Source organism: Campylobacter concisus (genome assembly GCF_902460665.1).
Taxonomy (GTDB): domain Bacteria; phylum Campylobacterota; class Campylobacteria; order Campylobacterales; family Campylobacteraceae; genus Campylobacter_A; species Campylobacter_A concisus_AL.
In genome coordinates this window covers 17,920-75,590 of the sequence record NZ_CABPUR010000005.1, presented here as the reverse complement: position 1 = coordinate 75,590, position 57,671 = coordinate 17,920, and the positions used below count along the sequence as shown (strand labels likewise).

Below are 57,671 nucleotides of genomic sequence, written 5' to 3'. Positions count from 1 at the left end.
TTGCTTGAATAGTCATCGTATTTGGCGAGCCCACAAAGTTAGCACTTTGTTTCCTATGCTCAGATAATATTTTGCTAGCAACCATATCTCTTCTTATTTGCAGCCACATATTATTAGCTCTTTTGTCTATAACAAATCTATATATATTTTCTGCATCAATATTATTCGCATTGAATTTTAAGTATATCTCACCAATCCCATTATCTAATGTTGCTCTTTTATAAAGACCATCCAATGAACTATTTTGCCCCTGAGTCTCCGACATGATTTGTCTAGTCATCGATGCTGATGTAAAGTAAAAATATCTTGCGATTTCATAATGTGGAAAAATAACAATTCTTCCAGATAAATTATCTTTAAAGGTTGAATATTTTTGCTGATTTTTATGCCAGCCAACATTATATTTACCTATTTTTTCAGGTAGCTCACTCATAAACTCATCTAAAATAGGTATGTTCTTAAGATTTTTGGTCACCAGCAATCCATCGCCGACACTTATTTGAAAATTGCGAATATCTCCTGCGCTAGTTCCGTTTTTTTGCTGGTTTTCAACAACGGTACCCAACGGGAAAGCACAAATTTCTTTTAAATTGAAAAAAGATAGAAAATATTCGGGTTTTTCTTTGAATATCTCTTTTAAAATGATTGGGATACTAAAATTCGTTTCGTTTTGATAAATATCTCCATATGAAAAGACAACCAACTTTTTATTTTTTGGTAATTTTGTCAATATCAAATCTTGTAAAATCACACTTTCATTCATTACCCAAAGCCCTCTGAGCACTCCTTAGAATCTATTTTGTTCTATTCTAAGCTTAAAAATTTATATATAAAAGATCATTAAATAATCCTTTTAAAATAAAGTATTTTTATAAATTATAAAAAACAACATATGTTCGCAACTTTTATTGAACTATTCGCAACTTTTATTGAATTTCACAGCCTCCTCCAAAGATCGAGCTTTTGGTTGAAGTATGATGGGGCGAGCGAAAGGCTCTAGTGCTTGTAAAATCGCTATCCTGAAGGTTTAAAGAGCGGTAAGCGGCAGACTTTAGCACCTCCTCTAGGCTTTGTGGCGCCATGATATAAACTAGGCGTTTTGCGCACATACTTTTGCCGCTTCCTGGGCTACCTTCAAATAAAATATTGTGCATACCAACAGCTGCGATGACGCAGGCTCTTTTGGCGCGATCCTGACCCAAAACATCCTTAAAATCAAGCTCGTAATTTAAATTTGGGACATATCTTTTGCCAGAAATTTCTATCACATTTGAAAATAACTCATGAGTGGCGGTAAAATGTATACTTTTTGCAAATTCTGCGTCATTAAAAAACCTAATCGCCTCTTCTAAGGCACTAACCGCATAAATCTCTAAATTTGGGATCATTGAAGCTTTTTGCGCTATCTCTTTTGGTACTAAGACTTTTACGTTTTTTACCTGCGTGCTTAAAAAAAGAAGGATTGAGAATAAATTTGCTGTGCTTTTTACACTTCCATCAAGTCCAAGCTCGCCAAAGACAAAAATTTTCTCTAAGCTTTTTGCCTTTTGAAGAGCTATAAGAAGAGCGATAGCCAGGTCAAAATGTGAGCCACTTTTTGGCAGATCTGAAGGGGATAAATTTATGGTTATCTTTTGTGCTGGGAAGGAAAAATCAAGTGCTAGAAGTGCTGCCTTTACGCGTTCTGTGCTCTCTTTTATACTTGTGCTTGCAAGCCCAACGATGCTAAAACCAGGAAGTCCGCGAGAGAAGATAGACTCAACATCAATTATCTTTAGCCCATCTCCGTAAGTAGCACATCTTAAAGACTTCATGAAGCTTTTTCTTTTTTTTGCTTTTTGTATTCCTTATCAAATTTTTTACGTTTATTAAAGCCGATTTTTTCTATAAAAAGATGTCCATCTAAATGATCATTTTCATGCTGGATAGCAATAGCTAAAAGCCCATCAGCCTTTAAGCTTTGCTCTTTGCCAAAGCGATCTTGATATTTTATGGCTACAACCTCATTTCTTTTTACATCTTCATAATATCCAGGCACACTAAGGCAGCCCTCTTGATAGACACACTCACCCTCACGTAGTTCAAATTTTGGGTTTATGATTTCGATTAAATTTTCTTTATCTTGTACGCCTTCATCATTGGCTAAATTTATAATAAAAATTCTTTTTGCAACACCTATCTGAATAGCAGCAAGGCCGATGCCCTCTTTTGCAATCATCGTATCATACATATCATCAAGTAGTTTGTGAAGTTCCTCATCAAAAATTTTAACCTCTTTTGAGACTTCATAAAGCTTTTTATTTGGATAAGATAAAACCTCTAAGATCAAGCTCAAACTCCTACTTATTCACCCAAAAATATAGGCTGCTCATCATCTTGTGTTAGTATTAGTTGATCTAACGAGTAAGAGATTAGTTCTTCAGCACTTCTTGTTTTTGTTATCATGCTTGAAACCACTTGGATATCAAGCTTGCACTCTTTACCATCTATCTTCCAAGGTATAGATGAAAGCATATTTAAAATTCTGCTACCGGCTTGTTTTGTACCATTTTCATCAGTATATTTCATAACCATAGCAAAACAGCCATCACCATAATGAGCTACTATATCGCTTCTTCTAGAAGTTCTTAAAAGAAGCTGTGATATAGCTTTATACATATTGTTTCGCTCTTTTAAATTTTTAACACGATTTGTAAATCTATCTTCTGCTCTTACAAGTAAAAATGATGCGTTATAGCCATATCTTTTAACAGCTTCTACTTCACTTTGCACTGTGGCTACTAGAAATTTTTTATTATAGACGTCATATGTCGTATCATAAATCGACTGCTCTTCAATAGATTTAAGCATTTTAGCTACTTCGTCATAGCTTACTTTAATGACATCAAGATGCTTATCCATAAGGCTGTTTAATTTTATTAGGTCATGATTAAATGCGCTTAAAACATTTTGAAGAGCTAGGATATTTGTATTATTTTTGAGTGCATCCATGCGCTTTTGCACTAGGCCTCTCATGATGCCTAAATTTTTATAGATTAGCACCACGGCTTGAAGCATGCTTTTTATCTGGATAAATCCCTGCTTTATCTCTTTTTCAATAGAGATATTACTGCCTGATGGTACTGAGATCTCGGAATTTATGACTATCATATCACCGATCTCTTTTCTAAATTCATCAGGCTCTCCATCAAGCATTTTCTCAAAATAAATAGAGTAATTATTTGGCGTAGATGGAACATTATCATCGCTTAATTCATGCAAAACATTTTCTGAAAATTTGTAGATATCTACCTTTTCTTTTTCTAGAATATGTTTTACCTCAACCGCTTTTTTCTTAGGGTCTGGTGCATTATCTATCTTTATCACTTTGGGCCTTATTTAAAACTTTTCTCCAAAATTTTATCAACAAGTCCGTACTCTTTGGCTTCGGCCGAACTCATAAAGAAGTCACGTTCAGTATCTTTTACGATCTTACTTAGCTTTTGGCCTGTATTTTTGGCCAAAATTCCGTTTAAAATCTCTTTCATACGCAAAATTTCACGAGCTTGTATCTCGATATCAGTCGCTTGTCCTCTAGCACCGCCAAGTGGTTGATGTATCATGATGCGAGAATTTGGCAGTGCATACCTTTTACCTGGTGCGCCACAGCTTAGCAAAAATGCACCCATGCTAGCAGCTTGGCCGATACAGATCGTGCAAACATCTGGCTTTATGTAATTCATCGTATCATAGATGCTAAAGCCACTTGTTATAACGCCACCTGGTGAGTTTATATATAGATAGATATCTTTATCTGGATCTTCAGCCTCTAAAAATAGAAGCTGGGCGACAATAGAAGCGGCCATGCCGTCCTCTATCTCACCACTTAGCATAACGATCCTGTCTTTTAAAAGACGGGAGTATATATCATAGCTTCGCTCACCTCTACTAGTTCTTTCAACTACGACAGGAACGTAATAGCTCATTACTCGGCCTTCTCTTTTTTACTTGCTTTTTTCTCGTCTTTTTCTTTGTTAAAGAGCTCACTAAATAGCTTCTCTTCGATCATTGACATCTTTATAGCTGGAAGCATGCCTTGGTTGCGGTACATCTCAAGGTGTGCTTTTGGATCTTGACCGCTTCTATACGCCTCAAAATAGATCGCTTGAACGACCTCTTGATCGCTTACTTTCACGCCTCTTACGCGAGCTAGCTCATCGATAATGAAAGTTAAACGAACGCTATTTTCAGCGTCTTTTCTAAACTCGTCACGTTTTTTAGAAAGAGCATCTTTGTCCTCTCTAAATTTTTTCATATCATCTGGAGTAAATGAGCTCCATGCGTTTCTAAACTGCATATCGATCTCTTGCTCGACGATATTTTTTGGCACGTCAAATTTAAATTTCTCAACCGCAGCTTCAGCAAATTTTGGCTTAAGCTCATCATTTATAAGCTTATAAATTTTCTCTTGACGGATTTGCTCTTTTATACGCTCATCAAGTAACTCTTCAGTTGGTTTTTCTTCATTTGGAAGTAAAGTTTTTAGCATCTCTTCATCTAGTTTTTCAGGAATTTTTCTCTCTTGAATTTCATGAAGTTTTATTTTAAAGATAGCGTCTTTACCAGCTAAATGTGCAGCTCCGTAGTTTTCTGGGAATTTAACCTCGATATCTTTTTCGCCACCAGCTTTTATGCCTACCATGCCATCTTCAAAGCCTGGGATAAATTGATTTGAGCCGATCTCAAGCACATAGTTTTCAGCCTTGCCACCATCAAATGCAACGCCATCAACAAAGCCTTCAAAGTCAAATTTAGCAAAATCGCCAACTTTTAGGCCTCTTTTGCCTTCTACTTTTTCAAGTGGAGCTATCATTTTTAGAAGTTCAGCTTTTTTCTCATCGATATCTTTTTTCAAAACGCGTGGGTTTGAAAACTCAGGTATCAAACTCTCATAGCCGCTCACATCGACGCTTGGTTTAAATGAAACTGTTAGCTCAACATCGATCTTACCATCTTTTCTATCAAATTTTGAAACGATAGGCTCGCCGATAAGGTCATCGTTTTTCTTGCCTGCTTGTTTTATAGCCTCATCAACAACATCTCTTAAGACATCTTGCTCAGCGTCGTTTGTTAGCTCTTTCTCGTAGCGTTTTAGCACGACAGCGACTGGCACATGGCCTTGTCTAAAGCCATCTACTTTCATAGTTTTTGCTGCTTTTTTTGCTAGTTTCTCTACACTAGATTTTATAGCATCTGCACTTATAGTTGTGCTAGCTAGGGTATTTACGCTATCTAGAGCTTTTGTTTTGATTTCCATCTAATTCCTTTATGAATACAAATTTTTAGCCCAAAATATAGCAGAATTTTCCTTATTTCATTGTAAATTTGTAAATTTTTATAGATATAAAAGGCGTTTTAACGTAGAATCTAGCAATAAAATTATGGAGAAAATTTATGCAAGAGAGTTTTGAAAATTCGGTTAAAAATATGCTAACGATTATAGGCGAGGATCCAAACAGAGAGGGGCTTTTAAAAACTCCTGAGCGTGTCTTTAAAGCGTTTAAATTTCTAACTAGCGGATATGATGAAGATCCAAAAGAGGTCCTTGGTGACGCACTTTTTACTAGCTCAAATAACGAAATGGTTCTCATGCGAAACATCGAATTTTACAGCCTTTGTGAGCACCATTTGTTGCCTATTATTGGCCGCGTGCATGTGGCGTATATCCCAAATGGCAAGGTCGTTGGGCTTAGTAAAATTCCACGCATGGTAAATATCTACGCAAGACGCTTGCAAATCCAAGAGCAGATGACTGAGCAGATCGCAAAAGCACTTGAGGACGTAATAGCTCCAAAAGGAGTTGGAGTAGTTGTCGAGGCTAGGCATATGTGCGTTGAGATGAGAGGTGTGCAAAAGATAAACTCAACCACCACGACCTCAGCACTTAGAGGGTGCTTTATCAAAAACGCAGACACAAGACGAGAATTTTTCTCGCTTATAAACTCTCCTAGGGAAACGCATTTTTGAGCTTAGAGCATATAAATTTAAAGCTTAAAGAGGGTGTGAAACTCTCAAACACCTTTGGCATCATAACCAAAATCACAGCTACAACTATCGAGATCACTGGGCTTCGTCCAAGCATCGGGGACATCGTGCGTATAGTTGCAAAAGATAAGAGTAAAAATGGTCTTGGCATGGTTACACAGATAAAGACAGATGGCGCTTACATTAGTCCATTTGGCTTTGTTGAGGGATTTAGGATAGGCGACTTCGTCTATGAGAGCGATCAGGGCATGAGCATACCGGTGGGGCCAAATTTGCTTGGGCGCGTGGTTGATCCATTTATGAAGCCCATAGATGGTAAAGGAACGATCGATACGACCGAGTACATGCCGATCATGAGAGCGCCGATAGATGCGATGAAAAGGGGGCTTATAAATGAGCCATTTAGCGTTGGTATAAAGACGATAGATGGACTGCTTACTTGTGGTAAAGGGCAAAAGCTGGGAATTTTTGCAGGTTCAGGCGTGGGCAAATCAACCCTTATGGGTATGATCGTAAAAAATACGCTAGCACCGATAAAAGTAGTCGCACTAATAGGCGAGCGTGGCCGTGAGGTGCCCGAATTTATCGAAAAAAACCTAGGCGGCGACTTGGAGGGTACGGTCATCATCGTAGCGACCAGCGATGACAGCTCGCTCATGCGAAAATATGGCGCATTTTGTGCGATGAGCGTGGCTGAGTACTTCAAACAGCAGGGCAATGATGTGCTTTTTATCATGGATAGCATCACGCGTTTTGCGATGGCACAGCGTGAGATCGGCCTTGCGCTTGGCGAGCCACCTACATCAAAAGGCTATCCACCAAGCTCACTCACGCTCTTACCACAGCTAATGGAGCGCGCCGGCAAAGAGGAAGGCAAGGGCAGTATCACGGCATTTTTCACCGTGCTAGTTGAAGGCGATGATATGAGCGATCCGATAGCTGACCAAAGCCGCTCTATCCTAGACGGACACATCGTGCTAAGCCGCGAGTTAACGGACTTTGGAATTTACCCACCTATCAACATCCAAAACTCAGCCTCGCGTGTCATGGGCGATGTGATCAGTAAAGAGCATAAGCTAAATGCGATGAAATTTAAGCGCCTTTACTCGCTTTTAAAAGAAAACGAGGTCTTACTTCGTATCGGTGCTTATCAAAAGGGTAGTGACAAGGAGCTTGACCTTGCGATCTCAAAGAAAGAATTTATGGAAAATTTCTTGAAACAAAGCTCAGAAGAGGTCTTTGCACTTGAAGAGGTTGAAGAGCTGCTCGATAAGATCAATCAGTAAATTTCTAAAATTTATAAGCCTTTTTATAAAATTTAGCTACTAAAAATATAATCAAAATTTTATACTAATTTTTAAAGTGATCATGTACTAATTCTTTGTTTTTGGTGTAAGGATTGCACTCAAAGACCTATAAATTTCTATTTTCTCATCTCTTTTTTGACTTCAAAAAGCGCTGCTACAAACACCATGAAAGAGAATTTGAAATTTATGGGACTTTTTATTTTAAACTTCGTAAGGACGGTTTTTGTGTTATGTAAAACGACAAAGTATTAAAAACTCTTTCTAAGTACCATACGCATTCCAAACAATGATAACAAAGTGGGCTAATTTCAAAATTTGGGTTTTACAAAAACTTACCCACTTACAAAATCTGCGGTAGTAAATTTGAGACAGGCGAACAAGCTAAATTTATACTAAGTATCTATATACTGATATCTGTCTTGCTATAAATTTTGGTGGCAGTCATAGCGCAAATTTAATTATAAAATCAAAATTTTACGTTTAGTCCAGTAATCCCTAGCACTTTAGACTTTACCTCTTGGCAAAAGCGTATAGCCACACGAGATAGTAAAATTTGGAAGAGATTAAGAGCCAAATCCCATCTTTTTATCCTCGCCAAAGCTTGAGTTTAGCTCACGCTCTATCGTGGTTTTGAAGTCCTCAAAGGTAAAAATCCCATCATCTTTTATCGCCACTTTCAAAGCAGTATTTTTTAGTGCAAGGACGATCTGTGCGCCACTTAGGTTAAACTCAGCCAGCCTTTCAACACTAAAGCCATCTTCAAAGCTCGCGTTCTCAGGCAAAATTTTACGCCAAATGGCGAGCCTGCCATTAAAATCAGGCTTCTTAAACTCGATCTTATAGTCAAACCTTCTAGAAAACGCCACGTCAAGGCTTTGCAAAAAATTTGTCGTGGCGATCAACACACCCTCAAAGCGCTCGATCTGTTCTAAAAAGATATTTTGCATTTGATTATGCATCTTTTCAGCTCCGCTCGAGCTCTCCACTCTCGTGCTTAAAAATTGATCTGCCTCGTTTAGCAAAAGCACCGGCTCGCTGCCACTTTTTTTGCAAATTTCTTTGTAAGTATCAAAAATTTTCCTTACATTTTGCTCGCTCTCTCCGACATATTTACTTAAAATTTTTGAGCAGTCAAAGCTTAAAATTTGCTTCTTTAGGCTCTTTGCAAGCCCAACAGCGCTCATCGTCTTACCAGTGCCAGGCTCACCGTAAAAGATGATCTTGGCGTCTATATTTTTTCTAGTTTTTATGCCCCAGCTGCTAAGTCTAGCGAGTACTTTTTTATCGACTTGCTTTAGTATCGTGCTTAAAAGCTGCTTTGTCTTCTCATTTAGCACGACGTCTTCTAGGCTGGTTACTGGCTCTATTAGCTCAAAAATTTCTTGCTCTTTTACCAGGCTTTCGATCTTGATTTTCTTGCTATTTTTATCATTTTTTGGATGCATTATGCTTTGCAAAATTTCTTCATTTATAAAAAAGCTCTTGCTAACGTTGCCATAAGCGTTTAAGACCTCGTCGTAGTCAATGAGCGCACCCTCTATTAGCCTTGAGCCATCCTCTAAAAGCGTGCGATTTTTGATGCGTTCAAGCTCGTCTTTGCTTATTAGTCCAATTAGCGTGTTTAGATCACGCCCATTTTCAAAGTCGCCCGCGTACTCCTCTTTTAAAAGGGCTAAGAAGATGATCTGCTCTTTTTCATCAAGCGAGTTTTCTTTAAAAATTTGCTCTATTTTTAGGCTAATCTTACTTAGTTTTACGCGCTCATTTATGCGCTTTGTAAGCTCAGAAATTTGCTCGTTTATCCGCTTTTTAGCGTCATTTGAGCCACCTTCAAATATCGCAGCCTTTGAGTAGAGCTCTATCTTTAAAAACTGATCTTTTAAATACTCCAAATGATCCTCATATGGCGTAAGCTCTGGTAAATTTATATCAGCGTTGCCATCTTCAAGAATTTTTAAAAATGTGGCTGATAGAGAAATTTCAGAATGAAGCAACGAAAGAAGCCCTTGAGCTGAAGCCCTTTGTGTACTCTCAGGTATTTTAAAAAGACTATAATTTTGTACAATCCAACCGCTATCAAGCAAATTTTTTATAAATTTTAGATACAAAAGCTGCTTATCATTTTGTGTGCCAAAGACTGCCCCAAGTAGCTCAAAAACGCTCATATTAGCCGTTCCTTGCACATAAGCTTTACTTAGATATTTTAAAATTTCTCCCTCTTCATCGCCGCACTTTATCAGCTCGTAAATTTTGCTTTTTTTGAGGTCCTGGTTTAAAAAATCAAGCAAGTATTTCACTAAAATTTATCCTTCATCTGCTCTATTTGTTCTTTTAATACACGTTTTAATACCTTGCCAGTAGCATTTCTAGGCAACTCTTCGGCAAAATAGATACTCTTTGGTATCTTGAAATTCGCTAAATTTTTCTTCAAATGCTCTCTTACTGTCTTTTCATCAAGATCCATACCATCTTTTACTTGTATGAAAGCGACGACCTCTTCGTCTGCATGTACGTCTTTTACGCCAATTACCGCTGTTGCTTCAACTGCTTCAAGTTTATAAATAACCTCTTCTATCTCGCGCGGATAGATGTTAATGCCCTTTGATATGATAAGGTCTTTTTTACGATCAACTATATAGATAAAGCCCTCTTCATCGACTTTTCCAAGATCTCCGGTCTTTAACCAGCCGTTTATTATGGTCTCATCAGTGATGCTTGGCATACCATAGTAGCCTTGCATGACGCAGTCGCCCTTTACAATGATCTCGCCGATCTGGCCAACTGGAAGCTCCATCATCTCATCATTTACGATCTTTACCTCATAGCCATCAAGCACAGGCCCTACACTTAAAAGCTTTTGTTTATCATATAAATTTGCAGCTACGACAGGTGAGCATTCACTAAGGCCATATCCCTCGACAAGTGTTGCACGCGGAAATTTCACTCTAAAGTCATCTATCGTCTGCTTTGCAAGCGGAGCTGCACCGCTTACAAATAATCTAATGCGGTTAAACCATCTAAAATACCAAGGAATTTTTGCCTTACCAATAGCTGTATAGATGGCTGGAATTCCTAAAAATACGGTTACACGCTTTAGCAAAGTTTGTTTTAGTACATTTGAAAACGGAAATACTGACTTTACAAGTACCATCGATGCACTCGCAAATATCGGAAGCAACACCATTGCAGTTAGCGTAAAACTATGAAACATAGGCAAAAATACAATAAACCTATCGCTCGTTTTAACAATAAAACGATCATGAGCTCCAATTAAATTTGAAAAGATATTTTTATAGCTTATCATCGCACCCTTTGGCTTGCCAGTAGTGCCTGAAGTATAAATTATATGCATTAAATCATCTATTTTCGGATGCTTTGCGATACTAAGAGCATATTTATGATTTAGAGTTTCTGCAAAATTTACGTTTTTAACAAGACCATTATTTTCATAGCCCTTACTCATATCCTCTTTTGAAATTTGAGGTGTTGAAGTAAGATACGCGCTCTCGCCATACTCTTCATCAGTGTCTATATATTCATCTTTTGAAGCACTTTGAAGTTTCTTTGGTATTGCTCCGATCCAGATTATCTTTCTTAAAATTTCAAGCTCATTTAATGCGATTAACTCTTTTGCAAGCGAGCTAGACGCAAAAAGCACCTTTGCACCGCAATCATTTATGATATATTCAAACTCGTTTGCTTTTAAAAAAGTATTCATAGGCACTGCGATACCGCCAATAGCCGTTATAGCCAAATATGAAATGATAAATTCTTTCGAGTTTGTAACCGCCATAGCTACTTTATCACCAAATTTTATTCCAGCAAGTTGCAAATACGCTGCCACTTTATCGACATTTTGCTTTAATTCGCGATATTTTAGCTTCTCTTTTTCTTCAAAAAGAACTACTTGATTTGGATTTTCCTTTGCTACTTTGGTTAAAATTTCATAAAAATTATTATAAGAGTATCGCATTCTTGACCCTAACTAAAATGTATATTTAAAAGTCGTACCAAGGATTTGGATCGTACCAGTATCAAATTCCCCTGACATTTTTCCATTAGCTGTTGAAATACTTGTTGCATGCTTTTTGTCACGATGTTGATAAACATATCCAAGTGCCATTTCAAGATTTGGTGTAAATTTATAATTTACTCCAAAAGAATACACCTTAGATGTAGTATTTGGAAGCTCTAAGCCAGTATAATTGCTACTTGTAATGTCTTCATCATAGGCAAAGCCAGCCATTAGTCTAAATTTTTCATTTACATCATAGGCAAGGCCTAGTCTATACGTATTTGTATCTTTTGCATTTTTTATGACTGGATCATCCATGAATCTTGCAAAAGCTGGATGCGAGTGAGCTGGACCTTTATCCATGTATTCAAAGTCATAGCCTTTAAATTTAGACCAATACGTCCTCTCAAAAGCTAGCAAAAGAGTAAAATCGCTAAATTTATATCCAGTTGCAAGTACAAGCTGTGCAGGAAGTGGGATCTCAACTTTTGTTTTACCATGATAGCTTATAGGAGATAGTGCTCCGTTAAAATCAGCATCTGTATGGCCTTTAAGTTCTAAATTTACATTTGAGCGGTAAGTAACGGCAAAGCTCAAATCCTCAATAGGTCTATAAGTAAGTGCAACATTATAGCCATAGCCCATACCATCGCCTTTTATCTCTCTGTAGCCTATCTGTCCAAAGTCACTTGCTATCTTACCTTTGGTGTAAACACCTCTAGCACCAAGAGCAACGGCAAGTTTATCGTTTATGCGGTAAGCTACGGTTGGATTTAACTCAACAACTTGCAGCTTAAACCTTTTAGCGGTAAATGCAGTAGCTGGATCCTCCCATGATACACCAACAGCAGCAGGAACGGCAAGAGCTAAACCAAATTTCCAGTTTTCATAAATTTCTGGCGTTACAAAACTAAATGTACCAGCTAGCGAGTCAAATTTTTCTGATCTATAGCTTTTGCCACTATCACTTTTAAACTCAAGCTTATTTATATGAAACCAGCCAAGGGTACTTTCTATGTGATGGCGTCCATCTAAAAACATCATATTTGCAGGGTTAAAATACGCCGCATCAGCTCCAAAACTAAAGGCTACGTTACTAGCAGCAAGACCTAAAGAATCAGCACTTTGCTCAGGAACCTTATAACCTCCAGCATTTAGCAAAGTAGATGCCATAATAATGCTTAATAGCACTTTTTTCATAGTTTTTCCTTTTCGAAATTTCTTAAAATTTTTATCTCGTCTTCCCAAATACTCTCGTCAATCGTCTCTAATATTAAAGGAATTTCGCCTATTTTATCATCATTTATTATATTTTTAAAAGCACTAAATCCAAGCTCACCCTTGCCAAGACTCTCGTGTCTATCTTTTTTCGAGCCGAGGGCAAATTTTGCATCATTTAAATGCATGCCGGATAAAAATTTATAGCCAATGATCGCATCAAATTCCCCCATCGTTTTAGCGTAGGCCTCTTTACTTCTTAGATCATATCCAGCAGCAAATGCGTGACAGGTATCAAAGCAAACACCAACTCTGTTCTCATCGTCTACTCGCTCTATCAAATAAGCAATCTGCTTAAAACTAAAGCCTAAATTTGAGCCTTGTGCAGCTGTATTTTCGATGACTAGCTTTACACCGCTTGTGCGTTTAAGTGCCACGTTCATGCAGTTTGCGATATTATCTAAGCACTCTTTTTCGCTTATTTGTTTTAGATGTGAGCCTGGATGAAAATTTAAAAGCTCTAGCCCAAGCTTACTGGCGCGATCTATCTCATCCACAAAGGCTTCAAGCGACTTTGCTCTTGCCTCCTCATCCGGATGGCCTAAATTTATCAAGTAACTACTGTGTGGCAAAACATGCTTTGTGCTTATGCCAGAAATTTTTAGGTTTTCTTTAAACTGCTCTATTTCACTAGCACTTAGCTCTTTTGCATTCCACTGGCGTTGATTTTTTGTAAAAAGCGCAAAGGCATTTGCTCCTATTTTTGCAGCATTTAATGGAGCGTTGAACACGCCCCCAGCCGCACTTACGTGAGCTCCGATATATCTCATTTTAACTCTTTTATTATCACTCTTATTTTATTTTTGCTATCTATAAATTTGACGTAGTTGTCGCAAACCTCGTATTTTATAAAATATGAACTTAGATCTTGACTAAAACCACACTCCGTATTTATCAAGCCTTTACCATCATAAATCTTTTCTTTTTGCAAAATTTCTTCAAAAAGGCTCTCATAGTGTGGGGCTAGAAAAAATTTCTCATTAAACTCAGTCTTATTAAAACAAGCGCTATTTATGCAAATTTTATCTCTTATGTTTATGTTTGCGGTGTTTACGCCAGAGCTATAAATTTGCAAATTTAGCTCATTTTTATATTTATGGAAAAATCCAACATCATTTATCTTGATCATCGGAGAAAATAAAGTAACTTGAAAAGCTTGTGAATTTTGCGGTGTTTTAGTAGCCACGCAGCCTGTAAAAATAAAAACAGACAACAAAGTAAATAAAAATTTTTTCAAAAATTTTTCCTTATTAATCTAAAATTAAGTATAAAAGAAATATAATCCCAACTTCATAACCGACATGTGGCCCATTCGTCTAGCGGTTAGGACATCGCCCTTTCACGGCGGTAACACGAGTTCGAGTCTCGTATGGGTCACCACTTCTAAAAATCAAAATCTTATCCATATAAGCTTTAAAATATAGTTAATCTTAAATATTATTTTTAATTGTTATTTTAAATTTTATTGAACTGTGCCGTTCTCAATTAAATGCGTTATTAAAATTTTAAAACCTAGAAAAATTAATATCGCTCCTCCCAAAAAGAGTGCCTTTTTCTCTAAAATTTCACCCATAAATTTACCTATATAAAAAGCAATCAAACTTAATGCAAAGCAGACTACACCGATGATGAGCGAGCTTTGAAAGATATTTATCTCTTCAAAGCTAAGTGTGACACCAACGGCAAGAGCATCCACACTAGTAGCAAACGCCCCATACAAAATGGTCTTAAATCCTATCTTAAGATACTCACACTCCTCTTTGCTACAGGCCTCTTTAAACATTCTAAAACCAAGAAAGCAAAGTATAAAAAATGCGATGAAATGATCAACCGAGCTTATAAATTTTGCAAAACTAACACCTAAAAGATAGCCAAGAAGCGGCATAAGAAACTGAAAAAAACCAAGTATAAAAGCAATAAATAAAATTTTATTAAGAGCTAAATTTTTATACCTTGCACCATTTGCCATATTTAGTGCTGCACTATCCATACTAAGAGCGAAGCTAAGAAGTAAAAGTTGCATAATCTCCCTTTAGAAAAAAAGGGTGAATTCTAGTGCAAAAAGATTAAATTTATTTTAAGTGTTTAGATATTTTTTGTATGATTTTGCTTTAAATTTTAAAAAGGAGAGAAGATGAAAAGATCTCTTGTTATTCTTTGTGGCGCGCTTGCTTTAAATTTACAAGCCACAAATATGGATGATATGATAAATAAAGGCGTCAAAATAGCCACTCACGCATCAAGTGGCGATTATAAAAGCCTAGTTAGCGAGGCACTAAATGCCGCTGTTAGCGAGCTTTCAAAAGAGGGCTTTATAAACAATGCCACAGCTAAAATTCCACTTCCAAAAAGCCTTGAAATGGCGTCAAATTTAGCCAAAAAAGTAGGCGGCGAGAAGTGGGCGCAGGACCTTAGCAAGTCGATAAACAATGCCGCGACCACAGCCGTACCAAAGGCTGCTGAAATTTTTAGTGAGAGCATAAAAAATATGAGCGAAGCCGATATCAAAAAGCTCTTTAATGGCGGCAGCGACAGCGTTACGAAGTATTTAGAGAAAAGCTCCAGCCAAAAGCTAAAGGCGGCATTTACGCCGATAATTGAAAAAATGATGAGCGATAATAGCTTTGCGACAGCCTATAATGGGCTAAATTCTTTCATCGGTGGCTCAGCTAAAAACAACGAAACGATAAAATCAGTAAAGAGCCTAGCCAAAAATTTAGGCGCTAGCGAATACGTGCCAGATGACGGCGAGGACCTAAACGCATATATCACGAGAAAGACGCTAGATGGGCTATTTAACGTGATGAGCGAGAAAGAAAAGGGGCTAAGAAGCGGCTTTAGCCTAGATAGTGGCAAAAAGGTACTTGACTCGATCTTTAAATGAAAAATTTAAGCACGCAAAACAGGGCCGACATCGCACTCATCATAGTTGCCGTCGTTTGGGGAGCTACGTTTTTACCTATGGCAAATGCGCTAAGGACAAATAGTGTCTTTGTCATGCTCTTTTGTAGATTTTTTATTTCCGCTATCTTTATGGGACTTATAGCATTTAAATTTTCTAAAATTTTTGATAAAAAAAGTGTGGTTTATGGCACTATCCTTGGCGTAGTTCTCTTTGGCTCATTTGTTGCTCAAACTTACGCTCTAAAGCTTACTTTTAGCTCAAGTGTTGCCTTTATTACAGGGCTTGAGTGTGTGATTGTGCCTTTTATGACAGCACTCATTTTTAAAAATAAAATAACCGTTTTTGCTATTTTTGGTGCGCTTATTGCTATTTTTGGGCTTTGGCTTTTAAGTGGAGCCACTCTTGCCTTAGGAGCTGGCGAGGCACTTGCCCTACTTTGTGCCATATTTTATGCACTTTACACGAGCTTAAATGGCCACTTTGTAAGAAAATGCGAGCTTTATTTGCTTGTATTTGTGGTATTTCTCACCGTCTCTTTACTCTCATTTATCTTTGCGTTTATTGAAGGTAGTGTGGTGCCAAATTTTGACAGGGAATTTTTCATAGCGATATTTATCACGACGGTGATTGGCACCATATTTTGCTACTTTGTGCAAACCATCGCTCAAAGATATACGACGGCTAGCAAAGCAGCTTTATTTTTCTGTCTTGAGCCAGTCTCTGCTGGCTTTATCGGCTATTTTTTTGCTGACGAAATGCTAACACTCATACAAATTTTTGGCGCGATCTTAATAATCTTTGGAGTTATTTTTAGCGAATTTGGTAAAAAATTTTTCTCCAGATCAAAACTAGTTTAAAAGACAAAAAGCTTCATCTGTGACTCTATCTTTTCATCTATAAACTCACCTTCAAATCTCTCTTTTAACATCGCTAAAACCGCTTTTTCATCGTAGTTTTTAGCTCCATTTATCTCAAGGTGCCAGCAGATATTCTCAGCAGCTTCCTTCACGCTTCGTCTTGCGATCCTTGTTTCGTTTAAAATTTCACTCTTATAAGCGATCCCTTGCTCATTTAGCCACGCTTCAAGCCTATTTACAACATTTTTTTGAGAGAGAGTGCGTCCAAATTTTTCAAAAAATGGCTCAATCAAATCAGAGCTTCTAGGCTTATCCCAGCCAAGATAGAGTTTTTGTTTTGCGATACTATGAAATTTAGCAAAATCTTCATCGCTAACAATCGCTGGACTCATCGTGCAAACCGCGATATCAAAGTGCTTTGTAGGCTTAAATTCTCTCCAAGAGCAAACCTCGCTGGTTAAATTTGTCACGCCAAATCTTTTAGCATCTTCATTTAAAATTTCTATCATTTTCTCTGAGCTATCAATGCCAGTTATATTTTTTGCAGTTTTTGACAAAAATATCGTCCAAACACCGGTACCACAGCCTATATCAAGAATTTCTTTACCGCTAAAATCAACTCCCCAAGCTAAGGCTTTAGCAAAAATTTGTTGCTGAATAGCACTTACTTTGCCATCAAACCTTTGATAATTTGACGCCTTTTTATCCCATAAATTTTGCATTTTAGCTCCTTATTTTTGGTTATAATTCTAGCAAAAAAGGCCAGAAATGAAAGATTTTATCTACAAAGTAATAATCCCACCACAAGCCATTGATATGCACGGACACATGAATAATGTCTATTATTTCACTCTTATGCAAGAGGCTGCATTCGCACACTCTGCTGCAGTTGGCGATACAGTTGAGGCGCAGTATAAAAGGGGTGAAATTTGGCTCATTAGAAAAAATGAAGCTAAATATATAAAAAGCGTAAAATTGATGGATGAGATAGAAATTCACACTTACACGCAAGCTGAGGGCAAAGCGACTTCGTGTAGATATTTTGAGTTTAAAAAAGATGACGAGCTAATAGCAACTGGCAAGACCGAGTTTGTTTATGTTGATCTAAAAACAAATCGTCCAAAAGCCATTCCGGCTGAGATAATCGCTCTTTACTCGTGATCACACTCATCACAAACGCCTTTTATCACGGCGCTTTTTATATTTTTAGCGACATTTAGATGAGGCATATCGATGTTTGTGACTTTATGACAGACATCGCAGATAAAGTACGCTTTTGCCTCATTTGCTAGTTCGTAGTAGCTTTTATGATTATTTTCAGTTTTTATGACAAGGCCCTTTTTTTCAAAAATTTCTATGCTTCTATAAAAAGTAGTTTTATTTGCATTAAGGCTTTCTAAAATTTCATCATAACTTAATGGAGTTTTGGCATTTTGCAAAATTTCAACGAGCTTTATGCGAAAAGTAGTTGCCTTGATACTATGCTCTTCCAAGAAATTTCTTGCATTCATCCTTGCCCTTTTTATTTTTTGTATATTAACGCTAAAAGTTTTAAATTTCATTTAAAAAGTACTATATTTAGGCTTTTGTTCTTTAAGTTGCAACCAAGTTGCAATCTGCTAAACTTCCGCAATATTTTTTCAAACAAAGGAGAGATGGTGAGAAAGATTTTTGTTTTTTTAGCAGTTTGCGCTTTGTCGCTTTTTGCAAAGCCAGTTGTTACGACTAGTATATTGCCTACAAAATTTTTTGTTGAGCAGATTGCTGGTGATACACTAAGCGTAAATACAATGGTTGGCAAAGGTGCTGATCCGCACACTTATGAGCCAAAGCCAAAACAGATGAAGGAGCTTGAAAAGAGCGAGCTTTACTTTGCTATTGGCATTGAGTTTGAAGATACTTGGCTAGAGCGTTTTTCAAAATCTTTTAAAAATTTACACATTGTAAAAACACAAGAAGGCATCGAAAAGATCGCTATGAGTGATGAACACGAACATCATGAACATCATGAACATCACGAGCATAAGCACGAGGGCGAGTATAAACATGAGCATCACGAGCATCATGACCATGACCACGAAGCTGGCGAACATCATCACCATCATCATGATGGCCTTGATCCGCACATTTGGCTTGATCCAGTTTTAGTAAAAACTCAAGCTGATAATATAGCTAAGGCATTAATAGAGAAATTCCCACAAAATGCACAGCTCTATGAGGAAAATTTAGCTAAATTTAAAGCTAGTCTTGATGAGCTTGATAGCTTTATCAAAAATACTCTAAAAGATGTTAAAACTCGCGAATTTATCGTATACCACCCATCTTGGGGATATTTTGCAAAACGCTATAACTTAGAGCAAATCGCTATCGAGATAGAGGGCAAAGAGCCAAAACCAGCTGAGCTAAAAGAGCTCATAGAAGAAGCTAAAGAGCACGGCGTAAAGGTTATTTTCGTAGCTCCACAGTTTCCAACAAAGGCTGCGAATTTAGTAGCAAAAGAGACTGGCTCAAAGGTTATAAGCATTGATCAGCTCCCAGAAAATTGGCTAGATGAGATGAAAAAAACAGCAGAAATTTTTGCTAAGAGTCTATAAAAGATGTTAGCACGCCTGATTGTCATTTGCTTATTTGCTATAAATGCCTTCGGGTGTGCTCTTTGCTCGCTTTATAGTCCAACCGCTCACGTGAGCGTAAAATTTGACTCAAACGAAAACAATATCACTACAATTGCTTTTTCATGGACATTTTCGCAAAATTTCTCAGAGCTTATGAGGCAAAATTTTGACCTAAATCAGGATGAAAAGATAGATGAAAGCGAGATCAAAAAGATCCGCTTAAATTTACTTGATTATCTTGTGCCAAGGCACTATTTAACGAATATTGAGTACTTTTACAAAGATGAGAATGCTACAAAGCTTGAGCTAAATTTAAAAAAGTATAAACTCTATTTTGATGATGGTAGATTAAAATTTGATGTTAGTTTTAAGACAAATTTGCTTATCAAAGATGGCTTTGTGGTGTCTGTTGAAATGGACGACAAAGAGGGATATTTTAATTTTAAATTTACGCAAAACAACGCATTTTTGGTATCAGATCAGTTTTGGACGATACCAAATCCAAATGCAAATTTAATATTTTTTACATTTTCAAGTAAAGCTGCAGCCAAGGCTCATAACGAAAAACCTGTATTAAAAGAGCTTCTAAAAGAGCCAAACTCGGTAAATTTTGAAGATGAAAATTTAAGCCAGATCGATAAGATCGATGAAGCCAAGTTTGATCTTATTTCAAAAACAAGTCTAAGCATGCTTGATAGATTAAAGCAAATTCTAAGAAATTTTGATCAAAAAAGTCCGCTAACTCTGCTATTTTTAGCGCTCATATCATTTGGTTATGGCTTTTTACACGCTGCATCTGCTGGACATGGCAAGGTGCTTACAAGCTCCTATTTTGCCGCAACCGGTGGAAGCTACGCCAAAGCCTTTTTCTTTTCTTTAAAGATCGGATCTTTACATGTTGTGGGTGCGTTTATTTTTGTGCTTGCTAGTTTTATGATACTACGTGAGATCAGTAGCGATCTGACAAAAGATACAGCAAGCGTTACGACAGCATTTTCTGGCGTTATTATCTTTTTTGTAGCGATTTTTATGCTTTATAAAAAGGTCAAAATTTATCTTTCAAGCAAAAAAGAGTTAAATAAATTTTATATTTTTAGTTCAAGCTTAAGCCAAAATTTGAGTAAAAATACAAAATTTACTAGCGACTGTGGCTGTAATATCTGTACTACAAAAAAACCAAAAAGCAAAGAAGAATGGCTGGTTGCGGCTGCTGCGGCACTTATTCCTTGTCCTGGCACGATACTTGTCTTTGTGCTAGCAAATGAGCTAGGCAGCTATTTTGCAGGCGTTATAAGTGGCGTATTTATGGCACTTGGCATGAGCACAGTGATATTTTTAGCGGCTATTTTTGGAGCCAAGATAAATGAGAGCACAAACATTAAGCTAAAAAAGTTTAAAATCTATGCCGAATTTATGGCACTTAGCGTTATGCTTTGGCTTGGACTTTTTATTTTTACTACAACATTTACGCAAAAGAGTCTGTTTTGAAAGAGTCTGTTTTGAAAGAAATTATAAAAATTAGAAATTTAAACTTTAGCTACGATAAGCAAGTGGTTTTAGAAGGTATCAATTTAGATTATAGTAGCGATGAGTTTTTAGCTATTATCGGTCCAAATGGTGGTGGCAAAAGCACACTTTTAAAGCTTATCTTAGGACTACTTAAGCCTCAAAGTGGCGAGATAAAGCTCTTTGGAAAAGAGCCAAGTGAAGTCAGTAAATTTATAGGTTATGTGCCTCAAAATTTTCTCTCAAATCAAAGTTTTCCGATGATGGTTTTAGAAGTAGTTTTAATGGGGCTAATTGATAAAAAAATTTTTGGTTTTTACTCACAAGCTGAGAAACAAATGGCTCTTGCTGCCCTTGAGAAAGTTGGCATAAAAGAATTTGCAAGTGCTAGGATCGGTGAGCTAAGCGGCGGTCAAAGACAGCGCGTATATATCGCAAGAGCGCTTTGTGCAAATGCAAAGGTCCTCGTTTTAGACGAGCCAACAGCCAGTATCGACACAAAGGGTCAGGCTGAAATTTATGAAATTTTAAAAAATATAAACGCAAGCGGTGTTGGCGTAGTTTTGGTAAGTCATGATCTAAATATCGTGCTAAATTATGCTACAAAAATCGCCTATGTGAGTAAAAATTTACATATTCATAAAACTCATGAAGATACTGCAAAAAGAGAATTTATAGAGCATTTAGCAAAATCTCATAGCCATTTTTGCGATGTCGAGATCGCACTTGGCGAATGTGAGTGCAAAATCAAAAGTAATGTTTTTAAGCTAAAGAGATAAAATGAGTGAAATTTTAGAGTTAAATTTTATGCAAAATGCCTTTATTGCTGGCATTTTAGTTAGTATCATTTGTGGGCTCATAGGCTCACTCGTTGTTATAAATAAAATGACTTTTATCGCTGGCGGTATCGCGCACGGAGCATATGGCGGCATAGGACTTGCCTTTTTCTTCTCGCTCGAACCACTTCTTGGAGCTAGCATATTTTCACTCTTTTTAGCCCTTATAATTGCCACTATCACGTTAAAAGATAAAACCAACATCGACTCAGTTATCGGTGCTATTTGGGCATTTGGTATGGCTATTGGTATCATTTTTATCGATTTAACTCCGGGATACAATGCCGATCTCATGAGCTATCTTTTTGGCTCTATCTTAGCGGTGAGTGGGCAAGATATAACATTTATGAGTATTTTAGATATCTTATTTTTGGCGCTCATTGCCCTTTTTTATCGTCAATTTGTAGCTATTAGCTTTGATGCAGAGTTTGCAAAGCTGCGCGGCGTAAATACAACATTTTTTCACTATTTATTAGTGTGCATGATGGCACTTTGTGTGGTGGCTACGATTCGTGTTGTTGGGCTGATTCTAGTCATCGCTCTTCTTACTATACCGCCATATTTAGCACAAATTTTTGCCAAAAGACTTGGGCTGATGATGCTAATCTCTACTATCTTTTCAGTCGTTTTTTGTTTTAGCGGTCTATTTATTAGCTTCTATTTTAACCTAACAGGCGGAGCTAGCATAATCTTAGTTGCTTCACTTTGCTTTTTTGCTTTTTGTTTTAAATTTAAAAGCTTACGCCAGTAGCCCTTCTTAACTGATGAAGCGTCCAAAAGACGAAGCAAATGGCTGTAAGATAGACACTAAAAAATAGAGCTAGCCATATAAATTTTATCTCAAGACCAAAATAGAAAACTACTGCGTAAAAAAGTGATCCTTGAAGTACAAATTGCCTAAATCCATTTAGCAAAAAGATGGCCACTGGGCGTTTTATGGCCTGAAGAGTGCTGCCTGAGACATTTATCGTGCCATAAGCTACGTAAGCAAGAGAATTTATACCAAGATAAAGCCCTGCTATCTCCAAAACTGCCGGCGTATCATCAAAAATTCTTATCATATCTTCACCAAAAAATCTAATAAAAACACAAGCAAATGCACAATAAATAAGTAAAAAAAGAAGCGAAATTTTATAGCATTGCTTAGCTCTTTTAAAATTTTTAGCACCATAGTTTCTTGAAACGATACTTAAAACTGCTGCGGCCATACCAATGGTCGGCAATACCAAAATTTGCTCTATCCTTAAAGCTATACCGTACCCTGCTACGGCATTTACGCCATAGTAGCTTATAAATTTTAAAAGTACAAGTGAGCCAAGTGACATCGATAGATAGTTTAAACAAGCTGGTAGAGCTTGCTTTGTAATCTTTGCCCAAATGCTAAAATTTGGCACAAAATAGCTTAAATTTCTTGGCTCAATCATCTTAGCTTTTTTAACTTTTACAAAAAGGTAGATCATGCCCAAAAGCTGAACACTAGCTGTTGCTAGAGCAAGTCCTTTTACACCAAGGCCCAAAATGAATGCAAAAAGGTAGCAAAAAAATGCGTTGATAAAAAGACCATAAAATAGCCAATTGCGATAACTTTTTGTATCTCCAAGTGCCACGAGCACGCCATTTAGAGATTTGATAATCAAGAAAAATGGTGCAGCAAGAAAGATAACACCTGCGTAATCAAGCGCCTCTTTTAAATAGTGATGATCAGCTCCTAAAAAAGTGAGTAAATTTGGTGCTAAAAAATAGCCACAAAACCCCATAAAAATAGCAAATACTAATACAAAGATAATTCCATTTGCCGCATAAAATTTAGCCATTTTTACTTTTCCTGCTCCAAGACTATTGCCTATTAGCGCAGTTAGTGCCGAGCCAAAACCAAGCCCAATGCCTACAATACTTAGATAAAGCAAAAAGCTCATAGCCATACCAGCTACGGCAAGGGTAGAAATTTTTGCTGCAAAAAATGTGCCAGTAACGTTATAAAGAGTATTAAACATCATTGCGGTGCCAGCTGGAAGCGAGAGCGAGATGATGAGCTTATTTAACGGGTCTTTTAGTAAATCCATGGCTTGATTTTACGTTTTTTATCTTTAAAATTTGTAAAGGATAAAAATCGATTAAATTTAATAAAAAGCCATTGCCTATTTAGTAGAAGTTAAGATTTGATACCTTTTGGCAACGCATTAAATCTTAGAAAGCTTATTTTTATGTATATAAATTATTTGTGTAAAAAATTTGTATTTCTATCAGTCTTTGTTATATTAAAAATTTAGTAAGTTAAAAATCATAAAAAGCAAGGAAAATACCTTGCTAAAATTTATATTTTATGCCCATACCGCCAAATTTAAGCGTATTAGCCGTCTTATTATCGCTACTTTCGATTAGAGCTTTAACATCTGCCAAGCCAGGTAATTCCCAAACTTGTTTGCAAAGGCCATCTGTTTTTATGGTGATGCCTATCTCTCCATTAGTATTATTTCCAGTACCTACTTCTAGGCATTTATCATTTTTTGCATTTACTGGTGTTTTTACATTCGACATCTTCTTAACAGCATCTGTACCAGAAGCAAATTCGCCTTGTGAAGTATAGTAAGAACCTAAATCAGCAATAAGTGTTTGTATATTTGTAGCAGTTTTTGCTATCTCTGCATCATCCCTTGTTGCAGCTAATTTTGGTATAGCAACCGCAGCTAATATGCCCAATATAACGATCACGAAGATCAACTCAATCATCGTAAAGCCTTTTTTCATGACTTCTCCTCCCTGAAATATAAATATTTTCTAAATCGAGCGAATTGTATCATAAATTTCAAAAAACAATAAAATAACGTACTATATAAAAAATCAAAAATTTGCCGATATAAAAAAGAAAATTAAAATTTAGGGGCGTTATGAAGGGCGTTATACTTTGTCTATTTATCATCACGATTTCATTTTGTAAATATGAATCCTACAAACCTCTCACGGTAGTAAAATATAATGAAGAAAAGGCTCTGCTTGGCAAAAAACTCTTTTTTGACAAAAGACTAAGCCCAAATGAAAACTACTCTTGCCAAACTTGTCATAACTTGTATTGGAATTTAAGCGGAAGCAACCAAGATAGCATGGAAAAAGGCACTTTAAATCCTCCAACCATATTAAATGCCGCAGCAAACTATCTATTTTATAGCGATGCAAAGATTAGCAATTTAAAAGATCAAGTAAAAGAGTCCATAACTTCTAGAATAGAACTAAACTCAGATAACGACAAGATAGTGGATTCTGTAAATAATATCTCTGAGTACAAAATTTTATTTAAAAAAATTTATAATGACGGCATTAATTTTGATAATATTGCAGATGCAATAGCTGAGTTTGAAAAGGCTGTCTTAAGTGTTGATTCGCCATTTGATCGTTTTATATCAGGTGATAACAATGCCATAGATGATAGCGCAAAGAAAGGATTTGAGATATTTAATAATATAGGCTGTGCTGCTTGTCATAATGGTAGAAATTTGGGAGGAAATTTGACACAAGATATTGGCCGAGAAAGAATTTCTGCCTTAGATACAAGCAAAAGATTAAGAAGAGTGCCATCACTAAGAAATATTACAAAAACTGCTCCATATTTATCCCATGGAGAGATAAATGATCTAAAAGAGGCTATAAGCTTTATTGGTAACTACCAGTTAGGATACGTTCTTAGCAAAGATGAAATTGATGCTTTATACTCTTTTTTTCTGACACTAAATGGTAAAAAGCCTAGGATACTAAATGAGTACTAAGCGAATAAAAACCATACTTAGCGTCTTAACAGCTATATTTTTCATTAGTGCATTTTTTATATATAAAGCAAATATAGCTATTGGTGCAGCTCATAAATTTGATGACGGGATTTTAAATCTAAAATTTATAGACAATGAGATAACTTTTTCTTTAAATAATATTTATGATATCTCAAACTACGACAAACTCAATGCTGACATAAATTCTTTTGATACAAATTTAAGCAACCTTTCAATGCTTAGTGATGAGATGCTGTTATTTCATCAAAATGAAATAACAAAAGATCTACAAAACATAAGAGATGTATTTAGTAAAAAAGTATTTTTTTTACAAAGATCAGCTTATGTAAACTCATCTATAGATTCTTATATCCAAATAAGTCAATATGAAATACAAAATCTCGCACTTTCAAATAAGCTTGAGCCTATATTTTATGCGATAAAAGGTGCTTTGATGCTTAGTCCTGAAGCAATAGATGATATTTCAAAGCAAATAAAAATGTATAAAAACGAGTATAAAGATAACCAAAAAGCTCAAAATGTATTAGACAAGATACTTTATGCAGCTCAAGCTACAAAAACATTACGTACAATCTCAAATAGTGTAAAAGAGCTACATCTTGATAATCTAATAGAAAATTTTAGAAACAAAATCCTAGAATTTCACTCTGATGAGGTGAATAAGGCAAAAATAGCTCAGAGAATTTGCTTGCTTACATTTATAATATTTTGTTCATTTGGTCTCTATCAAATTAAAATGGCCTCAGAGCGTTTAAGACAGATAAAACTCCTAAGAACGACAGTCGAAAACGATCATAGCTCTATTATCTATTGCGATAAATACAATAGAATTTCATACGTAAATAAAACCTTTGAAGAAAAAACTGGCTACAAGCTAAAAGAAGTAATAGGCAAAAACCCTAGAATATTAAAATCATATATGCACCCGCAAAGCTTTTATGAATCCATAAAAGAGGCTCTGCAAAAATCTCTACCTTGGGAGAGCGATGAGCTTATAAGCAGAACAAAAAGTGGTGATTTTTTATATGAAAAGGTAAAATTTTCACCATTTTTCTTTAAAAATAAATTTGAGGGCTATATAGCGGTAAAACTTGATAGGACTAAAGAGACGCTGATATTAAACGAGCTAACTCAAAAAAATGAACAAATAAAAATACAATCTTCAATCGATAAGCTAACAGGCTTTGGTAACTACTTTGCTTTAACTGAAATTTTAGACGCACAAAAAGATGGAGTGCTCATTTGCTTAAGCATTAAGAATTTTAAAATTTTAAGATTCTTTTATCAAACTAAGATTATCGATGCAATGCTAAAGGCAGTGGCTGATACACTAAAGCTTTGTATAGATACTTCTGAGATAAAAGCAAAGCTATTTAGATTTCAAGATGACGCATTTTATATATGGTATGAAGGCGATAATATCGTAAGAGATATTGAATATATAAGAGAATATTTTGGCTCAAATAGGATAAATGTCGCTATTGATGAAAAATTTGAAAATTTACCAGGCATAAAGATGGTATTTGGTGTTTCATTGCCAAATGATACACCACAAACTAACCGCCTAATGCAATCAGTCCTTGCAAACCAGCTCGCAATAGAAAATGGTAGCAATATTTACTACTATCTAGAAAATGACGCCATTGAGATGAAATATCACAAAAACCAGCTGGCAGTTCAGCTAATTGAAGATGTGTTAGAAAACGATAGAGTCATAGTAGAAGCACAAGGCATCTTTAACTTAGAAGAAAATGAGACCGAAGCAAAATATTATGAAGTTTTGGTTCGTATAATCGATCAAAATGGCAAGATACACTATCCGGGCGAATTTTTAGATATTGCTATGAAAACGCAACTATATCCGCAAATAACCAAAAAGGTGATAAGTCTTGCGTTTGATCTTGCTAAAAGATATCCAGATTATATGTTCTCGATAAATTTATCAATTACCGATATCGCTGATGTTAGTATGAGAGAGCTTATAGAGAGCAAGCTAAACGAGTGCAAAGATCCTAATAAAATTTGTTTTGAAATGCTAGAGAGCGAAGAGCTTAGCGACTATGTTGCGGTAAATTCTTTCATAAAACGCGTCAAGGGCTATGGATGTAAAATTTCGATTGATGACTTTGGCTCAGGATACTCAAACTATTACCGAATTTTGGAGCTTGATATAGATACCATAAAGATAGATGGCTCGATAATCAAAAAGCTTCCATTTGATGAAAATGCTAGAGTTCTAGTAGAAACCATCGTAAGCTTTGCAAAAAAGCAAGGCTACAAAATAGTAGCCGAGTTTGCAAGCTCAGAAGAAATTTTAAATCAAATCAAAAATTTTGGAATACCTTACGCACAAGGATTCTTGCTAGGCAAGCCTCGCAGAATGGAATAGTGGCTAAATTTCTATATCTATGCCAACCGGGCAGTGATCGCTGCCTGTAATATCTGGCAAAATAAATGCGTCTTTTAGCCTATCTTTTAATCCTTGTGAAATAAAGAAATAATCAATTCTCCAGCCGACATTTTTAGCCCTTGCATTAAAGCGGTAGCTCCACCACGAGTAAGCGTCCGCTACGTCGCCATTTATAGCTCTAAAAGTATCTATAAAGCCACTTTTTAGCACCTCATCTATCCACGCTCGCTCAATAGGCAAAAAGCCAGAAGTTTTGGCATTTGCCTTTGGATTTTTAAGGTCGATCTCACGGTGAGCAGTATTTACATCGCCACAAAATATCACCTCTTTACCGCTTTTTACAAGTTCTTTGCAGTAAGCTAGAAATTTCTCGTAAAAGTCCATTTTATAGGCTAGGCGCTCGTCATCCTTTTGGCCATTTGGAAAATAGATATTAAAAAGTACGACATCATTAAATCTATGCTCCAAAACACGCCCTTCCGTATCGTCAAAAAAAGCCACCTTTTGTGTCAAAATATCAAAATTTGCTAGGCTCATCACTCCAGAATATCCGGCTCTCTCGCCTGAATTTATAATGATATCTTTAAAGCCAAGATTGTAAATTTCCTTTGGTATATCACTTTCTTTAACTTTAATCTCTTGAAGTGCCAGGAAATCAGGCTTTTGCTCCGTAAGCCACGCAAAACCATCTTTTGTTACAAGCGCCCTGAGGCCATTTACATTCCAGCTGATAAGTTTCAAATTTCATCCTTTTTTTAATTATAATTATGCCAAAAATCACAAAAAGGAAAATTATGAGAAACCAGCCAGAGTATAAATTTTTTAAAAATTTTGGCTACGCAAGAGAGGGTTTGGCTGAAATTTTCAAAAACGAAAAGAGTTTTAGGATAGAAATTTGTATATTTTTGCTAGCAACACTCTCACTATTTTTTTGGAAATTCAGCTTTATTTTTAACCTATTTTTGATCTTTAGCATGGCATTTGTGCTAGTTTGCGAGTGCCTAAACTCTGGCTTAGAGCGAGTAACTGATCTTGCAAGCCCAGACTATCACGCCCTAGCAAAGGCGGCAAAAGATGCAGGAAGTGCGGCTGTGATGATCGCAAATTTCTTATGTGGCGCGCTTTGGTGCGTGGCGATAGGATATAAAATTTGGAGCTAGCATGAATGAAGAGATTTACAAGGCAATCATTGGCGAGAAAAAGGTAGAAATTATAAATTTACTTTGCGAGCTAAGCGATGAAAATGGCTTTATTATGCTTAAAATTTCAGACATTTGCGAAAAGCTAGATGTGAGCAAACCAACCGTGATAAGCACGTTTAAGTTGCTTGAAGAGAAGAAAATTTTTGAACGAGTGAAAAATGGAGTTTATAGATTTAAAAATTTATAGTGGCAAGCAAATGCCTGCTACCTCTTTTTAGCCGATAGTCTCAGCAGCGATTATGCAAAAGTCAAGCGGTCAGTTATCGTGACTGGGCCTAGACGGATGGCTCATGAATGCCACCTACATTCTTGCCAGATGCATATAAATTTGGTATAGGCATAGCCGTTAGCCGTTTGAGAGCTTATGACTTGGGCTTTTGTGTTGATATTTGGCCGCCTATTGTGTGGTGAACTTTTGGCGTGCCATGCTCTGCTTAAAATGGCGGATAGGCTATAAAAGTAAAAAATAATATAAATTTTAGCTACAAATTTTTTAAAAAATATTCACTACGACTTATTTAAATTTATAATTTTGTTGATAAATTTTAGAGTATTTTAGATTTTAGCTTAAAAATAGAATTTAGCTTAGAAGAACGGAGCAAAATTGCTCCGTAAATTATTTAACACCAACTATAATTTGAGTTGCTTTAATGATCGCAGTTACTTTATCTCCCACTTTTAAAGCTAGGCTGCTAACTGACTCTCTTGTGATGATAGCTGAAATTTTGCTGCCATTTACATCGATAATAACTTCAGCATTTACAGCTCCGTCTTTTATCTCGCTAACAACGCCTTTGATTTGGTTTGTAGCGCTAAGTTTGATGCTGTCATCTTTTGAAACGATAACGCTTGAAGCTTTGAATAAAAAGATAGCTTTTTTGCCAACTTTAAGATCAAGACCTTTTTCACTATCAACCGTAACAGTTGCTTTTAGCACCTCACCGCCTGCAAGCTTAGCAGATATTAGCGAATTTACCGCACCTGTTCTTACTTCTGATATCTCAACATTTAGTTGATTTCTTGCACTTATTGACATTTTGTCTCCTTGTTTTGAATTAAATTATGGTGAAATTGTAAGGTAGAATTATTAAGTAAAACTTAAAAACTATTTATACAAAATTATAATATCAAAAATAAAAATTTTATACTTTTAAATATCCTAGAAATCGCTATTTGAGAAATAAAATCTAAAAATTTAATTTATATTATTTTGAAAAAAATGAGAAAAAATATTACTAACTGCTACTTTTAAATATCTATTTTTGTAAAATTCTTGTAAATTTGGCTTTAAAGCTTGGTAAATTTAAAAGTATTTTAATCTAAAGTAATATTTTTAGGTAAAGAGATAAATTATAAAATTTGAAGTAAAAATTTAAAAGTTTAAATACCAGCTTCTAGCATAGCTTCTGCTTGATAATGTGTGATAAGTGGCTCAATGATCTCGTCAAATAATCCCGCAGCCATAATCGCATCAAGGCGATAAAGTGTTAAATTTATACGGTGATCACTTATGCGGTTTTGCGGATAATTGTATGTCCTTATCCTACCAGAACGATCCCCAGTGCCAACTTGGCTCTTTCGCTCACTAGTCTCTTTTGCAAGTCTCTCTTGCTCTTGAAGCTCATAAAGTCTAGCTTTTAGCACCTTCATCGCAGCTTCTTTGTTTTTGTGCTGACTCTTACCATCTTGGTTTGTTACAACAAGTCCTGTTGGTATATGCGTGATCCTAACGGCACTATCGGTTGTATTTACCGACTGACCACCGTGACCTGAGCTTCTCATCACATCGACTCTTATATCATTTGGATTGATCTCGATCTCGCTATCTTCAACCTCTGGCATAATAGCTACAGTCACAGCTGAAGTGTGCACCCTACCCTGGCTCTCGGTCTCTGGCACACGTTGAACCCTATGCGTGCCGCCTTCAAATTTTAGCCTCGAGTAAGCACCTTTACCTTTTATAAGTACGATGATCTCTTTAAAGCCACCAGTATTGCCTTCGCTTTGACTAACGATCTCAAATTTATATCCACGAAGCTCTGCATATCTAATGTAAGCATTAAAAAGATCCCCAACAAATAGCGCGGCCTCATCACCACCAGTACCTGCACGAATTTCTAAAAATATATTTTTATCATCGTTTGGATCTTTTGGAAGAAGTAAAATTTTTATCTCTTCTTCAAGCTTTTCTCTTGAAATCTCTAAATTTTTAAGTTCTTCTTTTGCTAGTTCTCCAAGCTCAGAGTCCTCAAGTAGGGCTTTATTTTCGTCGATGTCTTTTAAAATTTCTAGATATTTTGTTGAGGCAGATGCGACTGGCTCGATAGATGATTGCTCTTTTGAGAGCTTTGTCATCTTTTCGATATCGTTTGCTATACTTGGATCGCTAAGAAGCGCAGAAATTTCATTATAGCGATCCAAAAATGGATGAAGTTTATCAGCAAACATTAAATTTTATAAATTAAGCAGCTTTTAGAGTATTTACTAATTGTGCAAGGCGACTAACACGGCGAGCAGCAGTTTGTTTCTTCAAAAAGCCTCTACTTACGAAGCTGTGGATGCTTTTGTTAGCGACTTTTAAAGCTTCATTTGCAGCATTTAGATCTTTAGCTTCTACAGCTACACGCACTGCTTTTGTTATATTTTTAAGTCTTGTGCGGTAAAATCTATTTCTTTCTGTTCTTTTTATAGTTTGTCTAGCTCTTTTTTCAGCAGATTTATGGTTTGCCATAATATACCTTTTTAAATAATTTTAGTCGGTGATTATATTAAAGATATAATAAATTTAACCTTAATTTAAGTCATCCTTAATGAAAGTAAAATTTTTAGATTTTAAATTAGGTAAATTCTGATAAAATAGCACAATTTTATAATAAAAAGGATAAATTTATGAAACTATTTGGAACGGATGGAGTTCGTGGTAAGGTTGGTGAAAAGCTTTCAGCTCAAACATCTATGCGTCTTGCAATGGCGGCTGGAATTTATTTTAGAAAGACTTCAGCGACAAATGTGATTTTGGTTGGAAAAGATACTAGAAAAAGCGGCTATATGATAGAAACCGCCATCGTTGCGGGGCTAACTGCAGTTGGCTATAACGTCCTTCAAATAGGCCCTATGCCAACACCTGCAATCGCATTTTTAACAGAAAATATGCGCTGTGACGCTGGTATAATGATAAGTGCTTCACACAACCCATACTACGATAACGGCATCAAATTTTTTGATAGCTTTGGCAACAAGCTTGATGAGAAAATAGAGGCTGAGATAGAAAAGATCTTCTACGATGATGAGCTCATCGCAAACGCCCAAAAAACGATGACAGAGATCGGTGCAAACAAGAGGATCGACGATGTTATCGGCAGATATATCGTGCAGATCAAAAATTCATTCCCAAAAGAGCTAAATTTAAAGAATTTACGAGTAGTTTTAGATGTGGCAAACGGAGCTGCTTACAAGGTCGCGCCAACTGTATTTAGCGAGCTTGGAGCTGATGTCATCGTCATAAACGACGAACCAAATGGTAGCAATATCAACCAAAACTGCGGCGCACTTCACCCAGAAGATCTAGCAAGCGAGGTAAAAAGGCTTCGTGCTGACATCGGCTTTGCATTTGATGGCGATGCTGATAGGCTTGTAGTTGTCGATGAAAACGGTGAAGTTGTGCATGGCGATGCGATACTTGGCTCACTAGCTGCATTTTTACACGAGCAAAAGGCTCTAAAAGGCGGAGCCATCGTGGCTACGGTGATGAGTAACGCTGCACTTGATGACTATCTAAAAGCTCACAAGATCAAGCTACTTCGCTCAAACGTAGGCGATAAATACGTGCTTGAGATGATGAAAGAAAATGGCATAAATTTTGGCGGTGAGCAAAGCGGTCACGTGATATTTAACGACTACGCTAAAACTGGCGACGGCCTTGTTACTTCGATGCAAGTAGTCGCGATGATGCTTAAAAAAGGCAAAAAAGCTAGTGAAATTTTTGGCGAGCTAAAGCCGTATCCGCAAATTTTGCTAAATTTAAAGATCACAGAGAAAAAGCCGCTTGATAAGATAGAGGGGCTAAAAGAGCTTGAGGCTAGCCTTGCAAAAGAGGGAATAAGATCGCTCTTTAGATACTCTGGCACTGAAAATTTGATCAGACTTTTACTTGAGGGCAAAAATCAAACTTTAGTTGAAAAACGCATGGATGAAGTTGAGAAATTTTTCATAAAAGCCCTAAATGCGTAAAAGCTTGGTTAAATTTTTTATCGCGTTTTTTGCCATTTTTATCGTTGATCAAGCGATAAAGATGATATTTATAGATGGTTTTTCGTGGGACGGCGAGTTTTTCTCACTAGTTCTTACATATAATAAAGGCGTTGCATTTTCGATGTTTGCCTTTTTAGATGAGTGGCTGAAATTTATCCAAATCGCCCTCATTTTAGGCGTTTTTGTCTATCTAGTTGTTGAGAAAAAACTGCTTTGCTCGCATGCCATTTGGCTTGGAGCTTTGTTAGGAGCTGGTAGCTCAAATATCACAGATAGATTTATCCATGGCGGCGTCGTGGATTACGTCTTTTGGCACAAGTGGTTTAACTTTGCGGTCTTTAACTTCGCCGATGTGATGATCGATCTTTGCGTCGTGATGATACTTTGGCAAAGTTTTAGAAAAAGGAGAGAGAGTGGGAAATAATATCTACGTCGCATACGCGCTTTGGCTACTTACTGGCTGGCTTGGAGCGCATAGAATTTACCTTGGTAAATTTATCACTGGCTTTTTGATGATGGGACTATTTTTTATCGGTTACTCTTTGCAAATCATCCTCATTGGCTACTTATTTTTGGCTATTTGGGGCGTTTGGTGGATCATAGATGCATTTTTAGTTGGCGCTTATGTCGAGAAAAATTTACAAAAAGTCGAGCTAAAAGAGAGACTAAAACTAAAAGATAAAGAAGAGGACTTAAAAAGGCTTTACGAGCTTTTTGAGAGTGGTGCGATCAGCAAGGCTGAATTTGAAGCTAGAAAAGAGATACTTTTTAGATAAGGAGACGTTATGGCAGAATATTATCTTTACTTAAAATACCTCCACTATTTGTTTTTCATCTCGTGGATGGCAGTGCTGTTTTATCAGCCAAGGCTCTACGTTTATCACGTAGAAAATATGGACAAACCTGACTTTGTAAAAGTAGTTGAGGTGATGGAGTACAAGATGTATCACTACATCGGCTGGGTCGCACTCATTGGCTCATTTTTTACTGGCATTTTGATACTTATCGCGATGCCTGATCTTATAAAAACTGGTCACATCCACGTCAAAATTTTAGTTGTCATCTTAATGGCTATCTATCACCTAGACCTTGGACGCTACATGAAGCAGCTCAAAGAAAAACGCTGTAATAAAAGCGGCATCTTCTTTAGAGCTTACAACGAAGTGCCAACTATCGCTATGCTTATCATCATCTGGGTCATGATAGTAAATCCATTTTAAGGGAATTTGATGAAGAAATTTTTAGCATTTATCGCTTTGCCGGCACTCTTACTTGCAGCGACTCAGTACTTTGAGCCGGTGCAGATAAAATTTGACAACAGACTCTACTCATTGGCATATTCAGCCAAGCCTGTGCCAAATTTATTCACACAGGAGTATTTGCTCCCTGGCGAAAAGCTAGAGAGTTTTAGCTACATGCTCTCGCTAAATACGCTTAAATTTGACGCTACGCCAGAGCAAGCGGTCGAGCAAAAGATAAATGATCTAAAAGAGCTAAAAGCAAAAGGGCTAAAAGTGGCTTATAAAAAGGGCTCACTGGCAAATGAAATTTATCTTGATATCACGATATTTTCAAACCTAAATGGCGTGCCAACAGCCGAGCACTCGATATATCGCTACACCAAACAAGGCGGAATTTTAGTCCTTTTTACCATCCAAAGGCGCGCTTATAAAAAAGAGGGAATTCAAAGATTTGCTACAAATTTCACGATCGAGTCGCAAGATTTTAGCAAAAAAGCCCTAGCCACACCTTTTCCACAAATCATCAATAGATAGAAAAATTTGAGTGTAAATTTAGCCTTTGCACTCAAATTTTAAAACCAGACTTAATAAATTTATCTAAAAATAAAACGAATAGTTATATGATAAGCAAAACTCAAAAAGGATAGCCTATGATACATAAAATTCTTATCGCAAATCGTGGTGAGATCGCAGTTAGGATAGTCAGAGCTTGTAGGGATTTACACATCCAAAGCGTAGGAATTTACACAGCACCAGACAGCGAATGCTTGCATGTAAGGATCGCTGATGAGGCCTATCAAGTGGGCGAAGATCCGATCAAGGGCTATCTTGACGCCAAAGCTATCGTAAAGCTTGCTAAAGAATGCGGAGCTGACGCAATACACCCAGGATACGGCTTTTTAAGCGAAAACTACGAATTTGCAAAGGCAGTCGAGGACGCTGGACTTATCTTTATCGGTCCAAAGGCTGAAGTGATAAGAAAAATGGGTGATAAAAATATCGCAAGATACCTAATGAAGAGAAACGGCATACCAATCGTTCCAGGCACAGAAAAGCTAAATGACGAGAGCATGGACGCCATAAAAGAGCACGCTAGACGCATCGGCTACCCAGTCATCTTAAAAGCAAGTGGAGGCGGAGGCGGCCGTGGCATCAGAGAGGTTTGGCAAGAAGAAGATATGCAAGATGCCTTTGAGTCGTGCACCAGAGAGGCAAAGACCTACTTTAACAACGATGAAGTTTTTATGGAGAAGCTTGTCGTAAATCCTCGTCACATCGAGTTTCAAATTTTAGGCGATAACTACGGCAACATCATCCACCTTTGCGAGCGTGACTGCTCTATCCAAAGGCGCCACCAAAAGATCATCGAGATCGCACCATGCCCATCGATCAGCGAAAATTTAAGAAAGATAATGGGCGTAACCGCGGTGGCCGCTGCAAAGGCTGTTGGCTATTCAAACGTAGGAACGATCGAGTTTTTGCTAGATGACTACAATAACTTTTACTTCATGGAGATGAATACCCGTATTCAAGTGGAGCATGGCATCACTGAAGAGATCACAGGACATGATCTTGTCGTTAGGCAAATAAGGATCGCTGCTGGTGAAATTTTAGAGATCGAACAAAGCGACATCAAGCCACGAGGCTACGCGATAGAAGCAAGGATCACGGCTGAGAATGTCTGGGAGAATTTCATCCCAGCACCAGGTACGATCGAGGGCTACTACCCAGCCCTTGGCCCATCTGTGCGCGTCGATAGCCACGTCTATAAAGACTACACCATACCGCCATTTTACGACTCACTTATCGCAAAGTTGATCGTAAAGGCGACTGATTATGACCTAGCGGTAAATAAGCTTGAAAGAGCACTTGAAGAATTTACCATCGAAGGCGTGCGAACGATCATCCCATTTTTGCTAACGATCAGCAAAAGCAAGGAGTTTAGAAGAGGATTTTTCGATACTAGCTACGTTGAGAAAAACTTAAAAACTATCCTTGAAAACACCTATGACGATATGAATAAAGAGCCAAACGACGACCTAGAAGAGGTCATCGTAGAGGCGATAAAAAGATATAAAAAGAAGAGATGAATTTATCTCATTGCGGCTTTGGCGATAAATTTCGCCAAGGCTAAATCCTCGCGCAAACTGTATGCGTCTTGGCTTTATCATTTGCCATAGCGTAGAGCTTGCCACCGCTTACTAGTATGATCTGATCTGTGCTAAGTCTAAATTTCTCAAACTCTATCTCTTTTAATAGCAAGCCATCTTTAGCGCTTATCAAAACTGGCTTATTTTTGCGGTTTGCGAGCAAAATTTGACCCTCGGCCCAAACAAAATGCTCCGTGCCACTTGTTTTAAATTTAAATATCACCTCGCCACTTTTCGCCTCAACGGCATAGAGATGTCCGCCATTGCTAGCGGTGCCAAAGTAAAGCACCCCTCACTCAGGTAAACTGGCGTGTAGAGATATGTGCAAAGCTTTAGCCGCCAGATAGTTTTGCCTATCCTTGCGCCCTGCTCTTTAGGTGGCACACTCTCATTTAAATTTTCATCTTTTGCCGCACTTTTGAATACTGCGCCGCTTAAAATTTCTTTACACTCCACTATAAGTGGCGAGCTCATTCGTACGCAAAAGCGCTCAAGTTCGTATGTTTTAGTATCGTCATAAATCTCTTTTATGAGCTACGCGGCTTTACCAAGCCAATTTACCTCATCATTAATCCTTTATAACATCTCACATTTAGTGATTGCTAGTTTTCTTAGTTATCTCTGCCAGCTTCTTAAATTTATGAAGATCATGGTCTAAATTTGGCGACAAATGGATCAAATTTAAAAGCGCGCTGAAATAAATTTGATAAAATTTGCCAAAATTTAGCAGATTAAAGGACTGATATGTTTTTAAAGCTAGATGAAATCACTCAAAAGTTAGATCAAATTTTTTTGCCACTAGAGCAAGAGGGTATGACTGGCATGAGACTCTTGCTTCAAAATGACATTAAAGCTACCACACAAGCACTTAAAAACGTACAAGAAGCTCTTGGCGTAAATTTCCCAGCTAAATTTACAAAGCTTTTAAGCAAATTTGACCTTGGAAATTTTGAAATTTGCAATGTCAAATTTGGCTCCAAAGGTGACTATGCAAGCGATATAGTACGACTAAATAGCGTAGATGAGTTTGGTGGCAAATGGTGGAGTGGCGAGGCTCGCCCTTTAAATTTGATAGTCTTTGCCGTGGGAGATCCTTGGATATTTTTGCTTGATTGTACGAGTGGTGCAATTCATGCGTGGCTACTTGGAGATAAAAAGCTTTGCAGCAGGCGCGTTGCGAGTGACTTTGAAAAATTTTTTATAGCGCTTGCTAGCATCGATATAGCAAGGCTAAATGATGAAGCTATGCCATTAGCCGAGCAAATCCTAAAATTTGTTAAAGCAGACGAAAAAGCACTTCCTTTTTGGCAAGAGATGGCGCAAATTTAGTAAATTTAGGCTCCACTCAGCCTAAATTCTATTTTATAAATTTATCCCAGCGATCGAAACAAAAACCACTTTTTATAAATTTAGTTTCGATATGTAACGCTCATTGCCTAAAATAAAAATATAAAAATAAATTTAAATAAAAATTTTTTCTAGGAGAGTTAATATTCAACTACGAAAATTTGACGAATAGGAGCCAAAATGAGCGAGTACATCGAAAAAACGATGGAGTGGATAAAAAAGACCAATCCGGGTCAAGGCGTCTTTGTCCAGGCTGCGACCGAGGTTTTAAATAGCCTCGAGCCGCTTATAAAAAGAGAGAGCAAGTACCAAAAACACGCGATCCTAGAGCGCATCGTCATCCCTGAGCGCACGGTGATATTTCGCGTCACATACACGGGCGACGACGGCAGACCGCAGGTAAATAACGGCTACCGCGTGCAGTTTAACTCAGCCGTGGGCCCCTATAAAGGCGGTATCAGACTGCATCCTAGCGTGGATCTTGGCGTGCTAAAATTTCTTGGATTTGAGCAAATTTTTAAAAACTCGCTTACGGGCGTAAATATCGGCGGCGCAAAAGGTGGCAGCACCTTTGATCCAAAAGGCAAGAGCGAGGGCGAGATAATGCGCTTTTGCCAAGCGTTTATGAGCGAGCTATACCGCCACATCGGCAACACCGTGGACGTGCCCGCAGGCGACATCGGCGTGGGCGCGCGCGAGATCGGCTATATGTTTGGGCAGTATAAAAAACTCACGGGCAGGTTTGACGGGATACTAACGGGCAAGGGGCTAAACTGGGGCGGCAGCCTAGCGCGTACGGAAGCGACTGGATACGGGTTAGTCTATTTTACGCAAAATATGCTGCAAAAAGCTGGGCTTGGGCTAGAAGGCAAAAAATGCAGCATAAGCGGTAGCGGAAACGTCGCCATATACACGGTAGAAAAGCTCTATCAAGTAGGCGCGCTGCCTATCACGGTTTCTGATTCAAACGGATACGTTTACGACGCCGAGGGCATCGATCTAGCGGTGCTTAAAGAGCTAAAAGAGGTCAAACGCGCGCGCCTTAGCGAATACGTTAAATTTAGACCGAACGCAAAATACGTAAGCGTGGGCGAGTACAAAGAGGGCAGAAACGGCGTGTGGGACGTGCCGTGCGACGGGGCGTTTCCGTGCGCGACGCAAAACGAACTTCACCTAGCCGACATCAAGACGCTCTACGCTAACGGCTGCCGCTTCGTGGCTGAGGGCGCAAATATGCCAAGCACGCTTGATGCGATAAATTTTATGCTAGCGCAAAAGGATTTTTACTTCGCTCCGGCAAAGGCGGCAAACGCGGGCGGCGTGGGCACAAGCGGCCTTGAGATGATGCAAAACGCCGGCATGACCGCGTGGAGCTTCGAGGAGGTCGATCGCAGACTTCATGGCATCATGAACCACATCTTTGAGCTAAGCTACGAAACGAGTAAAGAGTTTGGCAATGAGGGCAACTTGGTGCTTGGCTCAAATATTGCTGGCTTTAGAAAAGTGGCCGATGCGATGATAGATCAGGGATACGTGTAGGGCTGATTTTAGCTCTTGCTCTATAAATTTGCGTCCAAGCTAAATTTGGACGTAAATCAATATGAAATAAGTTTGGGCTTTTAGCTAAAAGAGAGTTTGCCTTTTGTATGGCAAATTTTACTGACAAACTATTAAAATTTATGCTGGATTGAAGCATCGTATATATGTGGATTTGAAGCTCGCCTAAATTTAAAGTATTTACACTAAGGTGGCGAGCAGATCACTATTTTTAGAGCATTTAATAGAAATTTTGTCAAAAAAGCTGGCGTGGTGGCAAATGGTGGAGTGGCGAGGTTTGTGCAACAAATTTGAAAGTTTTTGCCATGGATGCTTTTTGCTTGATTACACGAGTGGTATGTTTATGTGTGGCTGTTTAAAGATGAAGAAATTTGTAGCGGGCGCGTTGCGAGCGAGAAATTTTTATAGTGTTAGTTGGCATCGATATAGCAAGGCAAAATGAAGAAGTCCTGACAGAGAACGGGCAAACGCTAAATTTTATCCAAGCAGATTATAGGGCATTTGATTTTTGCCAAGAAATGGCTTATAAAATTTTAGTAAATTTATGCTCACCCAGCCTAAAATTCTCTTTTATAAATTTAAACTACAAACAAGCGAATTTTTTAGCAAATTTATACAGCTACTAGGCGAAATTTAGCTTATAACACTCGCGCAGGCATCATGAATTTACAACTCGAAAGAAGTTATCAAATTTACTCTTTCAGGCGAGCTCTTGCCTAGTCGAATTTAAGCAAAGTGCCAATGTAATGGTTGGCAGAAAAAGGATGAAGCAAATTCTAGTAAGCAAAAATTAAAATTTGCTACATTTAATCCACGAACAAGCAAATTTATCGTCAAATTTGGTCGCCACATAAAACCAAGAGTAGTCAAAGCTTTTTGTAAAAAAAGTATTATTAAAGCGATATCCCATTACAAAATTTAGCTAGATATTAGGCAAAATTTAGCTTAAAAACACTCACGTAAGCACTAAAAATTTGTAAGCTCGCAATAGAGTCGATTTGCCTAGATTATTCTCAGCACAACACCCATGCGAGCGATAACAAAGTGGGTAAATTCCAGCAAGTAAAGACCAAAATTTACTAAATTTAAGCCACATCCAAATTTTGCCTATCAAATTTAACCATAAGGTATATCAACCCTGCAAACGCCTTTGCGTAAATTTAACACATATAAAAATGATAGGATTTTTGGAAAATAATTTTTATAAGTTTTTGTATTAAAAATTTAATGAAAAAGAGCAAGCCCTAGCCTGCTCTTTGTGAAAATTTAACCCTTTTTTGGAGTTACAAGCATATTTACATAACGACCTTCTATTATAGGCTCTTTGTCGCGGTCAGCCTCATCCTTGATCATCTCCCAGACCTTCTCAAGCATGGATACGCCAGCCTCTGGGGTGCTCATCTCGCGACCCTTTAAAAATACACGAAATTTAACGTGTTTGCCATCTTGCAAAAACTCGCTTGCGTGTTTAACCTTGTAGTTTATATCGTTTTGGGCGATCTTGACAGAGAGTTTTATCTCTTTTATCTCGATGGTTTTTTGCTTTTTCTTAGCCTCTTTTTGCTTTTTCTCTTGCTGATAGCGGAATTTACCATAGTCCATTATCTTGCAAACTGGCGGCTTCGCGTCTGGCGCTATAAGCACTAGATCAAGCCCAAGCTTATTTGAGATCTCTAAAGCCTCTTCTCTTGAGATGACACCGTATGCTGTGCCATCATCCCCTACACATCTTACCTCTCTCGCCCTTATGTCCTCATTGAGCAATACTTCATTTTCCTTACTCAAAAATGTACCTCACTAAGTTTCTCCTTTGTTAAATTTATAAATTCCGCCAAGCTCATATCGCTCTGCGTCCTAGCCTGTCTGTCGCGTAGCGCAACGCTCTTGTTCGCTACTTCGTTGTCACCTAGCACAACTATCATAGGCACCCTTTGTTTTTCAGCCGTTCTTATTCTTTTATTTAAACTCTCATTTTTACTTGCGATCTCGCTATCGACGTTGATCTTTCTTAGCTCGCGTGAAATTTCTTTTGCATACTCTAAATGCGCGTCGCTAATAGGCACGATGACAACCTGCGTAGGAGCTATGAAAAATGGTAGCTCACCAGCAGTGTGCTCAAGTAAAATTCCTATAAATCTCTCAAAACTACCAAGCAAGGCTCTGTGAAGCATTACAGGGCGTTGTCTTTCGTTATTTGCGTCGATGTAGCCTAGATCAAAGCGCTCTGGCAAGTTAAAATCAACTTGTATCGTGCCGCACTGCCACTTTCTCTTAAGCGCATCAGTGATCTTAATGTCGATTTTTGGACCGTAAAATGCGCCGCCGCCCTCGTCGATTCCGTATTTAAAGCCGTTTTCGTCAAGCGCTTCTTTTAGCGCTTTGGTCGCCGTTTCCCAAATTTCGTCCCCGCCGATCGCTTTTGCAGGCTTGGTCGAAATCTCCATCTCGTAATGAAAGCCGAAATTTTCCATTATTTTGCCAGCAAATTTTAAAATTTCTAAGATATTTTCTTTGATTTGGCTTGGCATACAAAAGATGTGCGAGTCATCTTGTGCAAATTCGCGCACCCTGAAAAGCCCGTGTAAAACGCCACTTTTTTCATGGCGGTGCACGACGCCGTATTCGAAAAATTTAAGCGGCAAGTCGCGGTAAGAGCGGATGTCACTTTGATAGACTTTGATGTGACCAACGCAGTTCATCGGCTTGATGCCATACTCTGTCTCATCGATAGTTGTAAAGTACATATTTTCTTTATAGTTTGCGTAGTGGCCGCTTCTTCTCCACACATCAGCCTTTAAAAGCTCTGGCCCACGCACTGGCTCATAGCCGCGGTCGCGGTGGGCTTTGTATAAAATTTGCTCTAACTTCGAGCGCAAGCGTCCACCATTTGGTAGCCAGATCGGCAAGCCACCACCCACTTCTTCATCAAAAGTAAATAGTTTCATCTCGGTACCAAGCTTTCTATGGTCACGTTTTTTGGCCTCTTCGATGATGCGGATATGCTCTTTTAGGCTCTCTTTATCTGCATAAGCTGTGCCGTAAATTCTAGTTAGCATCTCACGGTTCTCATCGCCGCCAAGATATGCGCCAGCCACGCGTGTTAGTTTGAAAAATTTTAAAAATTTGGTATTTGGTACGTGTGGTCCGCGGCAAAGATCCTCAAAATCACCTTGTGAGTAGCTGCTAACTTCACCATCTGGAATTCTTTTTAAGACCTCTTGTTTTAGGTCGTCATCTTTAAATTTATCGCTCATATTAGCTTTAGTTGAGCAGGTTTTGACTATGTCAAATTTCTTCTCAGCAAGCTCTTTCATTTTTTCTTCGATCGCTGCTAGATCGCTCTCGCCTAGCTTCGTGCCCTCATCATCAACTCTAAAATCATAATAAAATCCATCTTCTACGTTTGGTCCGACAAAGAATTTCGCCTTTGGATAGAGTGACTTGATAGCTTGTGCCATGAGGTGTGCACAGGAGTGTCTGATAACGTGTAGTGCCTCTTTTGAGTTGTCAAAATAGATAGGCTCAGCACTACTCTCACGCCCTGCGATACTTTGAGTATCGACTATTTCGCCATTTAGCTTGTATGCGATGATATCGCTCATTGTTTTTCCTTATATCAAATTGTCTTTTTTACGATAAAAGAACGATTAAGGATTTTATCTAAATGGGCTTTAAGCTAAACTTAATATTTACTAAGCAAATTTTTATAAATTCTTTTTAAATCCGCAAGCTTTGATCTATAAATTTATTTATAAAATATATATATTTATATTTAAATGTGTAAATCCCTAAATTTAAAGCTTTTTATTTATATAATTTATTATATTTTAAGATTATGCCTGATAATATTTGTTCTTGAAATGAATTTAGCAATTTCTCGTCTTTGCATTATTTAAATTCATTTTTCTCCCGACAATATTTAGTGCTAGGAAGTGGTTAGCCTAGCACTTTTTTATTCTGCAAAATTTATTAGCGTTGGTTGCACTATCTTTGTATAATCTTTTGTATTTAAAATGATCGATCTATCAAGTAGCCCCGCGTTAAATGCGATCTCATCGTTTCTTTGTAGCAACCTTTCATCAACCACGATGTGTAAATTTTTATGAAAGCTAAATGGTGGCACTGAACCAAAAACACAATCTGTCAATGCCAAAACTTCATCTGGACTAGCTAGGCTTGCCCTTTTGCCGTCAATTTTTTGTGTCAAGCTATCAAGATTTGCTTGCATATCGGCTGGCAAAATAGCCAAAATATAAGCTTTACCAGCCTTCATCGCTGGCTTTTCATCACTTAGCAAATAATCATTTAGCACATTTTCATCTTTAAAAATTTTCCTAAATTTCTCCTCATCTACCCCTTTTATAGAGCAAACTAGAGCCTTTGCACCTTGGCTCATCTTTGTTCCCCTAAGTTTTGCCACCTCTTCTGAAGTGGTCGCACTCTCATGATTTAGAACTTTAAATTTGGCTTCATTTTTGCTAAGAAGCTCATAGATCTTATTAAAAATTTGCTCAGACACAGCTCTTTCCTTTGGATAAATTTTAGTTAAAATTATACCGCTAAAACTTACAAAAGGCAGGAAAATGCAGATAAATTTAGATGATATAAAGATCGAGCTAAGCTGGAAAGAGGTGCTAAAAGATGAGTTTTTGAGTGAAAATTTCGCGCGTATCAAAGAAAATTTCTTAAAAGCAAAGAGCACTGACATCGTCTATCCACCAAGTGCGCTTATATTTAATGCATTTAACCTAACGCCATTTCACGATGTCAAGGTGGTTATCCTTGGACAAGACCCATATCACGGCGCAAATCAAGCCATGGGATTAAGCTTTTCAGTACCTAGTGGCGTGAGAGTCCCGCCAAGTCTTGTGAATATTTATAAAGAAATTTATTCCGATCTTGGTATAAAAGAGCCAAATAGCGGCGATCTCACAAAGTGGGCAAAGCAAGGCGTGCTACTACTAAACTCGACTTTAAGCGTCAGCGCTGGAGTGGCAAATTCTCACGCAAGCTTTGGCTGGCAAGGCTTTACTGACGCTGTAATAAAAAAAGTTAGCCAAAATTTACAAAACATAGTTTTCATGCTTTGGGGCAATCCAGCTAGAGCCAAAGCACCGCTCATTGACGCCAGCAAGCACCTCATCTTAGAGGCAGCACATCCAAGCCCACTGGCTCGTGGCGCGTTTTTTGGCTGCAGGCACTTTTCAAAGGCAAATATCTATCTAGCAAACCACGGCAAAACGCCAATAGACTGGGATCTAAACGTAAAAATTTGATCTACTTTTTTAGATCATTTAAAAGTTTGTTTGTCTCTTCAAGCTTTCTTTTGCAAAATTTCTCATCTTTGTTTTGCAAAATTATGGCTTCTTGGCCGCTTTGTCTTTGTTTAAACTCATCAAATTTAAGCTCAAAAAGTCTTAACGCCTTTTCATCGTTTGCGAGTCGTTTGCTCTCTTTGGCATAGAGCTCGTCAAGATATAGCCTGCTTTGCTTGATATATTCATTGCAAACATCGTTTGCATGGACTAAATTTACGCCAAGCAAAAGGGCAAAAATGGCTATTTTTCTCATGTTTTTCCTTGAAATTTTTGCGTTATACTAGCCTTTAAGCACTTAAATTTTAAAATGCTTTTTCAAAAAAAGGATAAAAAATGAGACGAAAAGATAGAGAGCTAAGCCGTGAAGATGGCCTAAAAATCATAGATGAATGCGAATATGCGGTAATTTCATGCGTGGATGATGAGGGAGAAATTTTTAGCGTACCGATCTCGCCAGTAAGAGTTGGTGAAAGCATTTTTATACACGGAGCTACCGCTGGCTGTAAGGCAAAACTGCTTCAAGATGGACGAAAAGTGGAATTTGTCTGCGTTAGCTTCAATAAAGTCCCACATCTAAGCGAAAGTGAGCTAGATGCGATAAAAGACGATGGCAAGGCACTTGGAGGTAAGGTTTTTACGACTGAGTATAAAAGTGCTATCGCAAAAACTAGAGTTTGTGAGATCACAGACGAAGCTAAAAAATATGAAATTTTAAAAATTCTCAGCCTAAAATATACAGCTTATGCGATGAATACCTTTGAAACAGCGGCTCAGTATGGGCTAAAGATCACTAAAATTTATGAGTTTAAGATAGAAAGTCTTAGCGCGAAAGCTAAAATTTTGCCAAAACCAGCAAATTAAAGGAGTAAATTTGAGCTCACTTGCACTGATGTTTAGACCAAAAAACTTGGATGAAATTTGCGGACAAAAGGCGGTTAAGGCGGCATTTTTAAAATTTATAGCCTCTAGCAAAATCCCGCATTCCATCTTTTATGGTCCAGCAGGCTGTGGCAAGACGAGCTTTGCAAGGGCGGTGGCAAGTGGTGCAAACTACGACTTTTACGAGTTTGATGGCGGAAATTTAAAGATAGATGACTTTCGCAAAATTTTAAAAAACTACGAAAACGCCCTAAACAAGCCACTCTTTTTCATAGACGAGATCCACAGGCTTAGCAAAACCCAGCAAGAAGCGCTACTCATCCCCATGGAAAACTACAAAGCCCTAGTCATCGGCGCTAGTACGGAAAATCCCTTTTTCACGCTAAGCTCAGGCATCAGAAGTCGCTCGATGCTCTTTGAGTTTAGACCGCTTAGCAGTAGCGACTTTGAGGAGCTTCTTGGCAAGATCAGGGAGCAAATTTCATTTAGTATAGATGATGAAGCCAAAGAATATTTATTTAAAAGTAGTGGTGGTGACGCAAGAGCCATGCTAAATTTACTAGAATTTGCCATCACGCTTGATGAAAATGTGAGTCTAGAAAATTTAAAAACACTTCGCCAAAACGCCCTAAAAGAGGGAGCAAAAGAGGATGACACGCACTACGAGCTAGCAAGTGCTTTTATAAAAAGCATGCGCGGAAGCGACGAAAACGCCGTTATCTACTATCTCGCAAGGCTCATAGACTCTGGCGAGAGTGCGGACTTCATCGCTAGAAGGATGGCGATATTTGCCAGCGAAGACATCGGCAATGCAAACCCAAATGCGCTAAATTTGGCCGCAAGCACGCTAAGCGCGGTAAAAGAGATAGGCTTTCCAGAGGCTAGGATCATACTGGCTCAGTGCGCCATCTATCTAGCTAGCTCGCCAAAGTCAATCTCCAGCTACAACGCGATAAATGCCGCCCTAAGATACGTGCAAAGCGAAGAAATTTTAAAGATCCCGCCATATCTAAAAAATCACACAAAAGAGAGCAAAGACTACCTTTATCCGCATGATTTTGGCGGCTGGGTCGATCAAAAATACCTAGAAAAACCGCTCGTTTTTTACAAAAGCAAGAGCATTGGCTTTGAAAAAACGCTAAATGAGTGGCTAGAAAAGATAAAGTCAAAAGGCTAAATTTAGGCTTTGCTCTGTCAGATTTATGGAGTAAATTTTAAAAGAGATGTAGATGAACGAGCAAAATTTAGCGTATATCGCAAATTTAAAGATAGAAGACGTGCCTTGGGGTAGATTAACGACAGCTTATGACAGAGCAAGCGAATTTCCAGAAATTTTTAAACAACTTTGGGCGGCGATCGGCGAGAAAAATTTGACGCAGAGCGTGGCTACCGACAAGTCAAATAGCGAACAAAATATGGCAAATCCAGCAAATAACAACGAAGCAAAATTTAACGCCAAAGCCTTTTAAACGCTTTTGATAAAATTTTTAGCAAAACTAAGAGCTAAATACGTTTTGCCAAGTTATATCCGCGCAATAAAGATTGCAAATTTCTCTTAAAAAGCCGTCTTAAACACGCAAAAACCTAATTTTAAAATCCAAAAATCAAGAAATAATTTTAGTCCTCATAAGCCGTCTTTGCGGAATAAATTTAGAAATTATCAATCAAAAAATAACTTAGAGCGTAAAAATATCTGCTATAAAATCTAGCTATCAAAAACACGCTTGCCACGAGTAAGCCGAAAACTAGCGCGAAATTTTAAACCAAGCTAAAAAATTTTTCTTATTTATTCTAATTTTATATTTTTTTAAATATACTCGCTCTCTAAACTACACCAATGAAAGTCAAGAAAATGCCTACAAATTTTGCTGAAATTTTAAATAATTGTGTTGAGAGTATAAATTCATTCCTTTGGGGGCCATACTTCCTTATTACCCTACTTTGCGGCACTGGACTATTTTTTACTATTAGGCTTGGGTTTGTTCAAATTTTTAAGTTTAAAATGGGACTAAGAGAGCTTTTTGGGAATTTCTCGCTTCACGGCGAAGCTGCTGGCAAGGCCGGTATGAGCCAGTTTCAAGCAGTTGCAACTGCGATCGCCGCGCAAGTTGGCACTGGCAATCTAGTAGGTGCGACAACAGCACTTATCATGGGTGGTCCTGGAGCGATATTTTGGATGTGGTGCGCTGCGTTTTTAGGCATGGCTACAAATTTTGCTGAAATTTGCCTAGCTCAAATTTACCGCACAAAAGACGATAGCGGGCACACGATAGGCGGTCCGGCATTTTATATAAGTCGTGGATTAAAAGGAAAATGGGCAAAAATTTTAGCTGGATTTTTCGCTATCGCTATCATTATCGCACTTGGCTTTATCGGCAATATGGTGCAAGCAAACTCGATCTCAGACGGCTTTAAAGGTGCCTTTGGTATACCTCAGTGGATAACTGGAGCTTTTTTAGCAATCGTCTGCGCGGTCATCTTTATAGGTGGCGTAAAGGCGATCGCAAGAGTAGCTGAAAAGATCGTGCCTTTGATGGCTTTACTTTATGTAGGTGTTGGACTAATCATTATCGCTTTAAATTTTCACGAAATCCCAGATGCAGTTTTGCTTATCTATAAAGCAGCGTTTGATCCTTCAGCTGCGTGGGGTGGAGCGACTGGAGCTAGTATAGCAGCTGCGATGAGATACGGCATCGCAAGGGGTCTTTTTAGCAATGAAGCCGGAATGGGCTCAACTCCGCACGCACACGCTGCGGCTAATGTCAAACACCCAGTCGATCAAGCAGTGCTTGGCATAATGAGCGTATTTGTAGATACTTTTATCGTTTTAAATATAACCGTTTTTGTAGTGCTCACTGCAAATGTTATTAGCTTTGAAAACGGCAAGGCGGTCTTTACAGGTATCACCTTGGTGCAAGAGGCCTTTTCGTCACACATATTTGGCAAAACTGGCGGTTATAGCTTTGTAGCGATCTGCCTATTTTTCTTCGCATTTACGACCATACTTGGATGGTACTATTTTGCTGAGATCAACGTAAGATACCTTTTTGGGGCAAAGGCGGTCAGGGCGTTTCAAATTTTAGTAGTCGTTTTTGTATTTTTGGGAAGCTTGCAAAAGGTTGATTTTGTCTGGAGCCTAGCAGATATGTTTAATGGCTTGATGGTTGTGCCAAATTTAATTGCCATCATCATTTTAAGCCCTATTGTGGCAAAGCTTTTAAAAGATCACGATGCTGGTAAAGAGTATGATGTGAAAGATTATTTAAAATAAGTCTTTACCGCATCTTTATAAAATTTACTAATAATTAATTTTAAATCTCTTGTTTAGGATGTTTTATTAGAAGTGGTGGCCCCGAATGGACTCGAACCATCGACCACTACCATGTCAAGGTAGTGCTCTACCAACTGAGCTACGGGACCAAAGATTTGGGATTATATTTTATTTTCTATTTTATTTAGCTTAATTCTTTAGTAATTAAATTTATTTATAAGCAATAAATGTAATGGATAAAATTAGAATTAGCTAACGCTTGCTTCGCAGTTATTGGTAAAGATAAAAACTACCCGGTCAATATCGGCAACTCATACGTCATCATAAAGACTCCTTGATAGCGATAAAGAGCAAAAATGTGTAAGCTATCACTATGATGTAGGACATGGTGCTAGCTTTGGAAATTATCTTGAATACTGGAAGCTAACATATAAAAATTTACAAAGAGAATATCTAGAGTAAAAGATTGATGCTAAAATTCTTCAAAGGTGAGTATAAACCTACAAAAGATGAATAGGAATTTTAAAACAAAAGGCTGGTAAGAATAATACAAAATCAATTAGTGGACTAACGGGGTAGAAGTCTAGCCTAGAAAACTAGTGAGCTTGTCTTGGTTTTATTATTTAAATCACGATAAGTTTGCTAAAATCCAGTCAATATAAAATTTTAAATTAAAAACCTAAAAATGGCAATGTGCTATTTCCCAATAATAATCTTTGCAAGTCTTTCATTCTTTTCATTTATATTAAATTTTACTTCAGCTATTTTTCTACTTTCCATACCCATTTGGACTATCATTTCTAGATTTTGTATAAAATAAATCATCTTTTGTGCCAAAATTTTACTATCAAATGGTGGTACCAAAAACCCATTTACACTATCTTCAACGGTTTCTTTACATCCTACACTATTTGTGGTTATTACTGCCCTTCCTATCGCCATGGCTTCCTGCGTACTTCTTGGTACACCTTCTCTGTAATACGAAGGCAAGACAAAAATGGAACTATTCACTATCCGTTCTTTTATATCATTTACGAAGCCAGGATATATAACTACGTCACTATCAAGATAAGGTTTTAGCTCTTTTTGCGTTAATCCAAACGGATTGTGCTCATCAAAACTACCAAATATATAAAACTTTACATCTTTATATTTTTCTTTTACGATTTTAGCTGCCTCTAAATACTCAAATATTCCCTTTTCTGCAAGAAGTCTTGCTATAAAAATAAAACTTATAGGATCAGTAGGTGCTTTAGTATATGAGAATTTATCAAGACCAACACCTATACCACCTAAGATATTTATAGATTTTACTTTTATATTGTATCTATCAATCAAGTCCTTTTTATCATCATTATTTAAAAATATAAGCTCGTCAAGAAATGGTAGTGAAATTTTATATAAAAGAACTTGTATAGTTTTGATGATTTTCGCCTTTTTTGTTTGCCCATTTTTATGAACTGTAAAAGCTCCGCCAAGCCCTTCTATCATGCCTACTATTCTTGGCACTCTTGCTATTTTTGCGGCTATAGTTGCAAAAAACTGGCTTAACAAAAAAGAAAAAATCGCATCTGGCCTATATTGCCTAAATAGCTTAACCAAATCATATGTAGCAATAAGATCTTTAAGTGGATTTAGTTCTTTTGCATTTAAAGTGTGGTCAAGCGGTGTTGCACCCAATGAGATTATTTTTTTCTACTTTCTTCATTGTAGTCACCAACCAAATAATAAACTTCATACTCGCTTGGTACAAGGATTTCGATAAATTCTTTTCTAAAATTTATCATCGTGTAGGAGATATTGACAATTATAAAAATTTTCACCATAATCTTATCTCTTATAAATATCTCTAAAAAAATTTAAATAATCTATCGAGTCCAATAAATAGCGATAAAACAAATAACTTTTTTAAGTATAAAAAATTTATTATTTTCTAATATAAGCCAAATGTTCGCTGCTTCTTTATCAATGGATTTTAAATTTTTTACAAAACCATTATTTAGATTATAAAAAACAATATTAATAAGTACTATTTGCAGGTGACGTAATAAGTGACAATGTATACATCATAAACTACGGCGACGACGTATTCGTCAAACAATTAGAAAAAAACGATAACGCAGACTATAACTCTGTTTCCGGATAATAAAAAATACAAGTCTATCGTAATATACGACGAAAATTTAAAAAATTGCACTATCGTAGGGCGCGTCGTGGCACATATCAGAAAAGGCGCGATCTAAAGGGACTTTGAAGCTATTTTTGAAGCAATTTGAAGCTTTAGCTTTCAAAATGCAAAATAAATGCCTAAATTTTGCAAATTTTGCATTTTGAGTTCTCATTTTTACCCTATGTTCCTATCTGCTAAAATAACGCTCTTAACGCTATTTGCTCCATATTTTTACCTATTCTCATTTTTTTACCTTTTGCATAAGATTTATCACAACACATGTGAGGTTTCTAGATCAAAGTTGTCGTTTGGACCATATAAATTTGTAGGCATCACAGATATAAAATTTGTACCATACTGCAGATTGTAACTCTCACACATCTTTATACCAGCTATTTTAGCGATCGCATATGGCTCATTTGTGTATTCAAGTGGAGATGTCAAAAGCACATCTTCGCTCATTGGCTGTGGAGCATTTTTAGGATATATGCAAGTACTTCCCAGAAATAGTAGTTTTTTTACCTTATGCACATAGCTTTGATGGATCACATTATTTTGAATTTGTAAATTTTCATAGATAAAATCAGCCCTATAAGTGCTATTGGCCACTATTCCACCGACCTTTGAAGCGGCTAGCACTACATACTCGGGCTTTTCTTTTCCAAAAAACTCATAAACAGCTTTTTGATCCATAAGATCAAGCTCGCCATGAGTTCTTGCGATTATATTTTCATAGCCCTTTGATTTTAAATTTTTCACTATAGCAGAGCCTACCAGACCCTTGTGTCCTGCTACATAAATTTTACTGTTTTTATCCATTTTTTACTCGAAATAGCTCATTATCTCATATCCGCCATCTTTTAGATAGACATCTTTTGTCATGAGTTTTAAGTCTGATTTCATCATATCATTTACTAGATCTTGAAGGTTAAATTCTCTCTTCCAGCCTAGTTTTTTCTCTGCTTTACTCGGATCTCCAAGTAGCAAATCAACCTCCGTTGGCCTAAAATATCTTGGATCCACACAAACCACAGTTTGTCCGATACTTAAATGTGATATATCTAAATTCAATTCTTTTGCTTTTTCAAAATTTAGTGAGTCCACGACTCCTATCTCATCTACGCCAGACTCTTCAAATCTCAAATTTATACCAGCATAAGCAAATGCAAATTTTACAAAATCTCTAACCGCCGTTGTTTGGCCAGTTGCTATCACCCAGTCTTCTGGCTCTGGAGCTTGCAGTATCATCCACATCATCTTCACATAGTCTTTTGCATGGCCCCAGTCTCTTTTGGCGTCTAAATTTCCAAGATAAAGCTTGTCTTGAAGCCCAAGCGCTATCTTACTAGCTGCCCTTGTGATCTTTCTAGTTACAAATGTCTCGCCTCTAACTGGTGATTCGTGATTAAACAATATGCCATTACAAGCAAAAATACCATAAGCCTCTCTATAATTAACCGTTATCCAGTACGCATACATCTTTGCGACTGCATAAGGGCTTCTTGGATAAAATGGTGTAGTCTCGCTTTGCGGTGTCTCTTGTACTTTTCCGTAGAGCTCAGATGTAGAGGCTTGATAAATTTTAGTCTTTTTCTCAAGTCCTAATATCCTTATAGCCTCAAGCAGTCTAAGAGTGCCTGTACCATCAGCATTTGCGACATATTCTGGAGTTTCAAAGCTAACATGTACGTGACTCATGGCAGCTAGGTTATAAATTTCATCTGGCTGTACTTCTTGAATGATCCTTGTTAAGTTCATAGAGTCCGTCATATCGCCATAATGCAAGAAAAAATTTCTATTATCAACATGCGGATCTTGATAGAGACGATCTATTCTATATGTATTAAAAAGGCTCGTTCGTCTTTTTACGCCATGGACTATATAGCTTTTTTTAGTAGAAATTCCGCCAGATACGATCCATCTTGACCAGTTATACCAGTTATTAATGCTACTTTTTTATCCATAAATCACCTTTTAAAATCATCGTCTAGGCGAATTATATCATCTTCACCTGTATATTCACCGACCTGAGCTTCTATCAAAACCACAGGAATTTTTCCTTCATTAGACAGCCTATGAACTTCGCCCATTTTTATATAGATAGACTCATTAGGACAAACGAGTCTAGTTGTCTCACCTATCGTAACAGTGGCACTACCTGATAGTACTATCCAGTGCTCATTTCTATGAAAATGCTTTTGCAAAGATAGCCTTTTGCCAGGTTTTACCTCTATTATCTTTATCTTATAACCATCTTGATTTTCAAGGACAGTATAGTTTCCCCAAGGCCTATTTGTCGTAACATGGGCATTGCAAAGCTCAGAGCTCTCCTCTTTTAAAATTTCCACAACATTTTTTACTTTTTGGCTAGAGGACTTTTTAGATATTAAAAGAGCATCTTTTGTATCAACAACAGTTAGATCATCGACATCTATTAAGGCTATTTTTTTGCCACTAGATAAAACTAGATTGTTGTGAGAATTTATCTGCACCAGATCGCTATTTATTGTGTTTCCATTGATATCTTTTTGTAGCTGCTCATCCAAACTATCAAAACTTCCAAGATCACTCCAAGGCGCATCTAGTACTACCATTTTTACGATACCAGACTTTTCCATTACAGCATAATCTATGCTATTTTGTGGGATATTTTGCATATCGGTAGTATCTATTTTAATATCAAATTGGTCTTTTTTTGCGTTGTCAAAAGCTACTTTACATGCTTCAAGTATCTCGGGAGCAAAAATTTTCATCTGATCCAAGAAAACGCCTGCCTTAAAGACAAACATACCTGAATTCCAGTAGCAATTTTGATCTTTTAGAAATTTCACTGCCTTTTCATAGTCTGGCTTTTCATAAAAAGCCTTTACATCACTATTATAGCTCTCTATATATCCAAATCCCGTCTCAGGTGACCTTGGCTTTATACCAAAAGTAACTAAGAAATTTTGCTCTGCCAGCTCTTTTGCAGCTTTTACGCTTGTGTGATATGCTTTAATGTCCTTTATCAAATGATCCGATGGCGCTACTAAAACAATCTCATTTGAATCAAGTGCAAGGCAAGCTAGTGTGATCGCTGGTGCAGTATTTCTACCAACTGGCTCGAGCAGATATTTAAAATTTGTAATATTTAAATTTTCTATCTGATCCATCGCCAAGTAGTAGTGATCGATATTTGTAATCACAAATGTATTGTCACAAATTTCACTATTTCGTAGTGCAGTTAGCTGAAAAAGTGACCTGTCATCAAATAATTTAATAAATTGTTTTGGCATCAAAGTCCTGCTAATAGGCCACAACCTCGTACCAGAACCACCACATAATAATATATTTGTCATAAATTTTATCTACTTTAAAATGAGCTTAAAAATCTTATATAATTAAAGCTAAAAAAGACTAAGAACTTACTAAAATCATCTAAAATATAAGTTTTGATAGCTTTTAAACTATCAAAACACCTCTCTCATCTTATGCGTTAGCTCTAGGCTCGCTTCTATCTCAGCTCTTTTTGCCATTACGCTCTCTATATTAACACCGACATTTATACTAAGCTTTTTAGCAAATTCATAAAGCTCTGCAAAATTTTCAAGGCAAATTTGTGATGCCGTGGCTAAAAAATCATCACTCCCAAGCATCCTTTTTTCGCTCTTTTCATCAACACTTATACCAAGCCACTTGATAAACTCTAGCGTTTTTGGCGTGCCACAAGTCGTAAATGTCAAAATAATAGGTAAATTTAACCCACTTTTTGCCACGCTTGTTAGTAAATTTTTAGCCAAATTTATATCAAAAACCGCCTGTGAGATAAAAAATTTTGCCCCCATTTTGGCCTTTTGACTCATCCTTTGCTCTTCATCGCCCTTTTTAGCGTGCCTCTCAGCTATGCAAACACCACCCACTACAAGCTCTTTAAACTCATCTCTAGCGATCTCATAAGCACGCTCTAAGCTCATTTTAGGCTCTATCTTGCCAGAAGCAACGCCGACAAAGACATTTATATCGCTGCTACTTTTGGCTAAATTTGCTCTAAATTCGCTCTCATTATATTTGTTCGCGACTCTATAAAAGATGCTTGCTGTCTTTAAATTTAGATACTTTGAGTAGTAAATTTCAGGGCTTAATGTATCGCTAAATTCAAAAGTTCGCTCGCTTTTTATGCGGCTACTTTCATCTTGGATCTCATAAAGCACCAAACCATCAGCCTGCACATCCGTGATCCTCTTGTCCCATTTTGCAGCGATCTCTTTAAGCTTAGCCTCGTCAAATTCAGCCTTTGGAGGCGTTAAGCCATAAAGCACTATGCCACTTTCATTGTTTATGATCTTATCTTTTAACATTTTCTAACTTTTTTTGAAATTTAAACGGAGTTTAGCGCCTAGGCTTGCTAGACGCTAAATTTGGATTATAGACCTCTTACGATCTTGACAGCTTCCACCATGTTTTTAAGGCTTGGCTCGACCTCTTCCCATTTTCTGGTTTTTAGGCCGCAGTCAGGGTTGATCCAGAGTTGCTCTTTTGGCAAGACTTCAAGCAGAGCTTTGATCTGAGCGACGATCTCCTCGACACTTGGCACACGTGGGCTGTGGATGTCGTAAACGCCAGGTCCGACCTCTTGTTTGTAGCCAACGGCTTTGAAAATTTTAAGTAGCTCGTTGCCACTTCTTGCAGTCTCGATACTGATAACATCAGCATCCATTGCCTCAATGGTCTTAATAATATCGTTAAATTCAGAGTAGCACATATGTGTGTGGATCTGAGTTTTTGCTTCAGCCGAGCTTACTGAAAGCTTGAAGCAATCAACCGCAAATTTCTCATAAGCTGGGATATTTTCAGCTCTTAGCGGATAGCCCTCTTTAAACGCTGCCTCATCGACTTGGATCACTCTGATGCCCGCATTTTGAAGGTCTGCGATCTCGTCATAGATACAAAGTGCAAGCTGTTTTGCCACCTCACTTCTTGGAAGATCGTCACGCACAAAGCTCCAGTTTAGCATAGTCACAGGACCTGTTAGCATGCCCTTCATTACGTGTTTTGTGATACTTTGAGCGTATTTCATCCACTTAACAGTCATCGGCTCTGGGCGGCTTACGTCACCAAAGAGAAGTGGTGGTTTGACGCAGCGGCTGCCGTAGCTTTGTACCCAGCCATTTTGGCTAAATGCATATCCGCTGATCTGCTCGCCAAAGTACTCGACCATGTCGTTTCTCTCTGGCTCGCCGTGTACTAGCACGTCTAGGCCGATATCCTCTTGAAATTTCACGCAGTGATCGATATATTTTTTGATGCCAGCTTCATAAGCAGCCGCGTCGATCTCGCCTTTTTTGAAATTTTGGCGAAGTACACGAAGATCAACCGTTTGAGGGAAGCTACCTATCGTTGTTGTTGGTAAGATGCCGTATTTTAGCGTTTCACGTTGAATTTTGATGCGGTCTTCAAATTTCTCATCACGCTCAAATTTGCTTAAATTTTTAACGCGGTTTTGAACGCTTTCAGAGTGGATGAGCTTTGAAGTAGCGCGAGTTTTAACGGCATTTTTATTTTCTTCGTAAATTTTAGCCTCAGCCTCATTTAGCTTCTCGCCGTTTGCTAGTTTTGTGATGATCTTGATCTCATCAAGCTTCTCAACCGCGAAGCTTAGCCAGCTTTTGATCTCTGGGTTTAAATTCTCTTCATATTTTAGAGTGTATGGTACGTGTAGAAGTGAACACGAAGTGCCAATGTAAAAGTCTTTGCCACCTATTTTTTCTGAAATTTCACCTACAAGTTTTACTTTTTCATCGATGTTACTTTTCCAGATATTCCTGCCATCTATCACGCCAGCAAATAGCGTCAAATGGCTGTTTTTGATAGTCTCAAGTGCTTCGAAATTTCTCTTGCCGTGGATGAAGTCAAGCGCGATGCCGTAAATTTTAGTTTTAGACACTTCGCTAACTGCCTTGATCGCATGCTCAAAATATGTTGCAAACACGATTTTGATGTTGCTAGCTACGCTTGTTAGCTCGTTATAAACCTTTGTGATAAGTGGCAAAAGATCGCTTTCGTTTTTGTCAGTTACAAAGATCGGCTCGTCAAACTGCACCAAAATTTCATCATCAAGCTTAGAAATTTGCTCAAGTAGCTTTTTGTACTCGCCTACAAGTGCGTCAAGGTGCTTAAATGGGCAGCTGCCGTCAGTCGTCTTTGAAAGAGCCAAAAATGTGATAGGGCCGATCAAATTTACCTTGCCTTTTACGCCGTTAGCCTTCGCCTCTTTGTATTCATTTAAAATTTTGTCCGCTTTTAGGCTAAATTTACTCTCGCTGCTAAGCTCTGGCACGATGTAGTGGTAATTTGTGTTAAACCACTTTGTCATCTCCATCGCAACGCCACTTTTGTTGCCTCTTGAGCAAGCAAAATATTGCTCCAAGCCGCTTAAATTTGCAAATCTTGGAGGTGTAGCACCAAAAGCGATGATGTTATCAAGCATTAGGTCGTAAAACGAAAAATCATTAACGCTAATAGCCGAAATACCAGCGTCTTGTTGATATCTCCAGTGTCTTTGGCGAAGCGTCTTTGCAGTCTCTTGCAAATTCTCTTCGCTAAAACCCTCTTTGCCAGCCCAAAAGCCCTCTAATGCGCGCTTTAACTCTCTTTTTTCTCCGATTCTTGGAAAACCTAAAACATAACTTTTTATCATTTTTATCCTTTTTAAATTTCTATTTTTAAATTAAATCTGTGCCCTGCACAGCAACCTTGAACGTGCAGTGGGGT

57 protein-coding genes, 2 tRNA genes and 3 pseudogenes (1 of these 62 running past the window's edge) are annotated in these 57,671 nt (G+C 37.6%); 28 read left to right on the top strand and 34 right to left on the bottom strand.

All coding sequences use genetic code 11. The features are described 5' to 3' along the window. The 6 genes and pseudogenes from F3G66_RS08695 to tig form a co-directional block, all read right to left on the bottom strand. A protein-coding gene (locus F3G66_RS08695) for a Tn7-like element transposition protein TnsE (protein WP_149703833.1) crosses the window boundary here: on the bottom strand, positions 1-763 show its 5' end (the start). It extends 959 nt beyond the left edge of the window; 763 of the gene's 1,722 nt are visible here — the first part of the coding sequence; its start codon is at positions 761-763; its stop codon lies beyond the left edge, outside the window. Positions 764-941: 178 nt separating this feature from the next. Further along, positions 942-1,814 (bottom strand): annotated as a pseudogene (locus F3G66_RS08690) (magnesium chelatase domain-containing protein); the annotation flags it as partial. Beyond that, positions 1,811-2,329 (bottom strand): peptide deformylase, encoded by a 519-nt coding sequence (def, locus tag F3G66_RS08685; protein ID WP_103600693.1) that lies wholly within the window; start codon positions 2,327-2,329, stop codon positions 1,811-1,813. The pseudogene F3G66_RS08690 and the gene def, both read right to left, overlap by 4 nt. Positions 2,330-2,343: 14 nt before the next feature. Next, complete coding sequence (locus F3G66_RS08680) at positions 2,344-3,366, bottom strand: GGDEF domain-containing protein (protein WP_149707839.1); 1,023 nt, start codon at positions 3,364-3,366, stop codon at positions 2,344-2,346. Positions 3,367-3,374: 8 nt separating this feature from the next. After that, positions 3,375-3,965 carry an ATP-dependent Clp endopeptidase proteolytic subunit ClpP gene (gene clpP / locus F3G66_RS08675; protein WP_054196008.1) on the bottom strand — a complete coding sequence of 197 codons (591 nt, stop codon included), beginning with the start codon at positions 3,963-3,965 and terminating at the stop codon, positions 3,375-3,377. Continuing rightward, positions 3,965-5,296, bottom strand: coding sequence for a trigger factor (gene tig / locus F3G66_RS08670; RefSeq protein ID WP_149707838.1), 1,332 nt, complete (start codon positions 5,294-5,296; stop codon positions 3,965-3,967). Before tig ends, clpP begins: the two co-directional genes overlap by 1 nt. A 137-nt stretch (positions 5,297-5,433) precedes the next feature. Here tig and folE point away from each other — a divergent pair, with 137 nt between their 5' ends. After that, complete coding sequence (gene folE / locus F3G66_RS08665) at positions 5,434-6,006, top strand: GTP cyclohydrolase I FolE (RefSeq protein ID WP_054196006.1); 573 nt, start codon at positions 5,434-5,436, stop codon at positions 6,004-6,006. After that, positions 6,003-7,310 (top strand): flagellar protein export ATPase FliI, encoded by a 1,308-nt coding sequence (fliI, locus tag F3G66_RS08660; RefSeq protein WP_149707837.1) that lies wholly within the window; start codon positions 6,003-6,005, stop codon positions 7,308-7,310. Before folE ends, fliI begins: the two co-directional genes overlap by 4 nt. Positions 7,311-7,894: 584 nt before the next feature. Here fliI and F3G66_RS08655 read toward each other — a convergent pair. Genes F3G66_RS08655 through F3G66_RS08635 form a run of 5 tightly spaced genes read right to left on the bottom strand, consistent with a single transcriptional unit; the run spans position 7,895 to position 13,861 of the window. Next, positions 7,895-9,628, bottom strand: coding sequence for an AAA family ATPase (locus F3G66_RS08655; protein WP_149707836.1), 1,734 nt, complete (start codon positions 9,626-9,628; stop codon positions 7,895-7,897). Then, complete coding sequence (locus F3G66_RS08650) at positions 9,628-11,304, bottom strand: fatty acid--CoA ligase (RefSeq protein ID WP_149707835.1); 1,677 nt, start codon at positions 11,302-11,304, stop codon at positions 9,628-9,630. Before F3G66_RS08650 ends, F3G66_RS08655 begins: the two co-directional genes overlap by 1 nt. A 12-nt stretch (positions 11,305-11,316) precedes the next feature. Next, positions 11,317-12,546 (bottom strand): OmpP1/FadL family transporter, encoded by a 1,230-nt coding sequence (locus tag F3G66_RS08645; RefSeq protein WP_149707834.1) that lies wholly within the window; start codon positions 12,544-12,546, stop codon positions 11,317-11,319. Then, complete coding sequence (nfo, locus tag F3G66_RS08640) at positions 12,543-13,394, bottom strand: deoxyribonuclease IV (RefSeq protein WP_149707833.1); 852 nt, start codon at positions 13,392-13,394, stop codon at positions 12,543-12,545. The genes F3G66_RS08645 and nfo overlap by 4 nt, the downstream gene beginning before the upstream one ends. Next, on the bottom strand, positions 13,391-13,861 hold the full coding sequence (locus tag F3G66_RS08635; RefSeq protein ID WP_149707832.1) for a hypothetical protein: 471 nt from the start codon (positions 13,859-13,861) through the stop codon (positions 13,391-13,393). Before F3G66_RS08635 ends, nfo begins: the two co-directional genes overlap by 4 nt. A 68-nt stretch (positions 13,862-13,929) precedes the next feature. On the opposite strand from F3G66_RS08635, the gene F3G66_RS08630 reads away from it, so the two are divergent. Continuing rightward, positions 13,930-14,004 (top strand) — tRNA-Glu (locus F3G66_RS08630). A gap of 82 nt (positions 14,005-14,086) precedes the next feature. Here the strand turns inward: F3G66_RS08630 and F3G66_RS08625 are convergent. Next, a complete protein-coding gene (locus tag F3G66_RS08625; protein ID WP_149707831.1) occupies positions 14,087-14,647 on the bottom strand; it encodes a manganese efflux pump MntP in 561 nt (186 codons plus the stop codon). Positions 14,648-14,758: 111 nt separating this feature from the next. On the opposite strand from F3G66_RS08625, the gene F3G66_RS08620 reads away from it, so the two are divergent. Together F3G66_RS08620 and F3G66_RS08615 are read left to right on the top strand one after the other, a co-directional pair. Next, the gene (locus F3G66_RS08620; RefSeq protein WP_149707830.1) at positions 14,759-15,508 is read left to right on the top strand and encodes a DUF4197 domain-containing protein; all 750 of its coding nucleotides are present in this window, start codon (positions 14,759-14,761) and stop codon (positions 15,506-15,508) included. Then, a complete protein-coding gene (locus tag F3G66_RS08615) occupies positions 15,505-16,386 on the top strand; it encodes a DMT family transporter (protein WP_149707829.1) in 882 nt (293 codons plus the stop codon). The genes F3G66_RS08620 and F3G66_RS08615 overlap by 4 nt, the downstream gene beginning before the upstream one ends. Here F3G66_RS08615 and F3G66_RS08610 read toward each other — a convergent pair. Next, entirely contained in the window at positions 16,383-17,108 is a 726-nt protein-coding gene (locus tag F3G66_RS08610; RefSeq protein ID WP_149707828.1) for a class I SAM-dependent methyltransferase, read from the bottom strand. The two genes, F3G66_RS08615 and F3G66_RS08610, sit on opposite strands and share 4 nt — an antisense overlap. Before the next feature lie 46 nt (positions 17,109-17,154). Between F3G66_RS08610 and F3G66_RS08605 the strand changes: the two genes are divergently transcribed. Beyond that, positions 17,155-17,547, top strand: a complete 393-nt coding sequence (locus tag F3G66_RS08605) for an acyl-CoA thioesterase (RefSeq protein WP_021090236.1) — start codon at positions 17,155-17,157, stop codon at positions 17,545-17,547. On the opposite strand, the gene F3G66_RS08600 is transcribed toward F3G66_RS08605, so the two are convergent. After that, positions 17,538-17,897 (bottom strand): Fur family transcriptional regulator, encoded by a 360-nt coding sequence (locus F3G66_RS08600; RefSeq protein WP_084109795.1) that lies wholly within the window; start codon positions 17,895-17,897, stop codon positions 17,538-17,540. The two genes, F3G66_RS08605 and F3G66_RS08600, sit on opposite strands and share 10 nt — an antisense overlap. A gap of 147 nt (positions 17,898-18,044) precedes the next feature. Between F3G66_RS08600 and F3G66_RS08595 the strand changes: the two genes are divergently transcribed. From F3G66_RS08595 to F3G66_RS08580, 4 genes are read left to right on the top strand one after another with little or no spacing between them, the layout of a single operon-like run. Then, positions 18,045-18,980, top strand: coding sequence for a metal ABC transporter solute-binding protein, Zn/Mn family (locus F3G66_RS08595; RefSeq protein WP_149707827.1), 936 nt, complete (start codon positions 18,045-18,047; stop codon positions 18,978-18,980). A gap of 3 nt (positions 18,981-18,983) precedes the next feature. Next, positions 18,984-20,489 (top strand): nickel/cobalt transporter, encoded by a 1,506-nt coding sequence (locus F3G66_RS08590; RefSeq protein WP_149707826.1) that lies wholly within the window; start codon positions 18,984-18,986, stop codon positions 20,487-20,489. Positions 20,490-20,500: 11 nt separating this feature from the next. Then, positions 20,501-21,286 (top strand): metal ABC transporter ATP-binding protein, encoded by a 786-nt coding sequence (locus tag F3G66_RS08585; RefSeq protein WP_149707825.1) that lies wholly within the window; start codon positions 20,501-20,503, stop codon positions 21,284-21,286. A 1-nt stretch (position 21,287) separates the two neighbouring features. After that, positions 21,288-22,094 (top strand): metal ABC transporter permease, encoded by an 807-nt coding sequence (locus F3G66_RS08580; protein WP_054195991.1) that lies wholly within the window; start codon positions 21,288-21,290, stop codon positions 22,092-22,094. On the opposite strand, the gene F3G66_RS08575 is transcribed toward F3G66_RS08580, so the two are convergent. Together F3G66_RS08575 and F3G66_RS08570 are read right to left on the bottom strand one after the other, a co-directional pair. Continuing rightward, the gene (locus F3G66_RS08575) at positions 22,075-23,406 is read right to left on the bottom strand and encodes an MATE family efflux transporter (RefSeq protein WP_149707824.1); all 1,332 of its coding nucleotides are present in this window, start codon (positions 23,404-23,406) and stop codon (positions 22,075-22,077) included. The two genes, F3G66_RS08580 and F3G66_RS08575, sit on opposite strands and share 20 nt — an antisense overlap. A 244-nt stretch (positions 23,407-23,650) precedes the next feature. Beyond that, a complete protein-coding gene (locus tag F3G66_RS08570) occupies positions 23,651-24,091 on the bottom strand; it encodes a type II secretion system protein (protein ID WP_149707823.1) in 441 nt (146 codons plus the stop codon). 140 nt (positions 24,092-24,231) lie between these two features. Here F3G66_RS08570 and F3G66_RS08565 point away from each other — a divergent pair, with 140 nt between their 5' ends. Both F3G66_RS08565 and F3G66_RS08560 read left to right on the top strand, forming a co-directional pair. Beyond that, positions 24,232-25,104, top strand: coding sequence for a cytochrome-c peroxidase (locus F3G66_RS08565; protein ID WP_103559972.1), 873 nt, complete (start codon positions 24,232-24,234; stop codon positions 25,102-25,104). Then, a complete protein-coding gene (locus F3G66_RS08560; protein ID WP_149707822.1) occupies positions 25,094-27,514 on the top strand; it encodes a bifunctional diguanylate cyclase/phosphodiesterase in 2,421 nt (806 codons plus the stop codon). The genes F3G66_RS08565 and F3G66_RS08560 overlap by 11 nt, the downstream gene beginning before the upstream one ends. A 3-nt stretch (positions 27,515-27,517) precedes the next feature. Here F3G66_RS08560 and F3G66_RS08555 read toward each other — a convergent pair whose 3' ends face one another. Then, positions 27,518-28,276, bottom strand: coding sequence for an exodeoxyribonuclease III (locus F3G66_RS08555; protein WP_149707821.1), 759 nt, complete (start codon positions 28,274-28,276; stop codon positions 27,518-27,520). Between the two features lie 53 nt (positions 28,277-28,329). Here F3G66_RS08555 and F3G66_RS08550 point away from each other — a divergent pair, with 53 nt between their 5' ends. Next, complete coding sequence (locus F3G66_RS08550) at positions 28,330-28,695, top strand: diacylglycerol kinase (protein ID WP_149707820.1); 366 nt, start codon at positions 28,330-28,332, stop codon at positions 28,693-28,695. 1 nt (position 28,696) lies between these two features. Then, entirely contained in the window at positions 28,697-28,924 is a 228-nt protein-coding gene (locus F3G66_RS08545; protein ID WP_107769864.1) for a replication/maintenance protein RepL, read from the top strand. A gap of 429 nt (positions 28,925-29,353) precedes the next feature. On the opposite strand, the gene F3G66_RS08535 is transcribed toward F3G66_RS08545, so the two are convergent. The 3 genes from F3G66_RS08535 to rpsT all read right to left on the bottom strand — a co-directional run bounded on the left by F3G66_RS08535 (position 29,354) and on the right by rpsT (position 31,468). Further along, positions 29,354-29,773 carry a TOBE domain-containing protein gene (locus F3G66_RS08535; protein WP_087577238.1) on the bottom strand — a complete coding sequence of 140 codons (420 nt, stop codon included), beginning with the start codon at positions 29,771-29,773 and terminating at the stop codon, positions 29,354-29,356. A 344-nt stretch (positions 29,774-30,117) separates the two neighbouring features. After that, the gene (gene prfA / locus F3G66_RS08530; protein ID WP_149707819.1) at positions 30,118-31,185 is read right to left on the bottom strand and encodes a peptide chain release factor 1; all 1,068 of its coding nucleotides are present in this window, start codon (positions 31,183-31,185) and stop codon (positions 30,118-30,120) included. A gap of 13 nt (positions 31,186-31,198) precedes the next feature. Beyond that, complete coding sequence (gene rpsT, locus F3G66_RS08525) at positions 31,199-31,468, bottom strand: 30S ribosomal protein S20 (RefSeq protein ID WP_004317319.1); 270 nt, start codon at positions 31,466-31,468, stop codon at positions 31,199-31,201. A 158-nt stretch (positions 31,469-31,626) separates the two neighbouring features. Between rpsT and glmM the strand changes: the two genes are divergently transcribed. The 6 genes from glmM to F3G66_RS08495 all read left to right on the top strand — a co-directional run bounded on the left by glmM (position 31,627) and on the right by F3G66_RS08495 (position 36,319). Continuing rightward, a complete protein-coding gene (gene glmM / locus F3G66_RS08520) occupies positions 31,627-32,967 on the top strand; it encodes a phosphoglucosamine mutase (RefSeq protein WP_149707818.1) in 1,341 nt (446 codons plus the stop codon). Next, positions 32,960-33,412 carry a signal peptidase II gene (lspA, locus tag F3G66_RS08515; protein ID WP_149707817.1) on the top strand — a complete coding sequence of 151 codons (453 nt, stop codon included), beginning with the start codon at positions 32,960-32,962 and terminating at the stop codon, positions 33,410-33,412. Before glmM ends, lspA begins: the two co-directional genes overlap by 8 nt. After that, entirely contained in the window at positions 33,402-33,764 is a 363-nt protein-coding gene (locus F3G66_RS08510; RefSeq protein ID WP_149707816.1) for an NINE protein, read from the top strand. Before lspA ends, F3G66_RS08510 begins: the two co-directional genes overlap by 11 nt. A 9-nt stretch (positions 33,765-33,773) precedes the next feature. Beyond that, a complete protein-coding gene (locus F3G66_RS08505) occupies positions 33,774-34,208 on the top strand; it encodes a CopD family protein (RefSeq protein WP_054195978.1) in 435 nt (144 codons plus the stop codon). Between the two features lie 9 nt (positions 34,209-34,217). Continuing rightward, positions 34,218-34,763 carry a hypothetical protein gene (locus F3G66_RS08500; RefSeq protein ID WP_149707815.1) on the top strand — a complete coding sequence of 182 codons (546 nt, stop codon included), beginning with the start codon at positions 34,218-34,220 and terminating at the stop codon, positions 34,761-34,763. A 116-nt stretch (positions 34,764-34,879) separates the two neighbouring features. After that, on the top strand, positions 34,880-36,319 hold the full coding sequence (locus F3G66_RS08495; RefSeq protein WP_054195976.1) for an acetyl-CoA carboxylase subunit A: 1,440 nt from the start codon (positions 34,880-34,882) through the stop codon (positions 36,317-36,319). A gap of 40 nt (positions 36,320-36,359) precedes the next feature. On the opposite strand, the gene F3G66_RS09675 is transcribed toward F3G66_RS08495, so the two are convergent. After that, the gene (locus F3G66_RS09675; protein WP_223154257.1) at positions 36,360-36,602 is read right to left on the bottom strand and encodes a hypothetical protein; all 243 of its coding nucleotides are present in this window, start codon (positions 36,600-36,602) and stop codon (positions 36,360-36,362) included. Beyond that, positions 36,599-36,853 carry a hypothetical protein gene (locus tag F3G66_RS09670; protein WP_223154256.1) on the bottom strand — a complete coding sequence of 85 codons (255 nt, stop codon included), beginning with the start codon at positions 36,851-36,853 and terminating at the stop codon, positions 36,599-36,601. The genes F3G66_RS09675 and F3G66_RS09670 overlap by 4 nt, the downstream gene beginning before the upstream one ends. A gap of 270 nt (positions 36,854-37,123) precedes the next feature. On the opposite strand from F3G66_RS09670, the gene F3G66_RS08485 reads away from it, so the two are divergent. The 3 genes from F3G66_RS08485 to F3G66_RS08475 all read left to right on the top strand — a co-directional run bounded on the left by F3G66_RS08485 (position 37,124) and on the right by F3G66_RS08475 (position 39,909). Next, positions 37,124-37,708, top strand: coding sequence for an SMI1/KNR4 family protein (locus tag F3G66_RS08485; protein ID WP_149707814.1), 585 nt, complete (start codon positions 37,124-37,126; stop codon positions 37,706-37,708). Between the two features lie 198 nt (positions 37,709-37,906). Then, the gene (gene gdhA / locus F3G66_RS08480; RefSeq protein ID WP_149707813.1) at positions 37,907-39,265 is read left to right on the top strand and encodes an NADP-specific glutamate dehydrogenase; all 1,359 of its coding nucleotides are present in this window, start codon (positions 37,907-37,909) and stop codon (positions 39,263-39,265) included. 425 nt (positions 39,266-39,690) lie between these two features. Next, on the top strand, positions 39,691-39,909 hold the full coding sequence (locus F3G66_RS08475; RefSeq protein WP_149707812.1) for a hypothetical protein: 219 nt from the start codon (positions 39,691-39,693) through the stop codon (positions 39,907-39,909). 640 nt (positions 39,910-40,549) lie between these two features. On the opposite strand, the gene infC is transcribed toward F3G66_RS08475, so the two are convergent. From infC to F3G66_RS08460, 3 genes are all read right to left on the bottom strand, one after another. Continuing rightward, entirely contained in the window at positions 40,550-41,068 is a 519-nt protein-coding gene (infC, locus tag F3G66_RS08470) for a translation initiation factor IF-3 (RefSeq protein ID WP_149707811.1), read from the bottom strand. Then, positions 41,065-42,885, bottom strand: a complete 1,821-nt coding sequence (gene thrS / locus F3G66_RS08465; RefSeq protein ID WP_149707810.1) for a threonine--tRNA ligase — start codon at positions 42,883-42,885, stop codon at positions 41,065-41,067. The genes infC and thrS overlap by 4 nt, the downstream gene beginning before the upstream one ends. Positions 42,886-43,235: 350 nt before the next feature. Continuing rightward, positions 43,236-43,802: a YbaK/EbsC family protein gene (locus tag F3G66_RS08460; protein WP_149707809.1), complete on the bottom strand. Its 567-nt coding sequence runs from the start codon at positions 43,800-43,802 to the stop codon at positions 43,236-43,238. 64 nt (positions 43,803-43,866) lie between these two features. Between F3G66_RS08460 and ung the strand changes: the two genes are divergently transcribed. After that, a complete protein-coding gene (gene ung / locus F3G66_RS08455) occupies positions 43,867-44,559 on the top strand; it encodes a uracil-DNA glycosylase (RefSeq protein WP_149707808.1) in 693 nt (230 codons plus the stop codon). Between the two features lies 1 nt (position 44,560). Here ung and F3G66_RS08450 read toward each other — a convergent pair whose 3' ends face one another. Then, positions 44,561-44,854, bottom strand: a complete 294-nt coding sequence (locus F3G66_RS08450) for a hypothetical protein (RefSeq protein WP_103588551.1) — start codon at positions 44,852-44,854, stop codon at positions 44,561-44,563. A gap of 80 nt (positions 44,855-44,934) precedes the next feature. Between F3G66_RS08450 and F3G66_RS08445 the strand changes: the two genes are divergently transcribed. The 4 genes from F3G66_RS08445 to F3G66_RS08430 all read left to right on the top strand — a co-directional run bounded on the left by F3G66_RS08445 (position 44,935) and on the right by F3G66_RS08430 (position 48,751). Next, positions 44,935-45,462, top strand: coding sequence for a pyridoxamine 5'-phosphate oxidase family protein (locus tag F3G66_RS08445; protein WP_149707807.1), 528 nt, complete (start codon positions 44,935-44,937; stop codon positions 45,460-45,462). Between the two features lie 28 nt (positions 45,463-45,490). Continuing rightward, positions 45,491-46,657 carry a replication-associated recombination protein A gene (locus F3G66_RS08440; RefSeq protein ID WP_223154258.1) on the top strand — a complete coding sequence of 389 codons (1,167 nt, stop codon included), beginning with the start codon at positions 45,491-45,493 and terminating at the stop codon, positions 46,655-46,657. Positions 46,658-46,709: 52 nt separating this feature from the next. Further along, positions 46,710-46,949, top strand: a complete 240-nt coding sequence (locus tag F3G66_RS09495; RefSeq protein ID WP_188115854.1) for a hypothetical protein — start codon at positions 46,710-46,712, stop codon at positions 46,947-46,949. Between the two features lie 383 nt (positions 46,950-47,332). Further along, positions 47,333-48,751 carry an alanine/glycine:cation symporter family protein gene (locus F3G66_RS08430; protein WP_149707840.1) on the top strand — a complete coding sequence of 473 codons (1,419 nt, stop codon included), beginning with the start codon at positions 47,333-47,335 and terminating at the stop codon, positions 48,749-48,751. Between the two features lie 73 nt (positions 48,752-48,824). Here F3G66_RS08430 and F3G66_RS08425 read toward each other — a convergent pair. The 8 genes and pseudogenes from F3G66_RS08425 to metE all read right to left on the bottom strand — a co-directional run bounded on the left by F3G66_RS08425 (position 48,825) and on the right by metE (position 57,597). After that, a tRNA-Val gene (locus F3G66_RS08425) sits at positions 48,825-48,900 on the bottom strand. A gap of 547 nt (positions 48,901-49,447) precedes the next feature. Continuing rightward, positions 49,448-50,431, bottom strand: a complete 984-nt coding sequence (locus tag F3G66_RS08420; RefSeq protein WP_223154255.1) for a glycosyltransferase family 4 protein — start codon at positions 50,429-50,431, stop codon at positions 49,448-49,450. A gap of 5 nt (positions 50,432-50,436) precedes the next feature. Then, positions 50,437-50,574 carry a hypothetical protein gene (locus tag F3G66_RS09665; RefSeq protein WP_223154254.1) on the bottom strand — a complete coding sequence of 46 codons (138 nt, stop codon included), beginning with the start codon at positions 50,572-50,574 and terminating at the stop codon, positions 50,437-50,439. Positions 50,575-51,194: 620 nt separating this feature from the next. Further along, positions 51,195-51,740: pseudogene (locus F3G66_RS08415) on the bottom strand (NAD-dependent epimerase/dehydratase family protein); the annotation flags it as partial. A 3-nt stretch (positions 51,741-51,743) separates the two neighbouring features. After that, positions 51,744-52,885 (bottom strand): annotated as a pseudogene (gene gmd / locus F3G66_RS08410) (GDP-mannose 4,6-dehydratase). A gap of 3 nt (positions 52,886-52,888) precedes the next feature. Beyond that, positions 52,889-54,259: a mannose-1-phosphate guanylyltransferase/mannose-6-phosphate isomerase gene (locus F3G66_RS08405; protein ID WP_149707805.1), complete on the bottom strand. Its 1,371-nt coding sequence runs from the start codon at positions 54,257-54,259 to the stop codon at positions 52,889-52,891. 111 nt (positions 54,260-54,370) lie between these two features. Then, positions 54,371-55,258 (bottom strand): DNA-binding protein, encoded by an 888-nt coding sequence (locus F3G66_RS08400; RefSeq protein ID WP_149707804.1) that lies wholly within the window; start codon positions 55,256-55,258, stop codon positions 54,371-54,373. 65 nt (positions 55,259-55,323) lie between these two features. Continuing rightward, positions 55,324-57,597, bottom strand: a complete 2,274-nt coding sequence (metE, locus tag F3G66_RS08395; RefSeq protein WP_149707803.1) for a 5-methyltetrahydropteroyltriglutamate--homocysteine S-methyltransferase — start codon at positions 57,595-57,597, stop codon at positions 55,324-55,326. Positions 57,598-57,671 lie beyond the last annotated feature (74 nt).

Coding starts and splice junctions, on each gene's coding strand:
- clpP (WP_054196008.1), bottom strand. CDS start 3,965: ATGAGCTATTACGTTCCTGTCGTAGTTGAAAGAACTAGTAGAGGTGAG.
- tig (WP_149707838.1), bottom strand. CDS start 5,296: ATGGAAATCAAAACAAAAGCTCTAGATAGCGTAAATACCCTAGCTAGC.
- folE (WP_054196006.1), top strand. CDS start 5,434: ATGCAAGAGAGTTTTGAAAATTCGGTTAAAAATATGCTAACGATTATA.
- F3G66_RS08650 (WP_149707835.1), bottom strand. CDS start 11,304: ATGCGATACTCTTATAATAATTTTTATGAAATTTTAACCAAAGTAGCA.
- F3G66_RS08645 (WP_149707834.1), bottom strand. CDS start 12,546: ATGAAAAAAGTGCTATTAAGCATTATTATGGCATCTACTTTGCTAAAT.
- nfo (WP_149707833.1), bottom strand. CDS start 13,394: ATGAGATATATCGGAGCTCACGTAAGTGCGGCTGGGGGCGTGTTCAAC.
- F3G66_RS08625 (WP_149707831.1), bottom strand. CDS start 14,647: ATGCAACTTTTACTTCTTAGCTTCGCTCTTAGTATGGATAGTGCAGCA.
- F3G66_RS08620 (WP_149707830.1), top strand. CDS start 14,759: ATGAAAAGATCTCTTGTTATTCTTTGTGGCGCGCTTGCTTTAAATTTA.
- F3G66_RS08615 (WP_149707829.1), top strand. CDS start 15,505: ATGAAAAATTTAAGCACGCAAAACAGGGCCGACATCGCACTCATCATA.
- F3G66_RS08610 (WP_149707828.1), bottom strand. CDS start 17,108: ATGCAAAATTTATGGGATAAAAAGGCGTCAAATTATCAAAGGTTTGAT.
- F3G66_RS08605 (WP_021090236.1), top strand. CDS start 17,155: ATGAAAGATTTTATCTACAAAGTAATAATCCCACCACAAGCCATTGAT.
- F3G66_RS08600 (WP_084109795.1), bottom strand. CDS start 17,897: ATGAATGCAAGAAATTTCTTGGAAGAGCATAGTATCAAGGCAACTACT.
- F3G66_RS08590 (WP_149707826.1), top strand. CDS start 18,984: ATGTTAGCACGCCTGATTGTCATTTGCTTATTTGCTATAAATGCCTTC.
- F3G66_RS08580 (WP_054195991.1), top strand. CDS start 21,288: ATGAGTGAAATTTTAGAGTTAAATTTTATGCAAAATGCCTTTATTGCT.
- F3G66_RS08575 (WP_149707824.1), bottom strand. CDS start 23,406: ATGGATTTACTAAAAGACCCGTTAAATAAGCTCATCATCTCGCTCTCG.
- F3G66_RS08570 (WP_149707823.1), bottom strand. CDS start 24,091: ATGAAAAAAGGCTTTACGATGATTGAGTTGATCTTCGTGATCGTTATA.
- F3G66_RS08565 (WP_103559972.1), top strand. CDS start 24,232: ATGAAGGGCGTTATACTTTGTCTATTTATCATCACGATTTCATTTTGT.
- F3G66_RS08560 (WP_149707822.1), top strand. CDS start 25,094: ATGAGTACTAAGCGAATAAAAACCATACTTAGCGTCTTAACAGCTATA.
- F3G66_RS08550 (WP_149707820.1), top strand. CDS start 28,330: ATGAGAAACCAGCCAGAGTATAAATTTTTTAAAAATTTTGGCTACGCA.
- F3G66_RS08545 (WP_107769864.1), top strand. CDS start 28,697: ATGAATGAAGAGATTTACAAGGCAATCATTGGCGAGAAAAAGGTAGAA.
- F3G66_RS08535 (WP_087577238.1), bottom strand. CDS start 29,773: ATGTCAATAAGTGCAAGAAATCAACTAAATGTTGAGATATCAGAAGTA.
- prfA (WP_149707819.1), bottom strand. CDS start 31,185: ATGTTTGCTGATAAACTTCATCCATTTTTGGATCGCTATAATGAAATT.
- rpsT (WP_004317319.1), bottom strand. CDS start 31,468: ATGGCAAACCATAAATCTGCTGAAAAAAGAGCTAGACAAACTATAAAA.
- glmM (WP_149707818.1), top strand. CDS start 31,627: ATGAAACTATTTGGAACGGATGGAGTTCGTGGTAAGGTTGGTGAAAAG.
- lspA (WP_149707817.1), top strand. CDS start 32,960: ATGCGTAAAAGCTTGGTTAAATTTTTTATCGCGTTTTTTGCCATTTTT.
- F3G66_RS08505 (WP_054195978.1), top strand. CDS start 33,774: ATGGCAGAATATTATCTTTACTTAAAATACCTCCACTATTTGTTTTTC.
- F3G66_RS08500 (WP_149707815.1), top strand. CDS start 34,218: ATGAAGAAATTTTTAGCATTTATCGCTTTGCCGGCACTCTTACTTGCA.
- F3G66_RS08495 (WP_054195976.1), top strand. CDS start 34,880: ATGATACATAAAATTCTTATCGCAAATCGTGGTGAGATCGCAGTTAGG.
- F3G66_RS09670 (WP_223154256.1), bottom strand. CDS start 36,853: ATGAGCTCGCCACTTATAGTGGAGTGTAAAGAAATTTTAAGCGGCGCA.
- F3G66_RS08485 (WP_149707814.1), top strand. CDS start 37,124: ATGTTTTTAAAGCTAGATGAAATCACTCAAAAGTTAGATCAAATTTTT.
- gdhA (WP_149707813.1), top strand. CDS start 37,907: ATGAGCGAGTACATCGAAAAAACGATGGAGTGGATAAAAAAGACCAAT.
- thrS (WP_149707810.1), bottom strand. CDS start 42,885: ATGAGCGATATCATCGCATACAAGCTAAATGGCGAAATAGTCGATACT.
- ung (WP_149707808.1), top strand. CDS start 43,867: ATGCAGATAAATTTAGATGATATAAAGATCGAGCTAAGCTGGAAAGAG.
- F3G66_RS08450 (WP_103588551.1), bottom strand. CDS start 44,854: ATGAGAAAAATAGCCATTTTTGCCCTTTTGCTTGGCGTAAATTTAGTC.
- F3G66_RS08445 (WP_149707807.1), top strand. CDS start 44,935: ATGAGACGAAAAGATAGAGAGCTAAGCCGTGAAGATGGCCTAAAAATC.
- F3G66_RS08440 (WP_223154258.1), top strand. CDS start 45,491: ATGTTTAGACCAAAAAACTTGGATGAAATTTGCGGACAAAAGGCGGTT.
- F3G66_RS09495 (WP_188115854.1), top strand. CDS start 46,710: ATGAACGAGCAAAATTTAGCGTATATCGCAAATTTAAAGATAGAAGAC.
- F3G66_RS08430 (WP_149707840.1), top strand. CDS start 47,333: ATGCCTACAAATTTTGCTGAAATTTTAAATAATTGTGTTGAGAGTATA.
- F3G66_RS08405 (WP_149707805.1), bottom strand. CDS start 54,259: ATGACAAATATATTATTATGTGGTGGTTCTGGTACGAGGTTGTGGCCT.
- F3G66_RS08400 (WP_149707804.1), bottom strand. CDS start 55,258: ATGTTAAAAGATAAGATCATAAACAATGAAAGTGGCATAGTGCTTTAT.
- metE (WP_149707803.1), bottom strand. CDS start 57,597: ATGATAAAAAGTTATGTTTTAGGTTTTCCAAGAATCGGAGAAAAAAGA.